At 49.6% G+C, this 56,116-nt stretch carries 45 protein-coding genes; 24 read left to right on the top strand and 21 right to left on the bottom strand.

Features of this window, described 5'->3' with window-relative positions; all coding sequences use genetic code 11:
• The first annotated feature begins 421 nt into the window (after nt 1–421).
• Nucleotides 422–1,069, top strand: coding sequence for a DUF1349 domain-containing protein (locus B5F78_RS04370; RefSeq protein ID WP_022040565.1), 648 nt, complete (start codon nt 422–424; stop codon nt 1,067–1,069).
• A gap of 52 nt (nt 1,070–1,121) precedes the next feature.
• Here B5F78_RS04370 and B5F78_RS18020 read toward each other — a convergent pair whose 3' ends face one another.
• The 8 genes from B5F78_RS18020 to B5F78_RS16765 all read right to left on the bottom strand — a co-directional run bounded on the left by B5F78_RS18020 (nt 1,122) and on the right by B5F78_RS16765 (nt 7,089).
• Nucleotides 1,122–1,307 (bottom strand): hypothetical protein, encoded by a 186-nt coding sequence (locus B5F78_RS18020; protein WP_337959689.1) that lies wholly within the window; start codon nt 1,305–1,307, stop codon nt 1,122–1,124.
• Nucleotides 1,308–1,325: 18 nt separating this feature from the next.
• Nucleotides 1,326–2,366, bottom strand: coding sequence for an alpha/beta hydrolase family protein (locus B5F78_RS04365; protein WP_337959688.1), 1,041 nt, complete (start codon nt 2,364–2,366; stop codon nt 1,326–1,328).
• Between the two features lie 158 nt (nt 2,367–2,524).
• A complete protein-coding gene (locus tag B5F78_RS04360) occupies nt 2,525–3,220 on the bottom strand; it encodes a response regulator transcription factor (RefSeq protein ID WP_087209103.1) in 696 nt (231 codons plus the stop codon).
• Nucleotides 3,221–3,282: 62 nt separating this feature from the next.
• Nucleotides 3,283–4,656, bottom strand: a complete 1,374-nt coding sequence (locus tag B5F78_RS04355; protein WP_087406126.1) for a sensor histidine kinase — start codon at nt 4,654–4,656, stop codon at nt 3,283–3,285.
• Between the two features lie 154 nt (nt 4,657–4,810).
• Complete coding sequence (locus tag B5F78_RS04350) at nt 4,811–5,551, bottom strand: hypothetical protein (RefSeq protein ID WP_087209108.1); 741 nt, start codon at nt 5,549–5,551, stop codon at nt 4,811–4,813.
• Between the two features lie 40 nt (nt 5,552–5,591).
• Complete coding sequence (locus B5F78_RS04345) at nt 5,592–5,819, bottom strand: DUF6364 family protein (protein WP_087209111.1); 228 nt, start codon at nt 5,817–5,819, stop codon at nt 5,592–5,594.
• A 141-nt stretch (nt 5,820–5,960) separates the two neighbouring features.
• A complete protein-coding gene (locus B5F78_RS04340) occupies nt 5,961–6,716 on the bottom strand; it encodes a DUF6261 family protein (protein ID WP_087406125.1) in 756 nt (251 codons plus the stop codon).
• A 19-nt stretch (nt 6,717–6,735) separates the two neighbouring features.
• A complete protein-coding gene (locus B5F78_RS16765; protein WP_140400029.1) occupies nt 6,736–7,089 on the bottom strand; it encodes a hypothetical protein in 354 nt (117 codons plus the stop codon).
• Nucleotides 7,090–7,155: 66 nt separating this feature from the next.
• Between B5F78_RS16765 and B5F78_RS04330 the strand changes: the two genes are divergently transcribed.
• The 3 genes from B5F78_RS04330 to B5F78_RS04320 all read left to right on the top strand — a co-directional run bounded on the left by B5F78_RS04330 (nt 7,156) and on the right by B5F78_RS04320 (nt 10,237).
• Complete coding sequence (locus B5F78_RS04330) at nt 7,156–7,509, top strand: type II toxin-antitoxin system RelE/ParE family toxin (protein WP_022040559.1); 354 nt, start codon at nt 7,156–7,158, stop codon at nt 7,507–7,509.
• Nucleotides 7,469–7,774, top strand: coding sequence for a helix-turn-helix transcriptional regulator (locus B5F78_RS04325; RefSeq protein ID WP_022040558.1), 306 nt, complete (start codon nt 7,469–7,471; stop codon nt 7,772–7,774). The genes B5F78_RS04330 and B5F78_RS04325 overlap by 41 nt, the downstream gene beginning before the upstream one ends.
• 189 nt (nt 7,775–7,963) lie before the next feature.
• The gene (locus B5F78_RS04320) at nt 7,964–10,237 is read left to right on the top strand and encodes an outer membrane beta-barrel family protein (RefSeq protein ID WP_087406124.1); all 2,274 of its coding nucleotides are present in this window, start codon (nt 7,964–7,966) and stop codon (nt 10,235–10,237) included.
• Between the two features lie 94 nt (nt 10,238–10,331).
• Here the strand turns inward: B5F78_RS04320 and B5F78_RS04315 are convergent, their stop codons facing one another.
• Nucleotides 10,332–11,555, bottom strand: coding sequence for a 3-deoxy-D-manno-octulosonic acid transferase (locus B5F78_RS04315; protein WP_022040556.1), 1,224 nt, complete (start codon nt 11,553–11,555; stop codon nt 10,332–10,334).
• An 8-nt stretch (nt 11,556–11,563) separates the two neighbouring features.
• A complete protein-coding gene (gltX, locus tag B5F78_RS04310) occupies nt 11,564–13,090 on the bottom strand; it encodes a glutamate--tRNA ligase (RefSeq protein WP_022040555.1) in 1,527 nt (508 codons plus the stop codon).
• An 85-nt stretch (nt 13,091–13,175) separates the two neighbouring features.
• Between gltX and B5F78_RS04305 the strand changes: the two genes are divergently transcribed.
• Nucleotides 13,176–15,233 (top strand): HD family phosphohydrolase, encoded by a 2,058-nt coding sequence (locus B5F78_RS04305; protein ID WP_022040554.1) that lies wholly within the window; start codon nt 13,176–13,178, stop codon nt 15,231–15,233.
• A 65-nt stretch (nt 15,234–15,298) separates the two neighbouring features.
• Here B5F78_RS04305 and B5F78_RS04300 read toward each other — a convergent pair whose 3' ends face one another.
• The 5 genes from B5F78_RS04300 to B5F78_RS04280 form a co-directional block, all read right to left on the bottom strand.
• Nucleotides 15,299–16,918, bottom strand: a complete 1,620-nt coding sequence (locus B5F78_RS04300; protein WP_430516439.1) for a S41 family peptidase — start codon at nt 16,916–16,918, stop codon at nt 15,299–15,301.
• Nucleotides 16,915–17,379 (bottom strand): pantetheine-phosphate adenylyltransferase, encoded by a 465-nt coding sequence (gene coaD / locus B5F78_RS04295; RefSeq protein ID WP_087209133.1) that lies wholly within the window; start codon nt 17,377–17,379, stop codon nt 16,915–16,917. Before coaD ends, B5F78_RS04300 begins: the two co-directional genes overlap by 4 nt.
• Nucleotides 17,380–17,395: 16 nt before the next feature.
• The gene (locus B5F78_RS04290) at nt 17,396–19,324 is read right to left on the bottom strand and encodes a DNA topoisomerase IV subunit B (protein WP_022040551.1); all 1,929 of its coding nucleotides are present in this window, start codon (nt 19,322–19,324) and stop codon (nt 17,396–17,398) included.
• A 118-nt stretch (nt 19,325–19,442) separates the two neighbouring features.
• On the bottom strand, nt 19,443–20,573 hold the full coding sequence (locus B5F78_RS04285; protein ID WP_087406123.1) for an N-acetyltransferase: 1,131 nt from the start codon (nt 20,571–20,573) through the stop codon (nt 19,443–19,445).
• A gap of 296 nt (nt 20,574–20,869) precedes the next feature.
• On the bottom strand, nt 20,870–21,919 hold the full coding sequence (locus B5F78_RS04280) for a DUF3810 domain-containing protein (protein WP_087406122.1): 1,050 nt from the start codon (nt 21,917–21,919) through the stop codon (nt 20,870–20,872).
• Nucleotides 21,920–22,126: 207 nt separating this feature from the next.
• Between B5F78_RS04280 and B5F78_RS04275 the strand changes: the two genes are divergently transcribed.
• The gene (locus B5F78_RS04275) at nt 22,127–23,356 is read left to right on the top strand and encodes a nucleoside recognition domain-containing protein (protein WP_087406121.1); all 1,230 of its coding nucleotides are present in this window, start codon (nt 22,127–22,129) and stop codon (nt 23,354–23,356) included.
• 120 nt (nt 23,357–23,476) lie between these two features.
• Nucleotides 23,477–23,899: an rRNA maturation RNase YbeY gene (gene ybeY, locus B5F78_RS04270; RefSeq protein ID WP_087406120.1), complete on the top strand. Its 423-nt coding sequence runs from the start codon at nt 23,477–23,479 to the stop codon at nt 23,897–23,899.
• Nucleotides 23,900–24,086: 187 nt separating this feature from the next.
• Here the strand turns inward: ybeY and B5F78_RS04265 are convergent, their stop codons facing one another.
• Complete coding sequence (locus tag B5F78_RS04265; RefSeq protein ID WP_087406119.1) at nt 24,087–24,845, bottom strand: hypothetical protein; 759 nt, start codon at nt 24,843–24,845, stop codon at nt 24,087–24,089.
• Nucleotides 24,846–25,406: 561 nt separating this feature from the next.
• On the opposite strand from B5F78_RS04265, the gene mnmG reads away from it, so the two are divergent.
• The 7 genes from mnmG to B5F78_RS04230 all read left to right on the top strand — a co-directional run bounded on the left by mnmG (nt 25,407) and on the right by B5F78_RS04230 (nt 34,093).
• Nucleotides 25,407–27,278, top strand: coding sequence for a tRNA uridine-5-carboxymethylaminomethyl(34) synthesis enzyme MnmG (gene mnmG, locus B5F78_RS04260; protein ID WP_087406118.1), 1,872 nt, complete (start codon nt 25,407–25,409; stop codon nt 27,276–27,278).
• Between the two features lie 56 nt (nt 27,279–27,334).
• Nucleotides 27,335–27,859 carry an adenine phosphoribosyltransferase gene (locus B5F78_RS04255; protein WP_013618373.1) on the top strand — a complete coding sequence of 175 codons (525 nt, stop codon included), beginning with the start codon at nt 27,335–27,337 and terminating at the stop codon, nt 27,857–27,859.
• Nucleotides 27,860–27,988: 129 nt separating this feature from the next.
• Nucleotides 27,989–29,797, top strand: a complete 1,809-nt coding sequence (gene uvrC / locus B5F78_RS04250; protein WP_087406117.1) for an excinuclease ABC subunit UvrC — start codon at nt 27,989–27,991, stop codon at nt 29,795–29,797.
• A 175-nt stretch (nt 29,798–29,972) separates the two neighbouring features.
• Entirely contained in the window at nt 29,973–30,425 is a 453-nt protein-coding gene (gene dtd, locus B5F78_RS04245) for a D-aminoacyl-tRNA deacylase (RefSeq protein ID WP_087406116.1), read from the top strand.
• Nucleotides 30,426–30,542: 117 nt separating this feature from the next.
• Nucleotides 30,543–30,872: a nucleotide pyrophosphohydrolase gene (locus B5F78_RS04240; protein WP_087406115.1), complete on the top strand. Its 330-nt coding sequence runs from the start codon at nt 30,543–30,545 to the stop codon at nt 30,870–30,872.
• Nucleotides 30,869–31,825 (top strand): deoxyribose-phosphate aldolase, encoded by a 957-nt coding sequence (deoC, locus tag B5F78_RS04235; RefSeq protein ID WP_430746795.1) that lies wholly within the window; start codon nt 30,869–30,871, stop codon nt 31,823–31,825. The genes B5F78_RS04240 and deoC overlap by 4 nt, the downstream gene beginning before the upstream one ends.
• Nucleotides 31,826–31,921: 96 nt before the next feature.
• Nucleotides 31,922–34,093 carry an alpha-N-acetylglucosaminidase gene (locus B5F78_RS04230; protein ID WP_087406114.1) on the top strand — a complete coding sequence of 724 codons (2,172 nt, stop codon included), beginning with the start codon at nt 31,922–31,924 and terminating at the stop codon, nt 34,091–34,093.
• A 28-nt stretch (nt 34,094–34,121) separates the two neighbouring features.
• On the opposite strand, the gene B5F78_RS17060 is transcribed toward B5F78_RS04230, so the two are convergent.
• A complete protein-coding gene (locus B5F78_RS17060) occupies nt 34,122–34,292 on the bottom strand; it encodes a hypothetical protein (RefSeq protein ID WP_162608482.1) in 171 nt (56 codons plus the stop codon).
• Nucleotides 34,293–34,400: 108 nt separating this feature from the next.
• Between B5F78_RS17060 and B5F78_RS04225 the strand changes: the two genes are divergently transcribed.
• The 3 genes from B5F78_RS04225 (at nt 34,401) to B5F78_RS04215 (ending at nt 39,718) form a co-directional block, all read left to right on the top strand.
• On the top strand, nt 34,401–35,471 hold the full coding sequence (locus B5F78_RS04225; protein WP_087406113.1) for an acyltransferase family protein: 1,071 nt from the start codon (nt 34,401–34,403) through the stop codon (nt 35,469–35,471).
• Nucleotides 35,472–35,645: 174 nt separating this feature from the next.
• Nucleotides 35,646–37,952: a GH92 family glycosyl hydrolase gene (locus tag B5F78_RS04220; protein WP_204502656.1), complete on the top strand. Its 2,307-nt coding sequence runs from the start codon at nt 35,646–35,648 to the stop codon at nt 37,950–37,952.
• Nucleotides 37,953–38,302: 350 nt separating this feature from the next.
• Nucleotides 38,303–39,718 (top strand): glycoside hydrolase family 28 protein, encoded by a 1,416-nt coding sequence (locus tag B5F78_RS04215; RefSeq protein ID WP_087406112.1) that lies wholly within the window; start codon nt 38,303–38,305, stop codon nt 39,716–39,718.
• 202 nt (nt 39,719–39,920) lie between these two features.
• On the opposite strand, the gene B5F78_RS04210 is transcribed toward B5F78_RS04215, so the two are convergent.
• The 4 genes from B5F78_RS04210 to B5F78_RS04195 form a co-directional block, all read right to left on the bottom strand.
• Nucleotides 39,921–41,564 carry a DUF5123 domain-containing protein gene (locus tag B5F78_RS04210; RefSeq protein ID WP_162608481.1) on the bottom strand — a complete coding sequence of 548 codons (1,644 nt, stop codon included), beginning with the start codon at nt 41,562–41,564 and terminating at the stop codon, nt 39,921–39,923.
• Nucleotides 41,565–41,589: 25 nt separating this feature from the next.
• Nucleotides 41,590–43,548 carry a RagB/SusD family nutrient uptake outer membrane protein gene (locus B5F78_RS04205; RefSeq protein WP_022040533.1) on the bottom strand — a complete coding sequence of 653 codons (1,959 nt, stop codon included), beginning with the start codon at nt 43,546–43,548 and terminating at the stop codon, nt 41,590–41,592.
• A gap of 23 nt (nt 43,549–43,571) precedes the next feature.
• A complete protein-coding gene (locus B5F78_RS04200) occupies nt 43,572–46,826 on the bottom strand; it encodes a SusC/RagA family TonB-linked outer membrane protein (protein WP_087406110.1) in 3,255 nt (1,084 codons plus the stop codon).
• A 556-nt stretch (nt 46,827–47,382) separates the two neighbouring features.
• The gene (locus B5F78_RS04195) at nt 47,383–48,357 is read right to left on the bottom strand and encodes a polyprenyl synthetase family protein (protein WP_022040531.1); all 975 of its coding nucleotides are present in this window, start codon (nt 48,355–48,357) and stop codon (nt 47,383–47,385) included.
• A gap of 94 nt (nt 48,358–48,451) precedes the next feature.
• Here B5F78_RS04195 and polA point away from each other — a divergent pair, with 94 nt between their 5' ends.
• From polA to B5F78_RS04160, 7 genes are all read left to right on the top strand, one after another.
• Nucleotides 48,452–51,223, top strand: coding sequence for a DNA polymerase I (gene polA, locus B5F78_RS04190; protein ID WP_087406109.1), 2,772 nt, complete (start codon nt 48,452–48,454; stop codon nt 51,221–51,223).
• Between the two features lie 152 nt (nt 51,224–51,375).
• The gene (locus B5F78_RS04185) at nt 51,376–51,762 is read left to right on the top strand and encodes a DUF3836 domain-containing protein (RefSeq protein WP_087406108.1); all 387 of its coding nucleotides are present in this window, start codon (nt 51,376–51,378) and stop codon (nt 51,760–51,762) included.
• Between the two features lie 400 nt (nt 51,763–52,162).
• A complete protein-coding gene (locus B5F78_RS04180) occupies nt 52,163–52,378 on the top strand; it encodes a hypothetical protein (protein WP_087211611.1) in 216 nt (71 codons plus the stop codon).
• Nucleotides 52,365–52,973 carry a zeta toxin family protein gene (locus tag B5F78_RS04175; RefSeq protein WP_087211608.1) on the top strand — a complete coding sequence of 203 codons (609 nt, stop codon included), beginning with the start codon at nt 52,365–52,367 and terminating at the stop codon, nt 52,971–52,973. Before B5F78_RS04180 ends, B5F78_RS04175 begins: the two co-directional genes overlap by 14 nt.
• A 114-nt stretch (nt 52,974–53,087) precedes the next feature.
• Complete coding sequence (gene ychF / locus B5F78_RS04170; RefSeq protein WP_013618353.1) at nt 53,088–54,191, top strand: redox-regulated ATPase YchF; 1,104 nt, start codon at nt 53,088–53,090, stop codon at nt 54,189–54,191.
• A 149-nt stretch (nt 54,192–54,340) separates the two neighbouring features.
• On the top strand, nt 54,341–55,252 hold the full coding sequence (locus B5F78_RS04165; RefSeq protein WP_087406107.1) for a ketopantoate reductase family protein: 912 nt from the start codon (nt 54,341–54,343) through the stop codon (nt 55,250–55,252).
• Between the two features lie 6 nt (nt 55,253–55,258).
• The gene (locus B5F78_RS04160) at nt 55,259–55,909 is read left to right on the top strand and encodes a chloramphenicol acetyltransferase (protein WP_087211603.1); all 651 of its coding nucleotides are present in this window, start codon (nt 55,259–55,261) and stop codon (nt 55,907–55,909) included.
• Nucleotides 55,910–56,116 lie beyond the last annotated feature (207 nt).

The raw sequence follows: 56,116 nt of genomic DNA, 5'->3' as shown, positions 1-56,116 counted from the left end.
CATCCTTTTATGGTTTCCATATCAAAACCGTACGTTCTCCAATTGAAAACCGTACGTTCTCGATATGGAAACCGTACGGTTTTCAATTGGAGAACATAAAAAGAAGACACATTGGAACAGATACTGAACCTTTCAATCATATATTGGTTCGTATCTGCCAAGCAAACTTATCGGAAAAATCAAAACAACCTCTTACAACAAATGCAACTCTCTCGCCACATCCAGTGCGCGGATGGAATTGCCGACATGCAACTTTTCTAAAATATTCTGCCGGTGATCCGAAATCTTGCCTTTGCAGCGTGCGGTCGAGTTCTTGTTGCGTGTCCATTGCAAGAAAAAAATAGTTATTAATAAGCATTGCGTCTCCCAGCCGGAAGCCTTACCTTTGCAAAAGTAAACATTATATTCATTCAAAACTGATATGAGAACAATCTTCTGCACACTTTTCGTGCTGGCTGCATTGACCTGCCAGGCACAGACACTGGAGAAAATGCAATGGTTCAACGAACCGGAGCAATGGAAAATTGAAAACAAAGCATTGACAATGTCGGTCACTCCGCACACCGACTACTGGCGCATCTCGCACTACGGATTCACCGTCGATGATGCACCGTTTTATTATGCCACCTACGGAGGCGAGTTTGAAGTGAAAGTCAAGATTACAGGAGACTACAAGGTGCGCTTCGACCAGGCAGGGCTGATGCTCCGCATCGACAAGGAAAACTACATCAAGGCAGGAATCGAGTTCGTGGACGGGAAATTCAACCTGAGTACCGTGGTCACACACCACACGAGCGACTGGAGCGTCATCTCGCTCGACAAGCCTGTACCCTACGTATGGATTAAAGCAATACGCCGCAAAGATGCCGTAGAAGTGTTCTACTCGTTCGACGACCAGACCTACACCATGATGCGCAATGCCTGGATGGCAGACAACACCCCGATGATGGTAGGCGTAATGGGTGCCTGCCCCGATGGCGAAGGCTTCAACGTGACATTCGAGCACTTCCAGGTAAAACACCTGCCCGACATGCGGCGTATGGAATGGCTGAAACAGAACGCCGAGTGATTCTCCGTATCATAGCCGAACGCAGAAGCACTCCTGCACCTCTGCGTTCCGTTTATCGGAGTGCATTTATCCAGTCCGCAATGTCTTTCAGCACTTCCGGAGCGCAAGTCTCTTCTATGCGGTAATAATCCAATGACGTAGCAAGCTGGCAATGCTGGAACAGATGGTTCAGTCCGGGATATTCCTTGATGAGGTTCTGCCGGTTGCCGTCCGCCAAGTATTTCCTGATTGCCCCCAAATTGCTTTCCGCCAGCACTTACATATCATGGGATCCGTTGATAGCCATTACAGGCACAGTGGTATTCATAATGTCGGATGCCGGGTCGTAATCAGCGAAATAGTCCAGCCAGGCATTCTGGGGCTGCAGCTTCATTTCTTCACGCACCTGCTTTACGGTCCGGTTTGCCGGCTTGCCGTAAAGCCGCAACTGGGCATTCTGCTGCTCTGCCAGCAGGCTGTCGCCTTTGATTCCCGGTCCTGCCATGCTGACGATAAAGTCGGCAACGCTATCGGCACCCAGCATGAAAGCAATCATTCCGCCTTCGCTATGCCCCAGCACACCTACCTTGCCGAACCGGCGGCTGTCCTTCAGCCACGCAATGCCGGCTGCCGCATCATCCGCAAAATCTCTTGAAGTGGCTCCTTTGACGTTTCCTGTAGAACGCCCTACGCCCCGGTCGTCATACCGCAGGGAAGCGATGCCATTCTTTGCCAGATAATCGGCTATGACCAGAAAAGGTTTGTGCCCGAACACTTCTTCATCCCGGTTTTGCGCACCGCTTCCGGTCACCATCAATACCACCGGCACTTTCTTGCCTTCGGAATAACCTGCCGGACAGGTCAATGTGCCTGAAAGCGTGGCACCGGCTGCATCGTTGGAGAAGCTCACTTCTTCGGTCTTATATTCCAGACTTCCCTTAGGCTCCTGCGGACGAGCAGGAGCATCCTGTTCTCCTGTTGTCAGATTCAAAGGAAAGGACATCCCGTGCTGGACAAAAGTGCCTTCCACCGTTCCCTCCTTCCACTTTCCGGTATAAACCACATTGATTACCGGCACCTGCAGGCTTACGGAATCATCGGCAAGCCAGTCCACCTTTACAGGAATATCCTTGGCACCTTGTGCCGGTACGTCCATCTTCACCACATCTTTTCCGGCCGGGTCTTTTTCGAAATGGAAAACGATGCCGAGTTTCTGAGAACCTGCGTTCAAATCGCCATGCCACGAGCCGGTGATATGCTGGGCACGAACCATACACGTTCCTATCAGGAACATCACAATCAAAGAAATTCTTTTCATAAGATATTTAGTTTAAATTGAATATCCGTAAACATCCCATGTAGGGGTGTATTGCATACGCCCGAATGCGTCCACTTATCCACGCGGATGTCTTCAAGGCGTATGCGATACGCCCCTACAGCCAATTGGACAAATACAGAATTTAGTTTAAAACGCCATCAGTCCACCAGCTGCAAGCCCACCCCCTTCACCGTCTTCAGCTGCACGCTCTCGTCGGCAGCGAGCAGCTTGCGCAGGCGCGACACGAAGACATCGAGGCTGCGCGAGGCGAAATAGTCGTCTTCGGTATTCCACAGGCGCGAGAGGATGACTTCGCGGCGCACCACCCTACCCTTGTTCTCGCACAGCAGGCGGAGCAGGTCCGCCTCGCGCACAGTGAGGGTTTCCGCTTCCCCGTCCGCCTTTAATAAGGTAGAGCGGTCGGCGTTGAACGTGTAGAGCCTGCCTATCGGGAAGAGCGTTTCGTGGGCTTCCGCCTGCCTGCCCTGCGTCAGCCTGAGCAGGGCGGTGACGTGGGCGTGCAGTTCTTCGGGCAGGAAAGGCTTCTTGATGTAGTTGTTCACGCCCAGTTCATATCCTTTCACCACGTCTTTGGGCGACACCCTGCCCGAAGTGAACAGGATAGGCGTGCGCTCGTCCGTCTCGCGGATGCGGCGCACCATCTCGTAGCCGTCCATCACGGGCATCTCGATGTCGGACACGATGACGTCGGGCTTCCACGTTTTCCATATCCGCAAGCCCTCCTCGCCGTCCGCAGCGGTCTGTATCTCGTATCCGCCTATCATGTCTTCCAGCCCGCCGCGGATGATGTAGCACAGGTTGGCATCGTCTTCTACCAATAATAGTCTTGTCATTTGCTACTCCTTTCTTCTTGTTTTTTCACCACAGATTACACAGATTAAAATAATTAATTTCTCTAATCTGTGTAATCTGTGGTGCCCTTCGGAAACACCAGCGTGAACTCGCTGTACTCGCCTTCGATGCTCTCCAGCTTCACCGTGCCGCCATGCGCCTCCACGATGCGGAGCACGTAGTTCAGCCCCAGCCCGAAGCCCGGTGCGCCTCCGCCCCGGCTCCGGCTTGCCGCCGAGGCACGCTCGTATTTCTCGAATATCTTCGCCTGGTCCTTCAGCGGAATGCCAAAGCCGTTGTCGCGCACCGAGACCGCGATGCTTCCATCGGCACGTTTCGCCGAAGCGAAGGTTATCTCCACCTCACTGCCCGAATATTTCACGGCATTGTCTATCAGGTTGCTCAGTGCCTCGCGCAGAAACTCCTCGTCGGCATACACCGCCGGCGCGTCCAGCTTCCACACGTAGCGTATCGGCTTCTCCGCCTTCGCCTGATACTTTGCGGCAAGGTCCTCCAGCATCGGGCGCAGCAGGCATTCCGTCTTGTCGAGCCTCAGCTGGCGGTGCTCCAGTTTGGCGAGCGTCAGCACCTTGTTGGTCAGGCTGATGAGGTGCTCGCCCTCCTCGCGCAGGATGCGGAAATACTGCGCCCGCTTCTCGGGCTGGCTGTCGAGCCGTCCGGTCTCGAGGATGCGCGTGCCCATCACGATGGAGCTGAGCGGCGTCTTCATGTCGTGTATCATCGCGTACGAGAAGTCCTCGCGCAGCTTCGCCACCTTGTCCTGCCGCAGGATGATGCGCACCTGCCACACCACGCACACCACCGCCACGGCGATAATCAGCACCGTGGCTATCAGCACCAGCGTCATGCGCCGTGCGATGACCCAGTAGGGGTTGGTGATGATGCCCTGCACGAAGCGTGCCTCATCGAAGTCGAGCATCAGCGAGTCGGTCTTCAGGATGCCCTCCCGATGCAGCTCTTTCCCCACGGAAGAACGGAGCACCCGCCCCGTGGAATCGGTGATGCACGAAGCCACCTCGGCACGGATGCCCACCGAGTCGAGCATGTGGGCGTAAATCGAATCGAGCACGGGGAGCGACACGTCCAGGTGTATTTCCGTATAAATGTAATCCTGCATGGCGGTATGGATGTTTGCCATCAGCCACCGGTTTGCGCCTCCGTCCACCTCGGCATACGTCGTATCCACCTCAAACTTCAGCGAGAATGTCGTGTCTGCTTTGCCAAACCGTTCTTTTTTATACGATTCCATCCGGTGGAACATCTCTTCCAGCGAAGCGTCGCGGAACACCTCGTCCGCCTTCATCCGCAGGCTCTCTTCAGCCAGCCGGTAGCTGTTCGCCAGCCACACGTATTGCAGCTCCGCTATCGCCAGCAGGGCGATGAGGGTTATCCAGCGCAAGTGTCTTATCTCTTTCATTGGATTGATTGTTGAAACGCAGATTTTCGCTTTTCTTATGAATTAGGAATAGAGTTTATACAGAATAAATACTGGCTTAATTTTCAACATTCTAAAGCCTTATACAATATAATATCTATTGTATAAAATTATCATTATAGCTATCCATATCCTGTTAGTTGAATAGCTGATTCAAATTTTCAATCAATAATTTTGTTGGCAAATCATTTGATACATATAAATCATGTGTAGTACATCCAAAATAACTTCGCATATTAACTCTATATTTACAAAAATCATCCAAATTAGGCATCCAGAATTCTTTATTTTGGGTTTTCAAAGAGATAGTGTCTTTCAAATACTTATTGTAATGATTATTATCAGGAAATACAAAATAAACAATTTCTCCAGAATCATACGAGAAGCTACCGTCTGGATTATTTTTTACATTTGTCAAAGTTGCAGGATACAAAATACACTTATATCCCAAAACTTCTTTGTGTTTAAATTCCCAATCTGCAACAGGAGGAATGAATGTCAGAGATTTTGTAGAATGATTACCTAAAGAACTTTTCTTTTTAAACTCAATAGATTTATGTATTAGTTTAATTGTACCATCACTTAATTGAATACGTGCATCATAAAATAGACTTAAATCAGGTTCCCAAAATATGTCTTCATCTTTTTGTCTTGCTACACACAACATTTGATTTAACAATTCTTCAGAAAATGGAAAAACAAATATCTCTGTATCAAAAGTTTCATCCAATGAATACGTATAATATTTTTTCCCAAACATTTCTGAAAGATACTCAAAACCTGATGCATTCTCTACATGATTAGCTTTTACTATAAGAGAATGACCATCCGGATTTAAATGATTATCTTCAATCTTAACAATAACAAATTTATCCATATTATTTTTATTATAACGTGAGCCGATATAAGGATTGAAATTATTCCAGTCCCACTTCTTTCCCGTCCAAGCGGACAACGCCGACCAAACGCTGCACCCTCGGATCCAATTCCGAAACGGGGCGGATTTTCTCTTTCTGCTTGCTTCCCGTCACCTGCTTCAACAGATTTTCTACCAATTCCGACAAATCGGTCCCTTTCGAACGTGCGTAGTCGGATGCCTGTTGCAGTACGTTGCTATTGATGCTCAATGTCACATTCTGGTTCATAGCGTTTCTCCTTTCGTTTCTTCTTTCAATGTTCAAATCGTAAATAAAAACAATCTGTGTTGATGTAGAGACGATGTGCACATCGTCTCTACTGCTGTCGCCGGAAATAACGTAAATAATCCGTGTAATCTGTGGTGAAAATCACTCTTCCGGTTCCGGCGCAGGCGTGTCGCCGCCCGATGCGGAGCCGCCTTTCGATGCGCTGCCCGCAATCGACGAATACGTGCCCACCAGCCCGTTCACGCTCGCGATGAACGTGTTTATCTCGTCCGAAGGCTGCACAATGGCGTAGGCGTTCACCGTCTGCACGATATCCTGGTAGAGAGCGTTCGCCTCGTTGACGGCATCTTCCGACTTCACGTCGCTCTGCGTCATGCGGCTGCTCATCTCTTCGGTCTTCTTCAAAAATTCAGTGTCGAAAGCGGCGTTTGCCTCACGCACCGCCTCCACTTCCTCCGTCAGCCCCAATGCGGTGACCGCCTCAGCCTCGGCATCGAGCATCGCCAGCATCCCGCGTGTCTCGGCGGTCTGCTTGGTGTACTCGTGCTTGCGGATGCCGCGGTAGGGCGACATCTTGGCGTCGAGCAACGTAGCCGCCGCCTTTTTCTCGGCGACAGGCGAGGTGAGGTAAGCGTTTACCACCTGCCCGATGACCCCCGAAGCACGGTCGCGCACGTCGTCCGCCTCGGCAAGCGTAGCGGTGGCAACGAAAGCCCGTTCGCGGTTGACTATGGATGCCAGAAGCTCGCTGGCGGCACTGTATGCCGTGGCTTTTTCAGTGATGTGCAGTGCCGCCGGAGTGGTGGCGGTGATGCAGTCGTTTACTTTCGTGTGGAAATCGCTGCACGAGCCGATAGTCATCCGGCTCATGCCGAAAGTTTTGATTTGATTTGCCATGATGTAGATACTTTAAAAGTTAAAGATACGTTTCTTCGCGGTGCCGTACCCCTCGGAAATGCCGCCGAAGCGGTTCCGCAAGTCTCCGCAGGGTTACGAAGTGCCGCCGAAGCGTTTCCGCAAGCCTCCGCAGGGCTACGAAGTGCCGCCGAAACGTTTCCGCAAGCTTCCGCAGGGCTACGAAGTGCCGCCGAAACGCATCCGCACGCAAAGTTAGCATAATCGGCGGATTGGGCAACAGTTTGGCGGGGAAAATCCGCTCTGGACTACGTTTTTTCACCGTTTCGGGACGAATGGGCGGTTCTTGCGGATTGCACGATTTGTTGGGCGAAGCGAAAAAATCCGGCGTGACGGCAGCCAAACGCAGAGACACAAAGACGCAGAGGAAAAAAATCCTGCAAAAGTTGCATTATATTGCAACTTGCGTTATCTTTGCGCTATGAGACGGAAGATAATCGCATTCGGGAAATACTATAAGGACTTCCTTTCTGCATTGGGCGAGAAGGAAGTGTTGAAAGTGAAATACGTCTTGTCGCTATTGGAAACAGAAGACAGGATGCCTGTGAAATTCATAAAAGCCATACGCGACGGCTTGTATGAGTTGCGCATATCGTATAATGGAAATATTTACCGCATCTTTTTTATCTTTGATGAAGGGCAAATCGTAGTGCTTTTCAACGGATTCCAAAAGAAGACGCAGAAGACGCCGCCCTCGGAAATAGCAAAGGCATTACAAATAAAGGAGGAATATTATGAATACAAACGAAGAAATGCTGACCGACATCAGCGCTGAACTGGATAAGGAGTTCGGTGCGCCCGGCACGCCCGAACGTGCGAAGTTCGACGAAGAAGCGTATGCGTTCTACACAAGCCAGATTCTGCTTGACGCAAGAAAGGAGGCGGGAATGACCCAGTCCGAGCTTGCCGACCGCCTCAGCGTGACAAAATCGTACATCTCACGGATTGAGAAAGGAGTGATAACCCCCAGTGTCGCCACTTTCTACCGGATAATGCACGCCCTGGGGATGAGGGTTGAGGTGGTCAAGCCGATTGTGTGACAAATTGTAGGGGCGGGGTCTGCCCGCCCGAATGCATCTACAGCGGATGTCTTCGGGCGAGCGGACCCCGCCCCTACCGTGATTTCATATCGCATACTCCCCCGTTAACGTTACGTTAACCTTGCGTTAACCACCGATGCGGAGGCGGCTCTTTACCTTTGCGGCATCAACCATAAACGACAGAACGACATGAAAACATTCTTCTTATTACTGACGTGCGGGATTTGTACGGCATCACTCTCCGCCCAAAGCCTTACGGGGACGGTGACCGATGCCGACCGCCGGCCCGTGGAAGCCGCTACGGTGGTGCTGCAAACCGCCGACTCTACCTATATCGACGCGACCCTGACCGACAGCTTGGGCGTGTTCCGCTTCGGGCAGCGTCCCGAGAGGTACCGCCTCATCGTGCAGCACCTTATTTATAATACCTGCATCCGCGAAGGGAGCGGGGCGGACGCGGATACCCTCGTGCTGACGCCGCGCGACTATGCGCTGGACGAGGTGACGGTGCGTGGCGAGCGTCCGCTGGTGAAGGTGGAGGGCAGCCGCCTGACTTACGACGTGGCGCAAATTGCCGCCAGCCGCCTCGTGACCAACGCCTACGAAGCCTTGCTGCAGCTGCCGGGCGTGGTGGAGAAGGACGGCGTGCCTGCCCTTGCCGGAAGCGGAAGCCTGAGCATCGTGCTCAACGGCAAGCCTTCGTCGATGACCGCCGAGCAGCTCATCGCCCTGCTGAAGGCAACGCCTGCCTCGCGCGTGGAACGGGCGGAGGTGATGTATAGCGCGCCGCCCCAATACCATGTGCGCGGCGCGGCGGTCAACCTCGTGCTGAAAGGTTACAAGGCTGGCGAAGGCGGCCTGCAGGGCGAGGTGAACGGCAACTACGCGCAGAAGGACGAAGCCGGAGGCAACGGGGGCGTGACGCTGGCGTGGCTCTCGCAGCGGTGGGACGTGGACGCGATGTACCACCTGAGCGACTATTATTACCGGCAGGGAATGGACTTCCGCGCCCTGCACACCGCAGACGGAGAGACGCACGACATCCGCCTGTCTGAAGATGACAGCGGACGGAGCCTGACCCATACCTTCCGCACCGCCGCCACCTACAAGCCCACGGAGGACGACCGCCTCAGCCTCAGCTATACCGGAAGCCTCAAGCCCGACGGGAAATCGACGGCGGACGCATGGGGCAACGTGACGGACTCGCACAACGGCAAGCGGAGCGATACGCAGCTGCATAACGCGGCTATCGGCTATACCTCCGGCTTCGGGCTGAGCGCAGGCGCCGACTACACGTATTACGAAGACGAGAGCACGCAGGACTTCACCGATACCGAAACCGAGCCGTCCGCCTTCCGCAGCGACTCGCGCCAGCGCATCGGACGCTGGAAAGTGTATGCCGACCAAAGCCATTCGCTCGCAAAGGGCTGGACGCTGAACTACGGCATGGCGTTCACCTACGTGAACAACCGCAACTCGCAACGCTACGACCTGCCCGAGATGAGCGGCATGGACAGCGAAAGCCGCATCGACGAATATACCTACAACGTCTATGCCGGATTCGACAAGGCGTTCAGTCCGCAATGGAACCTCAGCGCGTCGGCAGCAGTGGAATACTATAAGATGGCGGACTACCGGAAGTGGGCGGTCTACCCCACTCTTTCGCTGAACTACATGCCTTCGGCGGCACACATCTTCCAGCTTTCGTTCAGCTCGGACAAGACCTATCCCGACTACTGGACGCTGAGCGGCAGCACCAGCTACCTGAACGGCTATCAGGTGATAGAAGGCAACGCCAGCCTGCACCCCTACACCGACTATACCGCCACGCTGACCTACATCTGGAAGAGCAAGTACATCGTGCAGGCGGAATACAGCTACGTGCCCGACTACTTTATGCAGATGGCATACCTGGACTCGAACGAGCTGCGTGCCATTTATAATTACCAGAACTGGGACTACCTGCAGCTGCTCACGTTCACCGCCGTCGTCCCCTTCCGCGTAGGCACGTGGTGGGACAGCCAGCTGACGCTGAACGCCCAGCTGAAGCACGACAAGGCGAGCCGCTACTACGATGCTCCCTTCGACAACAAGCGGTGGGCAGGCATCGGGCAGTGGACCAACACCTTCACCCTGAGCAGCCGCCCCAATATCCGTCTGGAAATCTCCGCCTTCGGGCAGACAGGAGCCATACAGGGCAGTTACCGCCTCGGTGCCGTGGGCTATGTGGATGCCGCCCTGCGCTACACCTTCGCCGGCGACAAAGCGATGCTCCAACTGAAAGGCACCGACCTCTTCAACGGGATGAACCACCTCGACATCGAGTCGCGCAACGGCACCCAGCACTTCGACATGCACGTAAAGAACTACGCCCGCAGCCTCACCGTCTCGTTCAGCTACCGCTTCGGCGGATATAAGAAGAAGGAGGCGAAAGAGGTGGATACGTCTCGGTTCGGAATGTGAGGTTTCAAACAGATAAACAAAAGAGGCTGTCTCTAAATGAAAAACAACTTTCATTTAAAGACAGCCTCTTCCCGAATGATAAAAGAAAGACACGTCACAAACGGACGATATCCATTATTTTGTCCAGCGCACCGGCGTTGTCTTTTACATAATCGCCTGCCGCCTTACCCGAAGCAGAAAGAAAGGCTTCATCGGACAGGAAGCGATCCATCAGGGTTTCGAAACCGGTAGCATCGGTTATCTCAAAACCGCCATGGCAGGCTTTCAATCCCTGAGCTTCAAGGAATTTCTGGTTGTTAGGTCCGAAAACAACAGGGATGCCATAAACAGCCGCTTCGAGCGTATTATGTATGCTCACGCCGAAACCACCGCCAATGTATGCCACCTCGCCATACCGATAGATAGACGAAAGCAGTCCGAAACAGTCTATGATAAGACAGTCTGCACGGCACACGTTCTCTGGCGTCGCCTGCGTGTAACGCACCGCAGTGCGGTGCAGCTTGCTTTCGATTTCGGACAGATGGTTTTCATCAATAACGTGGGGAGCAATGATAAGCTTCATCTCCGGATGGGCATTGAAATAGGGAATGAAAATATCCTCATCGGGTGCCCACGAACTGCCAGCCACCAGCGTATAGCGATTGCTGCCCTTGAATGCTTCTACCAACGGAAGTTCTTTCGCCTGACGGCAGATGTCCAGCACGCGGTCGAATCGTGTATCACCCACAATGGTGGTAGCGGTGACACCTATCCCTGCAAGCAGGCGCACAGACTCTTCATTCTGCACAAAGAGATGGGTAAAACATTTCAGCACGTCCCGATATGCTACACCGTACCACCGAAAGAACACTTGCTGCGGACGGAAGATGGAACTGACGCTGTAGACCGGCACCCCACGGCGATGAAGCGCACCAAGATAGTTTTTCCAAAACTCATACTTGATGAAAAATGCGGCGCAAGGATGTGCTGCATCGAGAAAACGGCGCACATTGCGCGGTGTATCAAGCGGTAAGTAGCACACCACATCTGCACCCCGGTAATCCTTGCGCACCTCGTAGCCCGAAGGCGAGAAAAACGTCTGCAAGATTTTGTATTGAGGATAATTCCGGCGGATAAGCTCTATCAACGGGCGTCCTTGCTCGAATTCACCCAATGAGGCGGCATGAAACCAGATGTACTTCGCCTGCGGATCAATTTTCCGTGCCAGCACATCGAAAGCTTCACGCTCACCCTTTACCATCCGCGCCACTTTCTTATTGAACAGCGCAATCAGACGGACTGCCCCTACGAACAGGCAGATTGCAAAATTGTATATCATCACACCGGTTATTTAAGCACCTCCACCGCACGGCGCATACGCCTGATAGTCTCTTCCTTGCCCAGCAGTTCGGTAATGTCGAACATATGCGGTCCCTTGCATTCGCCTACCACGGCAAGACGGAAAGCATTCATCACATTGCCCAAGTGATATCCCTTCTCTGTAATCCAGGCTATCACAATGTCTTCCGACGGTTTCGAAGTGAAATCACCGATACCTTCCAGCACACCGGCCAGCTCGTCCATAATACGGGGCGTATCGGCATTCCAGCGTTTCTTCACATCTTTCTCGGCATAGGTTTCAGGAGCCACGAAGAAAAAGCGTGCCTGCTCCCAAAGTTCTTTCACAAAATTGACACGGCCTTTCACCAGTGAAACGACCTTTGTCAGATAACTATCGGTATAATCGTGCACTGCCACTCCATGCGCTTCCAGCACAGGTTTGAACAGGGCAGCAATCTCCTCGTCACTCTTGCGCAGAATATATTCATGATTGAACCAGATGCCTTTCTTGTAATCGAATTTAGCCCCCGCCTTGCTACAGTGGTTCAAGTCGAAAAGATTCACCAGTTCGTCCATCGACATCAATTCCTGGTCATTACCCGGATTCCAACCCAACAAGGCAAGGAAGTTAATGACCGCTTCGGGCAGATATCCCGATTCACGGTATCCCGATGACACTTCACCAGTCTTGGGGTCATGCCATTCCAGTGGGAACACAGGAAAACCAAGACGGTCGCCGTCACGCTTACTCAATTTTCCATTGCCTTCGGGTTTCAGCAACAAGGGCAGATGTGCAAAACGGGGCATCGTATCTTCCCAGCCAAAAGCACGGTAAAGCAAGACGTGCAAGGGAGCGGAAGGCAGCCATTCCTCACCACGGATAACATGGGAAATTTCCATCAAATGGTCATCGACAATATTTGCCAGGTGATACGTAGGCAGTTCGTCTGCCGATTTATACAGAACCTTGTCATCCAGAATAGAAGAGTTGATTTTCACATCGCCGCGGATGAGATCGTCCACGTGCACATCTTCATCGGGTTCAATTTTGAAACGAACCACATACTGTTTTCCTTCGGCAACAAGACGGTCTACTTCCTCTTTCGGCATCGTCAGCGAATTACGCATCGACATACGTGTAGAGGCATCATACTGGAAGTTAGGTATTTCCTTTCGTTTGGCATCCAGTTCTTCGGGCGTGTCAAAAGCAATGTAGGCTTTTCCACTGTCGAGCAACACTTTCACATATTTCTTATAGATGTCGCGACGCTCCGACTGACGGTAAGGTCCATAATTTCCTCCGAAACTGACCCCTTCGTCAAACTGGATACCCAGCCATTTGAACGATTCGAGTATGTATTCTTCCGCTCCCGGAACGAAGCGGTTCGAGTCGGTATCCTCGATTCGGAAAACCAAGTCCCCCCCGTGCTGACGGGCGAACAGATAGTTGTATAAGGCAGTGCGCACACCACCGATGTGTAACGCTCCCGTAGGGCTGGGAGCGAAACGAACTCTAACTTTTCTTTCTGCCATAGTGATTTTATCTAAAAAATACAGCGCAAAATTAAGGTATTTTTCCCGTTTTTTTCTTATTTTGCAGGCAAAATATCCGAATCTTATGAAAAGTTTCCAAACCGAAAGACAGTTCTCGTATAAGAAGTTCTTCTATAAATGCGGCATCTTCCTTGCTGCAGTGGCCATTATCGTATACTTCCTGCCGCGGGAAGGACAATTCAACTATCAGTTTGACATCAATAAACCGTGGAAATACGGCCTGCTCCAAGCCTCGTTCGACTTTCCCATCTACAAGGGAGAAGACGAAGTGCAACGCGAACAGGACAGCATTATGAGAAGCTACCACCCCTACTTCCAGTTATCGGAAACCATGGGTGAACGGATTATCAGCCAGTTCAAGGAAGACTACAACAGAAAACTCCGGCAAATCATTCCCGACCCCACGTATCCACATTACATCGAACAAAAACTGAAGGAAATCTATCGGAAAGGAATTATGCCTGTCGAACAACTGGCGCGTCTGCACAAAGACAGTATCCTGAGCATACAGATTGTCTACCAGAACACTTCCATCCTGCAAAGCATCAGCGAAATCTACAGTACGAAACGGGCTTATGAAGCACTGGTCAATTCGGACACCGTACACTTCAGCAAGACCCTGCTGCAACGATGCAACCTGAACAATTACCTGACCGTAAACCTTATTTACGATGCCAACAAATCGGAAACGGCAAAAAAAGACTTACTTTCAGGAGTATCATTCGCCAAAGGCTTCGTAATGAACGGACAGAAAATCATCGACCGGGGTGAAATCATCAACCAGCAGACCTATAACATCTTGAAATCCCTGCAACGGGAATGGGACAAACGGAACGAAACCACTACCGAAAAACGCCTGACCCTATTCGGGCAAATCCTGTTTGTATCCATTCTCATCGGATGCTTTATGATATACCTCGCCCTGTTCCGCCGCGATTATTACGACAAGAAAGGAAGCCTTAGCATCCTGTTCTTCCTGATTATCTTCTTCCCTGTCATCTCATCACTGATGGTATCACATCCGTTTATGAGCGTGTACATCGTACCATTCACAATGCTGCCGATGATTGTACGCATCTTTCTCGACTCGCGCACAGCATTCATGGCACACATCCTGTCTATATTGCTTTGCTCCATCTGCCTGCGTACGCCGCACGAATTCATCTTGCTGCAGACCATCGCAGGCATGGCAAGTATTTATAGCCTGCGCGAACTGTCGCAACGCTCACAGTTATTACGCAGTGCCCTGATTGTTGTCGTTGCCTATTCAGTATTATATTTCGCGCTCGACCTGATCCATGTCAACGACGTTTCGCAACTGAACACGAATATCTACATCAATTTCATCATCAACGGCATATTGCTGCTGTTTACCTATCCGTTGCTGTTCATCCTCGAAAAGACTTTCGGGTTTACATCCAACGTCACACTAGTGGAACTCTCGAACATCAACAACAAACTGATGCGTGAAATGTCGGAAGTAGCTCCCGGTACATTCAACCACTCCTTGCAGGTGGCCAACCTCTGCGCCGCAGCTGCCAACCGTATCGAAGCCAACAGCCAACTGGTGCGTACCGGAGCAATGTACCACGATATCGGCAAAATGCTGAATCCTGCCTTCTTCACCGAGAACCAGTCGGGCGTGAATCCACACGACCAGCTAAGTTACAAACAAAGTGCCCAAATTGTAATCAGCCATGTAACCGACGGCGTGAAACTTGCAGAAAAGAACAACCTGCCCGAGGTCATCAAAGACTTCATCCGCACCCATCATGGAAAAGGATTAACCAAATATTTTTACATCTCGTACCAGAACGAACATCCCGATGAAGAAGTAGATAAGGAAGCATTCCGCTATCCGGGTCCGAACCCTTTCACCAAGGAACAGGCGATTATGATGATGGCAGACTCGGTAGAAGCTGCCTCGCGCAGCCTGCCTGAATACACCGAGGAAAGCATCTCGAACCTGGTAGACAAAATCATTGACAGCCAGGTACAGGACGGCAACTTCAAAGAATGCCCCATCACCTTCAAAGACATTGCCACGGTGAAAAGCGTATTCAAAGAAAAACTGAAAACGATGTACCACACCCGTATCAGTTACCCGGAACTGAAGAAATAAGCAAACAAATGCCAATCCATGGTGAGCATGATGTAAGACAACCCCGTTGTCACATCATGCCACCATCAATAGCTGCCTGAAGAAATTCCACGCTTCAAGAACTCTTCTTCAGGTCTTTCCAGCAATTCGATAGCCTTATTCATACTGTCACTCAAACGATTGATAACCTGGAAATATTCATTCATATCCCAAAGGTCGCGGGCGATAAGGGCTTTCAGCTGGGCTTTGATAAGAGGCATCGCCAACTGATATTCTTTCTCCTTATAAACAACTCCCAATGTCTCTCCCAAAGCTTTCAACTCGTCCAGCATTTCGGGAGTAACTTCAAACTCACGGTCAAAATGACGGAAGTCTTTATACTTCTTCAACCATTCTGTCCGACGAGCATCCACCCATTTCAAATTTTGCTGCACAATGGCTCCTTTATCGCGCAAAGCCAGGTAATAATCAGTATACATCGTGGTATCCACCGGCACAAAATAATCGGGCATAATACCTCCGCCACCATAAACCGTACGCTCCAGGCGCAAAGTCTTATATTTCAACGAATCGGGAAAATGAATACTGTCAGCACTCAGCATTTCACCACGGTTGTAACGGTCTATCAAGTCACGGTTATACTGTTCGATACTTTCATAAGGTTTCTGGATACAACGTCCCGAAGGTGTATAATAACGAGCCACAGTAAGACGAATCATCGAACCATCGGGCAAGTCAATGGGACGCTGCACCAATCCTTTGCCAAATGTACGGCGACCAACCACGACTCCTCTGTCCCAATCCTGTATGGCGCCGGTAACAATCTCGCTTGCTGAAGCCGAAAATTCATCCACCAATACCGCCAGCCGTCCGTCGAGGAAATCTCCGTTTCCTTCAGCATCAAATTCGGCACGCGGATTACGGCGCCCTTCGGTATATACAATCAGTTGTTTCTTGCCCAAAAATTGATTTACGACCTCTATGGCAGCATTCAAGTATCCTCCACCATTGCCCTGCAAGTCGAGAATCAAGTCTTTCATACCCATTTTCTGCAGGCGATGCAAAGCATCTACAAACTCTTTGCCCGTAGTAGCTCCGAAGCGGTTGATACGGATATAGCCGATACGGTCGTTCACCATATACGAAGCATCCAGACTATAGACAGGAATCTTGTCGCGCGTAATGGTAAACGGAAGCAACTCTTTCACTCCACGGCGCATCACCTTCACATTCACCTTTGTTCCACGTTTGCCGCGTAAACGGCGCATCACATCATCTGTACTCATCTTTACACCGGCTATCACTGTATCATTGACTTCGATGATGCGGTCGCCCGCCAAAATACCGACCTTTTCAGAAGGACCTCCCGACACTGGCTGAATAACAAACAAAGTATCGGTAGCCATATTGAACTGAATGCCGATACCATCGAAATTACCCTGTAAGGGTTCATTCAATTCTCGCACCTCTTCGGGATTGGAATATGTAGAATGAGGGTCAAGTTCTTTCAGCATGCTGACAATTGCATCTTCTACCAGTTTTCCTTCATTCACTTCGTCTACATACAGATTGGCTATGGCAAACTCTGCCAACTGTAATTTACGGGAAGGAGAATTTAAAAGTTTGTTGCTCTGTGCACCTGCTGAAAGTGCAAACAGCACACAAAGCCATGTTATCAAGCAACGGTATTTCATCATAATCTTCATTCTTCATTAATATCAAGTTCTGCCGGCAAGAACGGTGTGACATCCTTGCCATAATGCAACAGTTCGCGCACGATGGTGGAACTGATTGCGGTCAGTTCGGGCTCGGTAAAGAGCAAGATGGTTTCCACTCCCGACAATTTGCGGTTGATGTCGGCTATGGTTTCTTCGTACTCGAAATCGTGTACCGTACGGATGCCACGGATAATGAACTTGGCATCGCGCATACGGGCAAAGTCTACCGTCAATCCATCGTATGCCTCTACACTCACACGTGGGTTACCGGCATACAGCTTCTCAATCATCCGCACACGCTTATCGGTAGGGAAATACGTCCGCTTCTTCTCGTTCACGCCGATACCGATGATGATTTCGTCCATAAAGGTCAAGGCACGTTTCACTACCGAATAATGCCCGATGGTAAAGGGATCGAATGTCCCTGGAAATATTGCACGCTTCTTCATTATCAACCATTCATTATTACTGAATCAAATCTTCCTCCACCACCAGGTTGTTGATGATGAAGTTCTGACGTTCCATCGTATTCTTTCCCATATAAAATTCCAGCAATTCACCTACGGCATCGGTCTTACGAAGAGAAACCTGTTCCAGACGCATATCCTTGCCGATAAAATTCCGGAACTCATCGGGCGAGATTTCTCCCAAACCTTTGAACCGGGTGATTTCCGGATTCGGACCAAGTTTCTCGATCGCAGCCAGTCTTTCTTCTTCCGAATAGCAATAAATCGTTTCGTATACACCTTTCTTCCGGTTCCGTACGCGGAACAAGGGAGTCTGGAGAATATATACATGTCCTTTCTTAATCAGATCGGGGAAAAACTGGAGGAAGAACGTAATCATCAGCAGACGGATGTGCATGCCATCTACATCGGCATCGGTAGCTACAATTACCTTATTATACCGGAGACCGTCCAGCCCGTCTTCGATGTTCAAAGCCGCCTGAAGCAAATTGAACTCCTCGTTTTCGTAGACCACTTTCTTAGTCAGCCCGAATGAATTAAGCGGCTTTCCACGCAAGCTGAAGACAGCCTGTGTATTGACATCACGGCTCTTCGTAATAGAACCGCTTGCCGAATCTCCCTCGGTAATGAAAATGGAACTTTCCAGACGTGGGTCATTTTCTTCATCTTTCGGTGCTTTCTGGTCGTTCAGATGCACCCGGCAATCGCGCAACTTGCGGTTATGCAGGTTGGCTTTCTTTGCCCGTTCGCGGGCTATCTTGGTCACGCCGGCTATTGCCTTCCGCTCTTTTTCCGACTCTTGAATCTTCTGCAGCATCACATCCGCCACATCAGCATGCTTATGCAAGTAATTGTCTACATTCTCCTTGATAAAGTCGCCCACGAACTTATTGACACTAATGCCTGAAAGGGGATATGGATTCCCGTCCGAATCTTTCTCGGGAGCCATCACCAACGAACCTAACTTGATTTTGGTTTGACTTTCGAACGTCGGTTCAATCACATTGATGGCAATTGCCGCCACCAATCCATTACGGATATCCTGGTATTCCAGATTCTTGCCGTAAAATTCCTTGATGGTACGGGCAAGGTGTTCCTTGAACGCGCTCTGATGAGTACCTCCTTGCGTGGTATGCTGGCCGTTGACAAACGAATAATATTCCTCACCGTATTGAGCGGTATGCGTAAAGGCAATCTCTATGTCCTCTCCTTTCAGGTGCACAATCGGATACAACCCCGAAGTGGTCATATTATCGTTCAGCAAATCCTCCAATCCATTCCGGCTCACGATACGCCTTCCGTTATAATAAATGGAAAGCCCTGTATTAAGATAGGTGTAATTGCGGAGCATCGTCTCGATAAACTCAGGACGGAAATGATAATTCAGAAACAACGTATGGTCGGGTTCGAAGAAAATGAATGTTCCGTTCTCCTCATCTGTATCTCCAGTCCTGTCACTTTTCAGTTCTCCCCGTTCGAATACGGCCTCACGCATCTGTCCGTCGCGCACGCTTCGTGCAACAAAGCGGGAACTTAACGCATTGACCGCCTTGGCACCGACTCCGTTCAGTCCGACACTCTTCTTGAATGCCTTCGTGTCGTATTTACCTCCGGTATTCAACATCGACACGGCATCGACCAGACTACCCAACGGAATGCCTCGTCCATAATCGCGGACAGATACACGCAGGTTGTCTTCCAGTTGGATGTCGATGCGCTTTCCGGCTCCCATCTTGAACTCGTCAATGCTATTGTCTATCACTTCTTTCAGCAAGACATAGATACCGTCCTCGGCCTGCGAACCGTCGCCCAAACGTCCGATATACATACCGGGACGAGTGCGCACGTGCTCCATATCGCTCAGGTGACGGATATTCTCCTCCGTATAAGAAACGGTCGGTTGTATCGATTCGTTCTCTTCTGCCATAGTTTAAAGTTTTTAGTCAGTTGACAAGGTAACAAGTTGACAAGGTTTTAAAATCTTATGCGATACTATTTAGAACCTTGTCGCCTTGTCCACTCGTCACCTTGTCAACTTAAATGAATTACAACATCTTCCTGTAAGCCCTGCGGCGCTTATGTTGTTCGGGATTGAATACACTCCATTGCGACTGGACTTTCTTGTTGTCTTCCAGTTCGGGATTGCTTTCACCGTATTCAAACCCTAACTGCTGGTACACCGGTATCAAGTCATAAAACAACAAAGCATTCACGCCTTTGCTTTGATACTCCGGCTTCACTCCCACCAGCAAGAGGTCCAGTATCTTCGGTTTCTTGATGAACAATGCCTTGAGCAGGTGATACCATCCGAAAGGCAGCATCTTCCCTTTCGCTTTCTGCAAAGCTTCAGACAGCGAAGGCATCGAAATACCTGCGGCTATCAGATTTCCTTCCTCGTCTTCGATAATCGACACCATACGCAGGTCTATCAGCGGCAAATACATCTTAATATATTGGTCGATCTGACCTTGCGTCATCTTCGAATAGCCATACAGTGGAGCGTATGCCTCGTTTATCAGGTCGAAAATGCGTTGCCCGTAATTCTTTTCCTTTATTTCCTTCCGTTTCAACTTCTTTATCTTCAGCTTATACTTCTGAAGTATGATTTCTGAAATACGCACAAACTTTTCAGGAATGGCTTCGGGCACTTTCATCTTAAATTCCACCCAGTCGACATCCTTCTCGAAACCCAACTTTTCCATGTGTTTCTGATAATAGGGATAATTATAGATGGTAGACATTGTCCCCAGCTGGTCGAACCCATCAATCAGCATTCCTTCTGCATCCATATCAGTAAAGCCCAGCGGACCTACGATGGATTTCATTCCTCGTTCTTTCCCCCATTGTGCCACAGTATCAAGCAATGCTTCTGATACTTCTTCATCATCGATGAAGTCTATCCATCCGAAGCGCACTTCTTTCTTCTGCCACGTATCGTTAGCACGATGGTTGATTATCGCCGCCACTCGCCCTACGACCCTATCATTCTTATAGGCAAGGAAGTAATCGGCTTCGCAAAACTCGAACGCCGCATTCTTCTTCGGGTTAAAGGTGTTCAACATATCATCGTACAAATCGGGAACGGAATAAGGGTTTCCCTTGTATAATTCGTAATTGAAGCGAATAAAGGTCTTCAGCTCTTTTTTCGAGCTTACTTTCTTAATGATAATGGCCATCTGTTCGTTAAAGTATGTATTTCAGGGCGTAAAGATACAAATTTTTATCCGAAAGCATAAGGAAAGAAGAATACTTTTTCCAGAACGAAGAACGGGACGCCACAAAACAAAATACCAAACAGACAGGAATAAGCTTATTTTACAGACAAAAAGAAAGCAAAACAAACAATCTGTACATTTCATTTATACATAATGAAAGCAGACAAGCATCATTTCCGTTTTTCCAAATACATCCAGAATCAAAAAAAACGCGCAACGCACTGACTTCCCCACGTAAATTCCAGATTCTCGCAGCCTCATTGCCACCAGTTTTCGGGCAAGGAAAGAATCATACCTGTCACCTCACCATAATTCTTCGTCCCCGACGGGATACGGTTTCCTTTCAGGTACCAGTTATAGACAGCATCCTGTACCGCACCTATCCACGGGCTATACCGTTCTCCCCAATAAATTTCTTTCGCGCGGAGTTCCCGCATAATGTCGGGACGGATATGGTTTGCCCATTCTTTACAGCCGGCTTCGCCCAATATCCGATAAGCGTCCCTATATATATAAGGTAGCAAACCGAAGTATCCGCAATAGCGCACGTACCTATTTGCGGAGCGGACGCAAACCTGATACGCCCAGAAATTGGCTTCGGCTTCCTGGCTCACACCCAGCAGGTGGGAAAGCTCGTGGGCGTATGTAAACGGGTATTGTGCCGGAAGCAATTCGTGATTGACGTGCGACTCATCAAAGAAAGGTCCCATATAGCCCAGCACACCGACTTTCGAATACAATCCGTTTACCAAAGAGCGTTTCGGATGCTGAAAGTCTTTCGGAACGGTCAGCCCGAACCGCTCCGGCACATGCCGGTATATCCGTTTCACCTCGTTTTGCATTCCGGTTTCAGATAAGGACATCTGTACACCATACGTGGCATTCAAGCTATCGGTATAGGCTTCGAGAAAACGATGAAACCGTGCCTCTTCATACGAAACACGCGCTACGCCCGAACGGGAAAAGAAATCATTCCGGAAGTAATTCATGCCCCAGCCCCAATAGAACCAGACGTAAACCCACACCAACACTTCCACTTCACGCCCTAAGATGTGCCATCCGCTCCGTTTCTTCCGCCGTGCCACAAAAGGATAAACCAGCAGGAAGCCTCCAATCCCGATAACCGTCACTTCGCAAAGCGAGAACGGAACTACCGAAGCCACACCCGAAAGGCAAACGGAAAGCCCAGGATATACCTCCCGTGCGTACCATTCTCCGGCACCGGGTATCCAACGGAACATCCACACACCTATCAGAAGCAGAGCCAGTACCGCCCAACGAATATATCGGAATCGAATGTATTTCATGAATGCAAAGTTATCATTTTCGGAATTAATTCTTTACTTTTGCGGAGAATTTTAATAACAGAAAATGAGGCACAAATCTTTATGTTTCCAACTTTAAAACGCAGATTAACGCAGATTCTCACAGATAGGGGAAATAATAATCTGCGAAAATTTGCGCTAATCTGCGTTTCATAAAGACATCTGCTTACTTGACAAAACAATAAGACTATGGTTCTGAACTACATCTGGATTGCTTTCTTCGTGCTGGCTTTTATTGTTGCCACAATACGGCTGGTATTCTTTGGTGACGCGGAGGTATTCCCCGACATCATCAACTCCACCTTTGCCTCTTCCAAGTCGGCCTTTGAGATTTCCCTCGGGCTGACCGGTGTACTGGCACTTTGGATGGGCATCATGCGCATTGGCGAGCAAGGCGGAGTCATCGCCCTTTTCTCGCGCGTGCTTAGCCCTTTGTTTTCCAAACTCTTTCCCGATATTCCTAAAGGACATCCCGTAACGGGAAGCATCTTTATGAACATGGCGGCCAATATGTTGGGATTGGACAATGCCGCCACGCCCCTCGGACTCAAGGCAATGGAAGGCTTGCAAGAACTGAATCCGAAGAAAGATACCGCCACCAACCCAATGATTATGTTCCTGGTGATAAACACTTCGGGACTGACCCTGATACCTATCAGCATCATGGTCTACCGCGCCCAGCTGGGGGCGGCACAACCCACCGATGTATTCGTGCCGATACTCATCGCCACCTTTATTTCCACCCTTGCCGGTATCATTGCCGTGGCTCTTTACCAGCGCATCAACCTTTTGAACCGCACGATTCTGCTCTTTTTAGGAGGAGCAATCGCATTCATAACAGGCATCATCTGGTTCTTCAGCACCTTGTCGCAAGACCAAATCGACCTCTACTCTACCACCTTTGCCAATGTGTTCCTGTTCGTGATTATCATCGGCTTCATCGTGGCGGGCATCCGCAAGAAAGTGAATGTGTACGATGCGTTCATCGAAGGAGCAAAGGAAGGGTTTACCACCGCCGTGCGCATCATTCCGTACCTGGTGGCGATACTGGTGGCTATCGGCGTGTTCCGTGCTTCGGGGTGTATGGATTACTTGACCCAAGGCATCGCCTCGCTGGTAGAGATGTGTGGGCTGGATAGCGATTTCGTAGGCGCGCTTCCTACGGCTCTGATGAAACCGTTAAGCGGAAGCGGTGCACGCGGATTGATGGTAGATACCATGAGCACCTACGGAGCAGATTCATTCGTAGGACGGTTGGCATGTATCTTCCAAGGCTCTACCGACACCACGTTTTATATCCTTGCGGTGTACTTCGGAAGCGTAGGCGTAGCAAAGACCCGCCATGCCGTACCTTGCGGCTTGCTTGCAGACTTTGCGGGCATCCTTGCCGCGATATTCGTTTGCTATTTATTCTTCTGATTTAATAAAACGCAGAGTTTCGCAAATTTTCACAGATGACTATCTGTTTATTTCATATAAGAAATCCGCGTTAATCGGCGAAAATCTGAGTTTCAATACGATAACTTAAACAAGCCAACTATGATTACGTATCAGACCGAGGGGGTGGAAATGCCCCACATCAAGAAAAGAGAGACTACAGAATGGGTGAAAGCCGTCGCCCAAACGTATGGGAAGAAGGTGGGAGAAATAGCCTACATCTTCTGCTCCGATGAGAAGATATTGGAGGTGAACCGCCAATACCTGCAACACGATTATTACACCGACATCATCACCTTCGACTATTCCGAAGGAAACCGCATTGCGGGCGACCTGTTTATCAGCCTCGACACGGTGCGCACCAATGCCGAACAATTCAATGCCCCGTATGACACCGAGCTGCACCGCGTCATCATCCATGGCATCCTGCACCTGTGCGGCATCAACGACAAGGGTCCGGGCGAGCGCGAAATCATGGAAGCCGCCGAGAACAAGGCACTCGCCCTGCTGGCGGAAATGGGTTGACGTGATTCACCACGGAGGACACAGAGGCGCACAGAGTCTTTTAAGCTTTTAAATTTTCCTCTGTGGGCTCTGTGGTAAAATAGGTATGTTCCTTTAAAATGCACAATTTCATACCGCGTAAAGTATAACATAGATTGCACGCGGTGTTCTCCCCAACGACGAGACAACACCGAATTTCTATTTGTTTTCAGAATGAAGTATCATCCTTATATTGAACACCCAGAGTGTCGCTATCGGCCGGTTCGTATAGGTCTTCTTTCGTCAGACCTCTTAACTCCATGTATTGCTTCATGATACCCCTGATCATCTGGGCTGACGTGCGCACAGATCCAACGGTATAGTTAAACATGAAAATAAATTTCCGTACTTCCACATCGTCCAGCAATATTCGAAGTGCCGTACGTAAATTTGTGCTTGAATCGTCAGTCTCCAGTTTCATGTATTCATCAGACAACCTGACATCGAGCAACATGTCCAGACATCTGGCATTGGTTTCTTCTATCTTGTCGTAAATCCTATTGGAGACGCTGAAATAGCTTCCCACGAATCCCATCAGCGCATCGTCCTGCCCGCTACCCCAAGCCACATTGCTATTAATGTACAGCTGTTCTACGGTGTTATCCCTGATATTTAAATTGATGTTGCCAAGCTGTTGAAACAGAGAGTCTATCTTAGCGGTGTCGCCCTGCGCGATTCCGTTGGGATACAAGCTTAACCCATACATCAAGAGTTGCTGTTTCGTTTTCAGCTGTTCCGCCACGTTTTCAAAGTAGTTTGCGGTCCTGTCCATTTCCTGCAAGAGCTTTTTGATGGCTATTTTTTCTGTTTCATGACTCTTATAATTTTCTACGGCAGTCCTTGTCCCAAAGGTCAGTATAATGCCGATTGTGGTTCCCACCAATCCGCTCAGGGTATTGCGGAGCAACGGAGAAAGTTTTATTTTCATCGTTTTATCATTTAAAATTGTTTCAACATTGTGCGAAGATAACACAAAAAAGTAAGATACTGAGCAAATCACAGAAATATGATTAAAAGTTAACGATTTATGAGGTTTTGACGATTTTGGAGAATGCCAAATAAAACCTACGAAAACCAACTTGAACCCAAATTATTTGGTTTTGCCATCTGTTTTTATAGTGGAACAAAATTGATTTGCGAAAATCATTCAATGCAATGTCATCCTAAACAAAGCAAAGGATATCATTTTATAATATAACAATTACTCTCTTATTTCGCATCAACATAACCGCTTTCACCGACACAGCTAATCAACTTTCCAATCCTATGGAGTCAGGACTGCAATCCCAACGTACCGGGACTCCAGTCCTGGACTATATAGGACTGCAGTCCTTGCCTATTAGGATTTAGGGAGGACTGAGGAGCCAAGGACTAAGCACCTATATGCATCGGACGGCGCAATAGAATCTCTTTCTCTTTTTGACTTATTCCATAGCTTAACCCACCTTTTTTTCGTATTTTTGTGCCGTATATTAAAATGTAAAGACGAATGGATTTTAACTACGACGTGATTGTAATCGGGGCGGGACATGCCGGATGCGAAGCCGCGGCGGCTTCCGCCAACTTAGGTTCGAAGACCTGCCTCATTACGATGGACATGAACAAGATTGCCCAGATGAGCTGCAACCCTGCCGTGGGCGGAATCGCCAAAGGCCAAATCGTAAGGGAAATTGACGCGCTGGGCGGATATATGGGAATCGTGACCGACCGCACCGCTATCCAGTTCCGGATGCTCAACCGCTCGAAAGGACCTGCCATGTGGAGTCCCCGCGCCCAGTGCGACCGGGCGAAGTTCATCTGGACCTGGCGCGAGATACTGGAAAACATCCCCAACCTGCATATCTGGCAAGACACGGTAGAAGAACTGCTGGTAGAAGACGGAGAAGTAAAAGGAGTGGTCACCTGCTGGGGTGTCACCTTCCACGCACGGTGTGTCATCCTTACCGCAGGCACGTTCCTGAACGGACTGATGCACATCGGACGCAAGATGCTCGCCGGAGGACGGTGCGCCGAACCGGCTTCGTATCACCTGACCGAGTCTATCACCCGCCACGGCATTACTGCCGGACGGATGAAGACAGGTACGCCCGTACGCATTGATGCACGGAGCGTAGACTTCTCGCTCATGGAAACGCAAGACGGGGAAAATGATTTCCATAGCTTCTCGTTCCTAAGCGAACCGCGCCACCTGAAGCAATTGCAATGCTGGACATGTTATACGAACGAGGAAGTACACGCCGTATTGCGGAGCGGGCTTGCCGACTCTCCTCTCTACAACGGGCAAATCCAAAGCATCGGTCCGCGCTATTGCCCCAGCATCGAGACCAAAATCGTGACTTTCCCCGACAAGCCGCAACACCAGTTGTTCTTGGAACCCGAAGGCGAAACGACCCGCGAGCTTTACCTGAACGGCTTCTCGTCTTCGCTCCCGATGGACATCCAGTTTGCCGCCCTGCGTAAGATACCATGCTTCCGCAACGTAGTGGCTTACCGTCCGGGCTATGCCATCGAATACGATTATTTCGACCCCACCCAGCTCACGCATACGCTGGAATCGAAGGTCATCAAGAACCTGTTCTTCGCCGGACAAGTGAACGGCACTACCGGATACGAAGAGGCAGGCGGGCAAGGCATCATTGCCGGCATCAATGCACACCAGAACTGCACCGGAGGAGAGCCGTTCGTATTGGGAAGGGACGAGGCTTACATCGGCGTGCTGATAGACGACCTTGTGACAAAAGGCGTGGACGAGCCGTACCGCATGTTTACTTCACGCGCCGAATACCGCATCTTGCTCCGTCAGGACGATGCCGACATGCGCCTTACCGAACGGGCTTACCGCCTCGGTCTTGCCAAGCGCGACCGCTACGACATGCTTTGCCGCAAGCGGGAAATGATACAGCATCTGGTCGAGTTTGCCAAGACCTACTCCATCAAAGCTGATAAAATCAACGACACGCTGGAGAGTCTGGGCACGGCAAGGCTTGCCCACGGATGCAAGTTAATCGACCTGCTGAGCCGTCCGCAAATCACCATCGAAAACATCGCGCCGCACATCCCCGCCTTCCAAGCCGAACTGGATAAAGTGACCGACCGGAAAGAAGAAACCCTCGAAGCCGCGGAGGTGCTGATAAAATACCAAGGCTACATCGACCGCGAACGGATGATAGCCGACAAGATACACCGGCTGGAAAGCATCAAGATAAAGGGACGGTTCGACTACGCCAACCTGAACTCGCTCTCCACCGAAGCACGTCAGAAGCTTATCAAGATAGATCCCGAGACGCTGGCACAGGCAAGCCGCATACCGGGCATCTCGCCCAGCGACATCAACGTGCTCCTTGTCCTGCTGGGCAGATAAAGCACAATGTTTCACGTGAAACAACAAGTTTAAGAAACAATCATAAAACACTGGCTATGAACAAAGAAACATTAAGAAAAAATCTAAGAGAAATCCCAGACTTCCCCAAGCCGGGAATCTTGTTCTACGACGTAACCACGCTCTTTAAAAATGCGGAGTGCCTGCAAGGGCTCATCGACGAATTGTACGAGATGTACAAGGACAAAGGCATCACCAAAGTAGTAGGCATCGAGTCGAGAGGCTTTATTCTTGGCGGAGCCTTGGCGGCACGGTTAGGCGCCGGTTTCATCATGGCACGCAAGCCGGGCAAGCTTCCCGCCGAAGTCATCGAAGAGACCTACGCCAAAGAATACGGAACCGATACCATCCAAATCCATCGCGATGCCATCGATGAAAACGATGTAGTGCTTCTTCACGATGACCTGCTCGCCACGGGAGGCACCATGGCGGCTACTCATCGGCTGGTTAAGAAATGCGGAGCCAAGCAAGCCTACATCAACTTCGTCATTGAGCTGAAAGGGCTGAACGGACGTAAGGCATTCCCCGAAGACGTGGAAGTAACTACCCTCTTGCAATTATAATCAGCAGGGACTAGTTAACCAGGTACTAGGGACTAGGTTTTAATACCTCCGTTGATGTGGCGAAGAAAGCTTTAGTATCTACTAAGACCTAGTACCTAGTCTACTAGTCACCTCAAACGAACTACGAAAATGGAAGAACTGAAGACCAACGAATACTTGCGGGGAATCGTAATGAACCTGCCAACCAGCCCGGGCATCTACCAATACCTGAATGCAGAGGGAACCATCATCTATGTGGGGAAGGCAAAGAACCTGAAGCGCCGTGTCTACTCGTATTTTTCGAAAGACCACCACTCGGCAAAAACCCGTATTCTGGTGAGCAGGATAGCCGACATACGCTACATCGTGGTAAACACGGAAGAAGATGCGCTCCTGCTCGAAAACAACCTTATCAAGAAATACAAGCCCCGCTACAACGTCTTGCTGAAAGATGACAAAAGCTATCCTTCCATTTGCGTAAGCAACGAATACTTTCCGCGTGTATTCAAGACACGGAAGATTGTGCGCGACGGTTCCACCTACTTCGGACCTTATACCCATTTCCCTTCCATGCAAGCCATGCTCGACCTTATCAAGAGACTGTACCCTCTCCGTACTTGCCACCTGGCTCTCACACCCGAAAACATTCAGGCGGGCAAATTCAGGGTCTGCCTGGAATATCACATCAAGAATTGCAAAGGTCCCTGCATAGGAGCGCAATCGCACGAAGAATATATGGCAAACATTGCATCCATTAAAGAACTGCTAAAGGGAAACACGCAAAAAGTGAGCCAAGGGATGATGCAGGAAATGATGCGGCTTGCCGACGAAATGCGGTTTGAAGAAGCACAGCTCATCAAAGAGAAATACGAGCTGATTGAGAATTACCGGTCGAAAAGCGAAGTAGTAAGTTCGGTGTTGCACAACATCGATGTATTTTCCATCGAAGACGACGAGCAATCCGCCTACATCAACTATCTGCACATCACCAACGGGTGTATCAACCAAGCCTTCACGTTCGAATACAAAAAGCGGCTGGAGGAAACAAAAGAAGAACTGCTGGAGATGGGCATCGTAGAAATGCGCGAACGCTACAAAAGCCAGTCGAAAGAAATCATCGTGCCGTTCGAGTTAGATTTGGAAATGGAAGGCGTAACTTTCACCATTCCCCAGCGGGGCGACAAGAAGCATCTGCTGGAGTTGTCCATCCTCAACGTAAAGCAATACAAAGTAGACCGGCTGAAGCAAGCCGAAAAATTGAATCCCGAACAACGCAGTGTCCGTCTGCTAAAGGAAATCCAGGAACAACTGCACATGGAGAAAATTCCCCTTCACATCGAGTGCTTCGACAATTCCAACATCCAGGGAGCGGATGCCGTAGCAGCTTGCGTGGTATTCAAGAAAGGACGCCCCAGCAAACAGGACTACCGAAAATACATCATCAAGACAGTAGTAGGTCCCGACGATTATGCTTCGATGCAAGAAGTGGTACGCCGCCGCTACACACGCATTCTGGAAGAGCAAGGAGAATTGCCCGACCTGATTCTAACCGATGGCGGCAAAGGACAGATGGAAGTGGTGCGCCAAGTCATCGAAGACGAACTCAGTCTGCATATCCCGATAGCCGGACTTGCCAAAGACAACAAGCACCGCACTTCGGAAATTCTCTTCGGCTTTCCACCCAGAAACATCGGGCTCAAGCAGGGGACTCCCCTCTTCCACTTATTGGAAAACATACAGAATGAAGTCCACCGCTTTGCCATCACTTTCCACCGCGACAAGCGGAGCAAAAGCCAGATTGCCTCGGCACTGGACGGCATCAAGGGCGTAGGCAAAATGCGTAAGGAAGCGCTGCTGAAACATTTCAAGAGCGTGGCACGCATCAAGAAAGCCTCGCTGGAAGAACTCGCCGAAGTGGTAGGGATGAGCGTGGCGCAAACCATCAAAGAGACTTTGTGAGTTTTTGAGTTTGTGAGTTTTTGAGTTTGTGAGTTTTTGAGTTTTTGAGTTTGTGAGTTTAAGGAGTTTGTAGGTTAAAACATGAAGAGCTCGAAAAACGAAAGAACTAACAAACTCAAAAACCAACAAACTTACAAACTAAAATTGTATCTTTGCGAAAAACCTAAAAACCGATATGAGAGTAGTAATCCAACGTGTAAGCCATGCATCGGTCACCATCAACGGGACGTGCAGATCGGCTATTAAGGAAGGCTTCCTCGTCCTGCTTGGCATCGAGGAAGCCGACGGACAAGAAGATGCAGACTGGCTATGCAAGAAAATCGTCAACCTGCGTGTATTTGATGACGAGAACGGAGTGATGAACAAATCCATTCTGGAAGCAGGAGGCGATATCATCGTCGTCAGCCAGTTTACCCTGATGGCTTCTACCAAGAAGGGGAACCGTCCTTCATACATCCGCGCCGCCAGGCACGAAACCGCCATTCCTCTCTACGAATACTTCTGCAACGAACTGAGCATCGCCTTAGGCAAGCAGGTAGGTACCGGCGAATTCGGAGCCGACATGAAAGTAGAATTGCTGAACAACGGTCCCGTCACGATATGTATGGATACGAAGAATAAGGAATAAAAAACAATCCAGTTGACAAGGTAACAAGTTGACGAGTTAACAAGGCTCTAAATACCTTGCATAACAATTCAAGACCTTGTTCCCTTGTCAACTCGTTAACTTGTCAACTAAATAATTATGACAATCGAAGAAGCACAGAAAACAGTCGATAACTGGATAAAGACCTACGGCGTACGCTACTTCAGCGAACTGACCAATATGGCGGTACTGACCGAGGAAGTTGGCGAACTGGCACGCATCATGGCACGCACCTATGGCGACCAGTCGTTCAAGGAAGGCGAGAAACACGACCTGGGCGACGAAATGGCAGACGTACTTTGGGTGCTGCTCTGCCTTGCCAACCAAACGGGCGTAAACCTGACCGAAGCCTTCCGGAAAAACCTGGAAAAGAAAACCAACCGTGACAAAGAAAGACATCTGAACAATCCTAAACTGAAAACAATATGAGCAACCACGAAGAATTTGAAAGCGAACTCTTCCAGAATATGGAAATGGAGGACAAAGAAAACCTAAGCCAAGCCAACAAATACGACATGGCATTGGGGAAATACAACACCGCACTGAAAGACGATGAGATTGCTACAAAGACCAAACATCTCCTCGACAAATACGCGGCAGAGAACAACACGCTTGATGTAAAGAAATTCCTCTTCAACTGCATCGACCTTACGACACTGAAATGCACCGATAGCGAAGAGAGCGTGATGAAATTCACCAAGCGGGTCAATGCATTCGATGACGAGCATCCCGACCTGAAAAACGTTGCCGCCATCTGTGTCTATCCCAATATGGCGGAAATCGTACACGATACGCTAGAAGCCGACCGCGTAAAGATAGCGTGTGTATCGGGAGGATTCCCCTCTTCACAGACATTCACCGAAGTGAAAGTGGCGGAAACAGCCATGGCACTCCATGCCGGAGCCGATGAAATCGACATCGTGATTCCGGTAGGCAAATTCCTTTCAGGCGACTATGAAGGCATGTGCGACGAGATTCAGGAACTGAAAGACGTATGTGGTGAAAAGCACCTGAAAGTTATCTTGGAAACAGGCGCGTTAGGCTCTGCCGAGAATATCAAAAAAGCATCCATTCTCGCCATGTATTCGGGAGCCGACTTCATCAAGACTTCTACCGGGAAAGAGAAGCCTGCCGCTACGCCCGAAGCAGCCTACGTGATGTGCCAAGCCATTAAGGAATACTTTCTGGAAACCGGACGCAAAGTAGGATTCAAGCCTGCCGGAGGCATCAACACGGTACATGATGCGGTGGTATATTATACGATCGTAAAAGAACTGTTGGGCAAGGAATGGCTCACCAATGAACTGTTCCGCCTCGGCACCAGCCGCCTTGCCAACCTGCTTCTTTCCGACATCCTGGGAGAAGACACAAAGTTCTTCTAATTTGAAGTATTAATATATAACGAACAACAAATAACGGTCTAATCATTATTTGTTGTCCGTTATTAACGATTCAATGTTAATTATTAATGTCACACTATGAACACAAGAAAACTTCTATCAGCAATTATATGCTTCCTTTTACCTCTCGCACTGGTTGCCAATCCTATTAAAGGGTTGTTGGAACGTATCGCCCCCGGAGCTTCACAAAAATTCATCATTCAGCTCCAGAAGAACGCAGATACCGACTTCTTCGAATTGGACCAAAAAGGAAACAAAATTGTGGTACGCGGAAACACCTACGTAAACATTGCTTCCGGACTGAACTGGTACTTGAAATACTATGCCGGCATCCACCTTTCGTGGAACAACATGACGGCAGAACTGCCCGCTTCTCTCCCACCCGTCACCAAGCCCGAACGACATGAAACCAACCTAAGCCTGCGCTACGACTTCAACTATTGCACCTACTCGTATACCATGGCTTTCTGGGACTGGGCACGCTGGGAAAAGGAAATCGACTGGATGGCACTGCATGGCATCAACCTTCCGCTTGCCGCCGTGGGACAGGAATGTGTATGGCGCAACATGCTTGCCAGACTGGGCTACACAAAAGAAGAAACCAACCGCTTCATTGCCGGTCCGGCGTTCCTTGCCTGGTGGGCGATGAATAACCTCGAAGGATGGGGCGGGCCGAATCCCGACAGCTGGTACACGCAGCAGGAAGCCTTGCAAAAGAAAATCCTGAAACGGATGCGCGAATACGGTATCGAGCCGGTACTGCCGGGATACTCGGGCATGGTTCCTCATGACGCTCACCAGAAACTGGGACTGAACGTGACCGAACCGGAATTGTGGAACGGTTTCACCCGTCCGGCATTCTTAATGCCTACCGACGAGCGGTTTGCCGAAATCGCTGCCCTCTATTACGAGGAACAAGAGAAACTCTTCGGCAAAGCCAACTACTATTCAATGGATCCTTTCCACGAATTAGAGAATGCCGGAGAAGTTGATTTCGATGAAGCCGGTAAGGCGATAATGGATGCGATGAAGCAAGTCAACCCGAAAGCCGTCTGGGTGGTGCAAGGCTGGACCGAGAACCCACGTCCGGAAATGATGAAGAACCTGAAGAACGGCGACCTGCTTATCCTTGACCTCTTCAGCGAATGCCGTCCCATGTGGGGCATCCCTTCTATTTGGAAGCGCGAGAAAGGATACGAGCAACACGACTGGCTGTTCTGTATGCTGGAGAACTTCGGAGCCAATGTTGGGCTGCACGGGCGCATGGACCAACTGCTGAATAACTTCTACCTGACCAAAAACAACCCGCTTGCCGCCCACTTGAAAGGCATCGGCCTGACCATGGAAGGCAGCGAAAACAATCCGGTGATGTTCGAATTGATGTGCGAATTGCCGTGGCGTCCCAAGAAAATCACCAAGGAAAGCTGGCTGAAAGAGTATCTGGCTGCCCGCTATGGAGCAAAAGACGAAAAGATAGAACAGGCATGGATGATTCTTGCAGACGGCATCTACAACTGTCCCTTCGGAAACAACCAGCAAGGACCTCACGAATCCATCTTCTGCGGACGTCCCAGCATGAACAACTTCCAAGTATCGAGCTGGTCGAAGATGGAAAACTATTACGACCCTACCTCTACCGAGGCCGCCGCACGCCTGATGCTGGAAGCAGCCGACAAGTTCCGGGGCAACAACAATTTCGAATACGACCTGGTGGACATCGTGCGCCAGGCACTTGCCGACCGCGGACGAATCGTCTACAATCGGGCGATAGCCGACTTCAAGAGCTTTGACAAGCGCAGCTATGCACGCCATTCGAAAGAATTCCTCGACCTTTTGTTGGCACAAGACTGCCTGCTTGCCACCCGTAGCGAATTCCGCGTAGGACGCTGGATAAACCAGGCACGCAGCTTGGGCAACACACCCGAAGAAAAAGACCTGTACGAATGGAACGCCCGTGTGCAAATCACTACATGGGGCAACCGCGAGTGTGCCGATAAGGGCGGCTTGCGCGACTATGCCCACAAGGAATGGAACGGTATCTTGAAGGACTTCTACTACAAGCGTTGGGCGGCATGGTGGGAAATGCTGCAAGGCGTATTGGACGGCGGAGAGATGCAGGACATCGACTGGTACGCCATGGAAGAGCCGTGGACCTTGCAGCACAATCCGTACAAGGCTGAAGCGGAAGGCGACTGCATCGACACCGCCCGCGAAGCAATGTCGCTTCTCACCACAGATTACACAGATTAATATAATTGAAACGCAGATTTTTCGCAGATTAAGAAGCTGTTTTGAATTTCTCCAAAAAGTTTTTCTTGGCTTGATGCATCCGTTTTCGTGTGTGCTTTGGGCGATTTTTTGGTCCTTTCCGCTCCTGTTCTTCGTCAGATAGCCCGCTATCTTCCTCATCACAGAAGCGAAAATGCCTCAAAAACTCATCCCAAATCATCGCACGATAAATTCAAAACAGCTTCTAACGCAGAATAGACAGACAAATAAAATGACAATCTGCGAAAATCCGCGTTAATCTGCGTTTCAATTTAATAGAACCATTTATATGAAACAACGCCTTCTCTCTCTCGATGTCCTGCGGGGCATCACCGTATTCGGCATGATTGTGGTCAACAATGCCGGAGGGGAATATTCGTACGACTCGCTCCGCCACTCCGTTTGGAACGGACTGACGCCGTGCGACCTTGTGTTCCCCTTTTTCCTCTTCATCATGGGAATATCCACTTACATCGCTCTACGCAAATTCCAGTTCCAACCCTCCCCTGCCGTCCTACGGAAAATCATGCGGCGTACCCTGCTCATCTTCCTCATCGGTTGGGGCATCTACTGGTTCGAGTTTGCGTGCGAAGGCGACTTCCTGCCCTTTGCCCATATCCGCATCTTGGGCGTGCTGCCGCGCATTGCTTTGTGCTACGGCATTGTCTCGCTGCTTGCCATTTACGTACGCCCCAAAGGACTGGCGTGGATAGCCGGTATCCTGCTGTTTGGCTATGCGCTCCTGCTCCAGTGGGGAAACGGTTACGCAATGGATTCTACCAACATCCTTGCCATCTGGGACACAAAGGTCTTGGGTTACGAGCACCTGTACCATAAAAGCCCCGTCGACCCCGAAGGGCTGACCAGCACCCTCGCTGCCATCGCCCACACGATTATCGGTTTTCTCTGCGGACGGCTGATTATGGAGACGCAAGACTTAGGACAGAAAATTGTGAAGCTCTTCGTTGCCGGATTCCTGCTGGCTGCTGCCGGATTCCTGCTCGTGGAATGGTTGCCGCTAAACAAGCGCATCTGGTCGCCCAGCTATGCCCTCGCCACGTGTGGAATGGCGGCGATGCTCCAGGCTACGCTGCTTTACTTCATCGACGCACAAGGGAAGAAACGCTGGTGCCGCATCTTCGAGGTATTCGGGGTCAACCCGCTCTTCCTCTACGTGCTGAGCGAGCTGACCGCAGTGGTGCTCAACGTCACGGAGTGCAAGCCCGCCGTCTACGGAGCCATCCACAGCGTCATCGGCAATCCTTATGTAGCCTCCGCCGTCTACTCCCTGCTCTTCGTGAGCGTAATGGGAGCCATCGGATATCCGTTGTACAAGAAAAAGATATATATTAAAATATAAGGAGTTATAAGGAGTTAAAGGAGTTATCACTCCGCTTCGCTCCGTTAGGAGTTAAAAGACAATACCGTTGCAAATGTGAGCCATAACAAGACTATTGGCTTTTAACTCCTAAGCCCGCTAAAGCGGGCGATAACTCCTCTAACTCCTTCTAACTCACTAAAAAACATCAACGCCATGAAACGATTCAATCCCAACAGCCTTTGGGTTTTGCTGCTGACGGCATTCCTGCCGTCATGCACATCCCCAACTATTCCGGACAGATTGAGCTGTATCGACACCCGTGTGGGAACAGCAGCCAGCGTCACCCGCACAGCCGGCATGTTCGGCAAGCATACCGAAGAATACGGACAGACTCTGCCCGCCGTGCTCGAACCGAACGGCATGAACTTCTGGACACCACAGACACAAGACACCGAACTGAAGTGCATCGCCCCGTATTACTACCGCGACTCGCTGATGCAAGGCTTCCGCAACTCGCACTGGATAGTGGGCGGATGCACGCAAGACTATGGCTCGATGACCCTCGCGGCACTAAGCGGCACGCTGCGCTGCACACCCGAAGCACGCGCCACACGCTTCTCACACGACGATGAGACAGCAACCCCCTCCTACTACGCCATAACCCTGCCCGACGAGCACCTGAAGGCGGAAATGACCGGACGCTCGCGTGCCGCTATCTTCCGCTTCACTTACGAACAAAAAGGCAACGCCTACTTAGTGGTCAACCCCAACAGCGACGAGGGCGAAGGCTACATCGAAATCGATACGTTGAACCGACGCATCTACGGCTACAACCCCGTGCACCGCATCTACCAAGGCTGGGGCGAAGCGGCAGGCTACAGCGGACACTTCGTCATCGAATACCAGAACCAGTCCACCGCCTTCGGCACTTTCCGTGGCGACAGTCTCTTCGCCAACCAGACCTGCATCCAGTCTGGACAAGGCATCGGCGTGTACGTGCAGTTCGCCGTGACGGAGGGCGAAACGCTGCTGGTGAAAGCCGCCTCATCGTTCACCGACCGCGAAGGCGCCCTGCGCAACCTCGCCGCCGAAATCCCACACTGGGACTTCGACCGCACCCGTCAGGAGCTTTCCGACATCTGGGAGCGGCACCTGGCAAGCATCCAGGTAAAGACCGGTGACGAGACCGCCCGGCGGAAGTTCTACACTGCCCTCTACCACGCCTCGTTCCTGCCCCGCGCCTTCAGCGATGCAGACGGACGCTACCCTTCGTTCGCCACCGGCAAGCCCATCCGCCAATTGCCTGAGGGTGAGACTTATTACGAAGACTACAGCCTATGGGATACCTACCGCGCCTTGCATCCGCTCATTAACCTCCTCCACCCCACCCGTGGCGGACAGATGATGCAGTCGTTGGTACATAAATACGAAGAGGGGGGCTGGCTTCCTATCTTCCCCTGCTGGAACAGCTATACGGCAGCGATGATAGGTGACCACTGCATTGCAGCCCTTGGAGACGCCTGCGTGAAAGGCATCCGTAATTTCGATGTGCAGAAAGCCTACGAAGGGATGCGCCGCAATGCTTTTGAAAGCCCTGCCACGCACGAAGAATACGTCAACGGAATGGGCCGCCGCGCTCTGCAGTCGTACCTCCAGTATGGCTACATTCCACTGGAAGACAGTGTGCCCGATGCTTTCCACGTCCGCGAACAAGTATCGCGTACGTTGGAATACGCTTACGATGATTTTGTCCTTGCCCAAGTGGCGAAACGCTTAGGCAAGACAGAGGATTATGAGACTCTGATGCGCCGTGCGCAAAACTACCGCAACGTCATCGACCCCCGTACCGGATATGCGCAAGGACGGCATGCCGACGGCACTTTCCTGAATGAAAACAACGCTTTCGGATTCGCCAAGTTCATCACTGAAGGTGCCCCTTGCCATTATACATGGTACGTTCCTCACGATCCTTATGGACTAATGGAATGCATGGGCGGGCAAGAACAGTACATTGCCAAGCTTGACTCGATGTTCAGCCAGAACCGTTATTGGCACGGCAACGAACCTTGCCACCAAGTGGCTTTCCTGTTCAACTACTCCGGCCAGCCGTGGAAAACCCAGCGGGCAGTACGCCACATCATGCAGACCGAATACCTTGATGCGCCCGGCGGTCTTTCGGGCAACGATGATGCCGGACAGATGTCAGCATGGTACGTCTTTGCCGCCCTCGGCTTCTATCCCGTCTGCCCCGGTACGCCCTACTATGCTCTGGCAAGTCCTTCATTCCAGGAAGCCGTGCTGACGTTGGAAAACGGAAACACATTCCGCCTCCTGGCACCCGAAGCCTCTGCTGAGAACATCTACATCCAACGCGTCACCCTCGACGGCAAGCCTTATACCAAGAACTACATCACCCACGAAGACATCCTTCGGGGCGGCACCATGGAGTTCGAAATGGGTCCGAAGCCTGTTCCCGGCTGGGGAAACAAGCCGGAAGACTGTCCGCCAAGAGCCTTCTGAGAGGTAGAAAATGCGAGGCGAGGGGTCGCCGCGCATTTTTCGACACCCCGAAGGTCTCCGGCGAGGGTCCGGCGCGCATTTCTATAGTGATTTAAGTAAGTATGCAAAATAAAAAATAAAATGATATTATCAGAAACACAGATTTTCGCAGATTAGCGCAGATTACTTTAATTTACGATTTGACAATTTACTATTCGAGCATTAAATCGTACTTCATAAATCGAAAAATAGTAAATCAAAAGAATCCGCGCTAATCTGCGTTAATCTGCGTTTCTGAGCTGACACATTATATAAACTAATTCTCAACATCTACTTATAACCGAATTATTCACCTAAAAACCAATTTTGATATGACTGGAATCTTTAAGACAAACCGACTGCTGCTTTTCGTGCTGGGCATCTGCCTCCTCGGTTCGTGCCAGACGAAGCAAACCAATGTGTACAATATCCTGGACTACGGAGCCACGGGCGATGGCACCACCGACGATGCCCCAGCCCTGCAACGCGCCATTGACGCCTGCTCGAAGGCAGGAGGCGGCACGGTGCTCGTCCCTGCCGGACATACCTTCTTGTGCAGCCCCTTCCGGCTCGCCTCGTATGTCGACCTGCATCTTGAACCCAATTCGTGCCTGCTGGCGAACCCCAACGAGAGCGTCTACACCGAAAGCGCATTCGGCGAAAACCGGGGCGAAGGGATGATGTGGATTAGCGGCAAAGGACTGAAAAACGTGTCCATCACCGGAACGGGAACCATCGACGGCAACGGCGTGGCATTCATGGGCAAGGAACTGGAAGACTCGTACGAACTGAAGCCCGTGACCGACTTCGACCCGCGCCCGCACGTGCTGACACTGACGGATGTCGAGAAGCTGGTTATCCGTGACGTGACCATCCGCAACAGCGCCTACTGGACCGTACATCTCATCGGCTGCCGTGACGCTTCGATAGACGGCATCAGCATTCTGAACAACCTGAAAATCCGCAACGGCGACGGCATCGACGTGGACCATTCGAAAGACGTGCGCATCGCGAACTGTTTCATCGAGTCGGGCGACGACTGCATCTGCCTGAAGAACCGCCGCGAATTCGAGCAATACGGTCCCTGCGAGGATGTAGTGGTGAGCAACTGCACAATGACCTCGCGCTCGTGCGCCATCAAGATAGGGTCTGAAAACATGGACAGCATCCGCCGCGTGCTCTTCACCAACTGCATCATCAAGGACAGCAACCGAGGCATCGGCATCCAGAACCGCGACGAAGGCACAGTAACCAACGTAGTGTTCTCGAACATGATAGTGGACTGCCGCTTCTTCTCCGACGTGTGGTGGGGAAAGGCTGAAGCCATTTACGTCACCTCCTACCCACGCGCCGTAGGCAACCACAAGGATGCCGGCTGGCGTTTCCCGAAAGGAGCGACAAAAGGCGCATGCGGCGAGGTGAGCCACATCTACTTCCATAATATCCGCTGTACGAGCGAAAACGGGGCATTTGTAGGCGGCGACACACCCGAAAAGGTAAACCACATCTACTTCGACCAAGTGTCGCTCTCGCTGCAAAAAAAGACCGCCTACGAGGGTGGTATCTACGACAAGCGTCCGTGCGACGGCGAAGGCTTCGTGCGTGGCAACACGTACGGCTTCTACATCGACACGGCTTCGGACATCCGGCTGCAGTCGTGCAACGTAGCATGGGGCACTCCCCGTCCCGACCATGCGGCAGACAATGTGAAAACGGTCAATGCCACGGGAGTGAAGGTAATGCCGTAAGCACCGTCAAGTTATACCTAAAGTTTCCGAAAACACGAATGCCCGTATTGGCAATCACAAACGCTTACATCAGCAAATGTAAACGCTTGTATCGGCCAATACGAGCATCTGTATAAGAAGCCAAAAAGAGGCGGTGCATGATGTACCGCCTCTTTTTATTGAAAAAACATATCAAAATTCAGCCTACGGCTGTTTGTCCTTTTTACTCGGTAAACCAACGCGGGTCGCCGATGCCGTTCAAATCATCCAGCAAGAGCGTGAAGTCGCCGTTTTCCGGATCGGTAAACACTTCCACAGAAGTCGCTTCAGGCGAAGTCACATCTACATCGAAGTCATTGCTGCTGAACACGCCATCGGTAGTCTTGAAAGAGTTGACAACCGTAACCGTGCCATCGGTACGGATGCCTCGTCCCGGAGTCAGACCGAAGAAAGTATTTTCTACGTTGACATTCGTGCTGTTTCCATTCGCATCTACCAGGTAACGGCTGGCATTGTTCGGTGCATTATAGAAGGTCACTCCGTTGAAATTCACTTCTGACAAGGCACATTTGCCTGCCTGGATAAAGTTATGCCCTACATTGCTAAACGTAGAATTTGTTACGTTGATAGCGCCAATGGTATACGCTGCATTGTCCACACGGAATACGGCATAGCCACCTGAACCGATGTTGGTAACCACACAATTGTCAATCGTGATAGCGTTGAAAGTCACAGCATCCGAAGCCTGCAGACGTACGATGCTTCTGTTCATGTTATCTATCATACAGTTAGTCAGCGTAAAGTCGCCGATAGTGGCACCGTTGCTTTCATTTACCAGATACTGGCAGCCGTCGTCTACAATCGTCACTCCTTCGAAACGGATATATCCGTGCGTGCCTCCGATTTCAAGCGACTTCTGGAAACTCAGCGCAGGACGTTCGCCCGGTAATGCAAAGAACGTAACAGACATGCCTTCAGGTATTGCCAACCCAGTCGCTTCGCCTGTCTCCTCATCTACTCCATGTACCTCCATCGCAGCACCGCCCGGAATACCCAGCGTCAGGCTGTAGCTTGATGCGCCTCCGGCAGCGGCTTGCGCCTGTGCGGCGAGGTCGTCAATCAGCACTTGGTCAATCAGCGTAACGCCTTCTTCCAGCGAGATCTTCAAGTCAGCGTCAGGCATCGGCGGTGTAGTGGTAGCACCGATTTCGCCACGCTTCGTCGTTCCATTATAGATAACAAACCAATATTCGGTCTGCGATTCCAGCCCGCTGATGGTGCATGCGCTTGCCGCGCGGTCATCTGCTGTTATCTGATAGGTTTGAAGAGCCGGTTCACCGGCATCGAAAGCCTCTTCAGAAGCGTACACGTCAATATGTGTAACCTCGGCATCAGCCAGCCAAGTCAGGCGTACCGTGCTTTCGGTCAAGTCTGCCGATGCCACAGAATTGAAAATCTGTTCACCATCGGTTTCAAACGAACGGCGGTCTCCATCTTCGAAATAACTCCACAATGAAGGAGACGTACCATTATTCGAGAAAGCTTTCATACGGAGAAAATAAGTAGTTTCACCGGTCAGCCCTTCCAGGATGTAAGGCGATTCGCGTACCGTATCAATCCGGGAACCTTGATGATAGTCTTCTTGATAAAGACTGTCTGTACTCAGTTCCAGGATGTAATAATCCACGCTTGAAAGACGGTCGAAAGTTACTTCGGCTGTAGTTGCCATAGCCGAAACCTGTATGTCCTGTGCCCCGAACAGACGGTTATAGCTGCTGTCGGTGCCCCAGTCATTGTCATCCACGCAGGCGGTCATTCCTGCAGAAAGAAGACCTGCCATGAATAGATATTTATAGTTGGTTTTCATATTCATATCATTTTAAAATTGGAGATTAATTAAATCCGTAAGAGTTCTTCAAGTGCCCGTTAGAATCGTTGATAGTCGTGGTATGAATAGGCCACACGTGACGGTTAACCACCGGTCCGGCAGCACCTTGGAAACCAGCATATTTATCGTAGCTGATAAGGCCGCTGCTGATGTAATTGAGCGCATCGTACGTGCTGTTGTCATCAGGAATCACCCCGTCTTTCTTCACATTGCCCCAGAAGCTGACGCTCTTATAATCGTTGGTACTTTCCGGTTCTTCGTACCAGCATACACTGGAATAGTCTACCAGATACCAAGGGTCGGCACCTGCACTTTCCTTATAATACAGGTCTGCCACATACTCATCATTTTCAATGGCGTGTTTGTAAGAATCAAGCATTTCCACGGTCTTGTCTATCAGCAATCCCCAGCGGATAAGGTCGTACTTACGTACAGCTTCACCTGCCAACTCCCAAGCACGTTCATCCACGATAGCGTCGAAGAACGACTCCTTACTTCCGGCTGCCTGGGCTACATATTGTGAAACCTTTTCGGCATTTCCGTTAAAGGCACGGCTGCGCACTTCTGCCAGAGCTTCCATAGCCGACTTACCACATGTCCCGCTACCGTTAGGTCCGTAAAGTTCGTTTACCACTTCGGCATACATCAGCAATACGTCAGAATAACGCATCACTACCCAGTTGATGCCATAACCGGTCTTTGTACTTACAGCAGCATTTTGGGCACGCCACTCTTCCGTCATCTTACGTACATCCCATTTTGCCACATAAATGCCGAAAGGAGCATTCGTAAAGGTCTGCGTAGCAGTCACATCACGCAATTCGTACGGTGCACAAGTTATGTCACGGCGCACATCTTCCGGATCGAACGACATAAAGAAAGGAGCAGTCAGCTTCACTTTTCCTGATGAATTGCTGAAGCCAAACGGGCTACCCGCCGTATTGATACGTACACCCGCCGTATACCCCATCTCACCTGAATAATTCAGTCCGTGTGCCACTTCGAAGATGTTCTCGTAATACGTCTGGTCCAGTGTCAACTGGTTGATACGATACCATTCATCTTCATAACTGGGATTCAACTGGTGTCTGCCACTGGTGATGATGGCATCCAAGCAATTTAAGGCAAGTTCATACAGTTCGCGGCGTTTCTCATCACCCGGGCGCATTGTCGGATAAGTAGGGTCACTGTATCCCAACTGGCCTTCACGCTTCTCGCTCAGGTTTACATAACCTTCTTTGGGTGTCTCACGGATGGCATAACCGGCTTCAGCCAATGCGATGCGGGCAGCCAGTCCGTATGCGAAACCTTTGGTACAATGCTCAGAAGTATAACCTGCCTCTCCTACCCACGGCAACAATTCGGCAGCTTCCTGCAAATCCACCAGCAAAGAATCCATGATGACATCACGGTCTGTCTTTTCCAAATAAAGATTGGAACCGTCACTTTTGGTGGATTCCATCTTCATGGGCACATCGCCGTAATGCTTAATTAAGTCGAAATACACCATGGCACGCAAGGTAAGTGCTTCACCCAAATAGTAGCGCATGTTTTCATTTTCACGGATTTCGGAACCGCGTATGCCCTCGATAACCAAATTGGCATTCTCGATAATCTCGAACATTTCGCTCCAGTTATTTGCCAAGCGGTTCCAATTGGGAGCATTGTAGCTGCAAAGACCGCGTTCGGAATCTGCCGTAGTAGTTTCTTGCGTCAAGGCATCTACCAGTTCAATGTCGCTGTTGGTAGAAAAGTTCAACGGAATACGGCATCCGTAAGTGTGGTCTAACACAAGTCCGGCATATACTTTGTTCAAAGCTTGTTGGGTATATCCTTCCGTATTGTATACCGTTTCGGGAAACATTTCAGAAGGAGACGTCTGGTCCAAGAAGTCGGAGCAAGATGTCAATGTTGTGGCAAAGGCCAAGCCTGCCAGTGCCCATGTCTTATATATATTTTTCATATTTCAATCCTTTTTTCAGGTTTTTAGAATGTAACGTTGATACCTCCAACAATAGAGAAGCTCTTGGGATAAGCCGCATAATCCACACCCGGAGTCATCGGAGTGCTGGTACAGCAATCCACTTCAGGGTCTACTCCCGAATAACCTGTAAAGCAGAACAAGTTATATCCTGTAGCATAGATGCGTACATTTTGCATCAGCATCTTCTGGCTCCATGCTTTCGGCAAGGTATAACCGATAGAAACGGTCTGCAAGCGCAAGAAAGATGCATCTTCCACATCCCAGCTGGTAAGAGGACGTCCGGTTACGGTAGCCGGGTTATAAATAGATTTTCCGCTGTTCACGCCATTGATATAGTCATAATAAGCCTGTTCGCCATGAGCGGCAATGTAGTCATTGGCAAAATTACGGTTCATCATATTTTCGCCTGTAACGGGGTCTACGCGCGACCAACGGTTGGCCATTGTAAAGTTATTGTTCACATTATAGTGTTGGCGTGAGCCTTCATAATAACTTGAAGCGGCTTTTGTTCCGTTGATGATTTGACCTCCCAATTGATAATTAAAGAATACCGTAAAGTCAAAGTTCTTCAGGAAACGGCCGTTCAGTCCGAAACCACCAATCACGGGCTGAATGGTATTGCCCAAACGGACTTTATCATTGGCATCGATAACACCGTCGTTATTCACGTCTTTCAGCTTCATCGAACCCGGTTCCAATGAACCTGTTACAGTACCTAATCCATGAGTCACTGGTTTTCCTTCCGCGTCTGTACGGATTGCCCATCCCGTACCGTTCCATTGCAAATCATCGGTCGTATACACACCATCGTAGATATAGCCGTATACTTCACCCAGCCGTCCGCCTTCTTCCAGATAGAATTCTTCCTGACTGATAACGCCCGAACCAGACCAACGGCTGCTTTCCCAAGTAGCTCCGCCAGGATACTTGTCAATCTTGCCCCGGTTGTATGCAATGTTGAAGCTGAAGTTCAACCCCCAGTCGTTTTTATCGGCAATCACAATGTCCGTCATAAACTCGATACCCTTGTTAGAAGTCTGCCCTACATTCTGATACTGATAACTGTATCCGGAAGCCCCCGGAAGCGTCTGGCGCATCAGCAAGTCTTTTGTCGTATTCCAATAAGCATCGATGCTACCGGTTATGCGGCTATTGAAGAAACCAAAGTCAATACCGATGTTGCGGGTTATGGTAGTTTCCCATTTCAAGTCAGGATTAGAAAGCATGTCACCGCGTTGCAACATCGAAGCTGCCGATTCACCGAAATAAATGGTACGGTCGCTCGTGCTACCCAGCGAATAAGTCGTATACATGTATTTGGCATCAATGCGGTTGTTACCTGCTGTACCGAACGAAAGACGGAGTTTCAGGTTGGAAAGCCAGTCGCTCGCTTTTTTCATGAATGATTCTTCGCTGATACGCCATGCTAAAGCTACAGAGGGGAATACGCCCCAACGGTTGCCGTCGGTGAATTTGCTGGAACCATCGGCACGGACCGTAGCGGTCAGCAAATAACGGTCAAGCAATGAATAGTTGATACGTCCGAAGAAAGAAGAAGTATTATCCTTAATACCAATATAAGTTTCAGTGGGCAATGCCGTTCCGTTACCCATAGAGGCAAGCACCTGGTCTACCGTATTGTCGGTCGGGAAGCCTACCGAAGTCATATTGGTATCATCATACCATGAACTGGTCATTTCCTGACCAATCATTACGTTAAACTTATCTTGTTTTGCCAACAGGTTCTTATGGTCGTATGTCACCGTATTCGCCAAACGCCATTCCTTTTGGACACGCTTGGTCAGATATGCCTGAGGCTGACCGGAATAACCGAACTTCGAATTGGCGGTAGCTTTGGCTTCCCACACCTGGTCTGTGTTATTATAACGCCATCCGTATCCGTATTCCGAACGGAATTTCAAGCCTTCTATCGGCTCCCATGTCAGGCTGGCATTGGCATTGTTCTGCAGACGGGTCTGCTTCTTATAAGTCGCGTTAATACGTTCCAACGGAGTAAAATCCGTATTACCGGTATCCTCGTCCACAAAGTCTTCCGAAAGACGGGTTATCGGACGATAGATGGTACTGCGCGCCACAATTGAGTATGCCTTACTGCTCTCCTGTGTATCAGCACCACCACTCAAACCGTCAATTTCCGTATACGAGAAACGGTCGTTCAAGTCAAGCGTCAACCACTTGTTCAACTTGGTCTGCAACTTTACGGTAATATTGTTACGTGCATAGCCCGACCCGATCATGACGCTCTTTTCGTCATTGCGTGAATAGCTGACCGCATATTTGGTTTCTTTCGTACCACCGTTTACACTCACGTTGTATTGTTGCTGGTTACCCGTACGTCCGAAAAGCTCTTCCTGATAGTTAGTCCCTTCTACCGATTTCCAGATGTCCAAATCCTGATACAAACCGTAATTCGTTCCGTCCTGGTTCAGTTCCTGCTGGTACATCACATACTCATACGGGCTTAACACACCTACTTCGCCTACCCGCTTGCGTATACCGAAAGATGCACCGAAATTGACTTGCGGCTTCCCTTCGTGTCCGGACTTCGTAGTAATGATAATAACACCATTGGCTCCTTTAGCACCGTAAATAGCGGTAGAAGAAGCGTCCTTTAACACATCGATGCTTTCGATATCTGCCGAAGCGATATCACTGATACTGCTTACCGGAAATCCGTCCACAATATATAAAGGAGAGTTATCCTGCGACAAAGAACCACCTCCACGCACACGGATTTTCACTTCAGCATCGGGAGATCCTTCCGTGGTTGTGATAGATACACCCGGCATCTTACCAGTCAATGCTTCCGACACATTGTTTACAGGTACGGCTGCCAATTGTTCCGCGTCAACCGAAGCGATTGAACCGGTCAAGTCCCTCTTTGACATTGTTCCGTATCCGATTACCACCACTTCGTCCAGCAGCTGGGCATCGTCTGCCAATGTAATGTTAAATGTAGTTTGGTCATCCACCTTGATTTCCTGAGTAGCATACCCGATATACGACACCACCAGCGTACTTCCTGCTTTCACGTTCGGAATAGAAAACTTACCGTCGAAATCGGTAATCGCTCCCGCAGTAGTACCTTTCACTAATACGCTTACTCCAATCAGCGGCTCACCTGTGCCGTCTACAACCGTACCGGTCACCGTCTTTCCCTGAGCAAACGTAACGAGACACAGCATAGCCAGCAATAGCGTAGCTCCTGCCCTACGAACTAAATTTGCTAAATCCATAAACTAAATATTAAGTTGAGTATTAAAAATAAATCCAGTCCTTGCGTCTACTCTGAAAGGACACGAAGAGAAAATATCTTGGAAGAAAGTGCATTCTCCCCCTTTTATCTGTCCGCATGTGCCTTTCATAATAGTAGGCTTAACTTCGTTCCACATTTGGGTAACAAAATTATAGCAAATATTATGAAAGAAGGTGAAATAGTTGGTTATTTGTGTGGAAAAATTAATTTAAAAAGAGCAGAATCAGATAGATATTCCACACACTTGTACTCCTAGATACGATTGTGCCCTGCCAAGAATACATTTTTATTACCGCACGGTTCCCTCCGCACGAGAGGCCGTCCGAAACGCAACTAGTTTCATAAGCCTATGAAGCTAGTTGCAATGCCCAATGCAGCCATATCCATCAGCCACCGGATAAGCTTCATTTCGACTGGCATTTTGAGGACATTCATTCAGAAACTGTTTTGAATTTATCGCCCAAAGCACACACGAAAATGAATACATCAAGACGAAAAAAACTTTTGGTAGAAATTCAAAACAGTTTCTCAGTTTTTTATTTCGTCCGGTCCACCACATAATCTACATAAGCGGTGAGTGCCGCACGGAGCGACTCGTCCGTCTGGGCAGGAAGCAAGCCCAGTGCCTTGTCACGGTAATCGTGCATCACCTTGTCGGCATACTCGATGCCTCCCTCACGCTTCACGTAAGACACGAAAGAAGCAATTTCCTCCTGTGAGGCTTTCAGCGAACGGATGCGCAGGGCCAGTTCTCGCGTCGCTTCATCCGCCTGATGATTGAGTACATACAAGGCAGGCAGGGTCAGTTTGCCTTCCAGCATATCATTGCCCGTAGGCTTTCCCAGCTCCTCGTTCTCGAAATAATCGAAAATATCATCTTTAATCTGGAAAGCGATACCTATCATTTCACCGAACAATGCGGCCTTGTCCACATCATCCGCCGAAGCCTTGACAGAAAGCGCACCACTCTCAGCACTTGCCGTAAAAAGGGCTGCCGTCTTCTTACGGATGACATCGAAATAAATCTCTTCGGAAAAATAAGTATTGCTGGTATTTGCCAATTGCACAATTTCACCTTCAGATAAGTTCTGTCCCAAGCGGGCCACCAGGTCCACCAGTTCGATTTCTTTTGTATAAGCGGCATGACGGAGGCTCGTAGCAAGCATATAATCGCCCACCAATACCGAGACACGGTTATCATACAGCGCATTGACCGACGCTTGTCCGCGCCGCTTGTCGCTCTTGTCAACCACATCGTCGTGAACCAGACTTGCCGTATGAAGCAATTCCAACGACAAAGCCGAATGCAACGTGGCGGAATTGATTTCGCCATAAAGTTTCGCCATCAACAATACCAGCATGGGGCGCATCATCTTCCCGTTACGCTTCCGGATATAGCCCAGCACATCGCCCAGTATCGGAGCGGTACTGGTCAAAGCGGTATCGAAAAGCATCCTAAATTCGCTCAGTTCCCTTTCTATCGGTTTCCTGATTAGTCCTATCTTGTCCATTAGAGATTTATTTGGGCACAAAAATAATAATAAAACATCGAAATACGGTGTTTTTTTGTACTTTTACGTTCAAAACATTAAATATTTTACACGAATGGAGAAACTTTTTCTACTGGACGCATACGCTTTGATTTACCGGGCATACTATGCTTTCATCAAAAATCCCCGTATCAACTCGAAGGGATTCAATACTTCCGCCATCATGGGCTTCGTCAATACACTGGAAGATGTGTTGAAGAAAGAGCAGCCCACACACATTGGAATCGCCTTCGACCCTGCAGGTCCCACGTTCCGCCACGAGGCTTACGAACAATACAAAGCCCAGCGTGAAGAAACACCCGAAGTCATCCGTCTCTCGGTGCCTATTATAAAAGACATCATCCGTGCCTACCGCATCCCCATTCTTGAGGTAAGCGGATACGAAGCCGATGACGTCATCGGAACCCTTGCCACCGAAGCCGGACGGCAAGGCATCACCACTTACATGATGACGCCCGATAAAGACTACGGGCAGTTGGTATCGGACAACGTCTTCATGTACCGTCCCAAATACGGCGACAAGGAATTCGAAGTGATGGGCGTAGCGGAAGTGAAAGCCAAGTTCGACATCCAGTCTCCGGCTCAAGTCATTGATATGCTGGGGTTGATGGGAGACACCGCCGACAACATCCCCGGATGCCCGGGCGTGGGCGAAAAGACTGCCCAGAAACTGATAGCCCAATTCGGAAGCATCGAAAACCTGCTCGAACATACCAGTGAGCTGAAAGGTGCCATCAAGACCAAGGTAGAAACCAACCGCGAACAAATCCTGTTCTCCAAATTCCTTGCCACCATCAAGACCGATGTACCCATCCGCCTCAATATGGACGGGCTGAAACGGGAGGAGCCGGACAAGGAAACGCTCAAGCGGATATTCGAAGACCTGGAGTTCCGGAGCTTGCTCGACCGCGTGGTGGGAACCGATAAGAAAACCGCCGCTCCCCCACCCTCCGCGCAAGGCGATCTCTTTGGCTTTTTTACGCCCGAGAGTACGGAAGCTCCTGAAAATTCAAATCTCACAAGGCTTGACGACCTTGCTTTCGACTATCAACTCATTGATACAGAAGAGAAAATCAACCAATTATTACAAAATATCCTGACACAGAAGGTTTTCAGTCTGGATACGGAGACCACCGGAACCGACCCGATACGTGCCGAACTGGTGGGAATGAGCTTCTCGTATACCGAAAACCAGGCATTCTATGTTCCTGTCCCTGCCGACCGCACCGAAGCGCAACGCATCGTGGACAAATTCAAACCGGTATTCGAAAACCCGCAGACTTTAAAAGTGGGACAGAACATCAAATATGACATGCTGGTATTGGCAAACTACGGTGTGGAGATACAAGGACCCATGTTCGACACAATGATAGCCCACTATGTGCTCCAACCCGAACTGCATCACGGAATGGACTACCTTGCCGAAATCTACCTGCACTACGAAACCATCAAAATAGAAGAACTCATCGGCCCGAAAGGAAAGAACCAAAAGAATATGCGCGACCTTGACCCTATCAATATATATAGGTACGCGTGCGAAGACGCCGATGTCACACTGAAACTAAAAAACGTGCTGGAAAAGGAATTGAAGCAAAACGATGCCGAAGCCCTCTTCCGCGACATCGAAATGCCGCTCGTGCCCGTACTTGCCTATATGGAACGCAACGGTGTGCGCATCGATACCGAAGCTCTGAAGGAAACCTCGCGCCACTTTACCGCCCGCATGAACCAGATAGAAGAAGAAGTGCACCGCCTGGCTGGGGTAGAATTCAACATTGCCTCTCCCAAGCAAGTAGGCGAAGTGTTATTTGACCGCCTGAAAATCGTAGACAAGCCCAAGAAGACCAAAACAGGGCAATATGTCACCTCTGAAGAAGTGTTGGAGAGCCTGAAAGGAAAGCACGAAATCGTAGAAAAGATTTTAGAGCACCGCGGATTAAAGAAGCTCCTCGGCACCTACATCGATGCCCTGCCCCAGCTCATCAACCCCGAAACCGGACACATCCACACATCGTTCAACCAGACCGTAACCGCTACCGGACGCCTCAGTTCCAGCAACCCAAACCTGCAAAACATCCCCATACGCAACGAGGACGGGAAAGAAATCCGTAAGGCATTCATCCCCGATGAGGGTTGCGAGTTCTTCTCGGCCGACTATTCGCAAATCGAACTCCGCATCATGGCGCACCTCAGCGAAGACCCGCACATGATAGAAGCCTTCCGCGAGAACCAGGACATCCATGCCGCCACCGCCGCCAAGATATATAAGGAGAAGCTGGAAGACGTGACCCGCGAGCAACGGAGCAAGGCGAAAACCGCCAACTTCGGCATCATTTACGGCATCTCGGTATTCGGGCTTGCCGAACGTCTCAACATCGACCGCAAGGAAGCCAAGGAGCTGATAGACGGCTATTTCGAAAACTATCCGCACGTAAAGGAATACATGGACAAAAGCATCCAGTCGGCACGCGAAAAAGGCTATATCGAGACCATCTTCCGCCGCCGCAGGTATTTGCCCGACATCAATTCACGCAACGCCGTAGTGCGGGGATATGCCGAGCGCAATGCCATCAACGCCCCTATCCAAGGAAGTGCCGCCGACATCATCAAGGTAGCAATGGCACGCATCTACCGCCGCTTCCGCGAAGAGGGAATCCGTTCGAAGATGATTCTCCAAGTACACGATGAACTTAACTTCAGCGTCCTGCCCGAAGAAAAGGAAAAAGTGCAACAGATTGTGATAACCGAAATGGAGAGTGCTTACAAAATGAAAGTTCCTTTGCAAGCCGACTGCGGTTGGGGTCAAAATTGGCTGGAAGCGCACTAAGGATTCGCAATAGTTAACATATCTTTATTTGCTAACATTTTGCTAAAATCGAATGAATTTTTAGCCGAAATGTTAGCTCATATCAAAAATTTCACTACCTTTGCAGCGTAATCAAAAACAAAAAGATAGTAAACCCTTAAAAACTTAAAGATATGAAAGCAATGAATTTATTGAAGAGCATTTTTGTTGTAGCTTGCATTTTCGTAGCAAACCTTACAATTTCCGCTAACACACCGGAAGCGAACCTGATTTACAACACCGAAGAAGTGGATGGCGTTAAGATGTCGGAAACCGTTTACAAGATGAACGAAGGCATCCTGACCAATTACGAAAAATATAACTATAAGTACAATGACAATAAACAAGTCATTGAAAGCACATTGATGAAGTGGGATGCAACCCGCAACGACTGGCGTAACCACATGTGTATCAAGTATTCATACGCTGGCAACAACGTAACCATCGAATACTACAAGTGGAATAAAGGCAAGAAAGACTTTATCCTTGTTCCGGAAATGACCGTTACGGTACAACAATAAGCAGCACATAAAACAAAACATATTTTCATAAACTCTCAACAATCCGAAAGAGACGCCTCGCGAGGAAGCGTCTCTTTTTGTTTTTAGCGTCCTTAAAGTATAGATTCATACCAAATAAAGCCTCATTAAGTTACGATTTGTAAGCAATCAGTCTATTCTTTCTCGTTTCACCCATATACTTTTCTTGAATCAACCTGCATCCTTTTACGTCCTCCGTCCCAAGGATATACATCCTCCGTTCGAAGGATGTGCGTCCTCCATACCAAAAACATACGTCCTCGGGACGGAGGACGTAAAAAGAAGCTGGCTATGCAAATAAATTTTGCATAACAAATATCAGAGGTGTGCCGATATGCCAAAAGAAATAACTATATTTGCACCCTAACGTAATACCTCAATCATGTCAGAGAAAGAATTAAACGCATACCGCTTCAGTCCGGAGCAGGAGCCTACGGACGAAATGCTGGAACAAATCATGAGGGAAGTTGCCGAGGAAGCGAGAATAAGCAACCAAAAGGCGACGGAGGAGCATTGGAAACAAATGCGGCAAAACGTTTTGACAAAACAAGCAAAATGGGCGAAAGACATAGAAAACATACGGAATGGACACAAATAAACGCTTACCGGAAATGATTGTAATAGCCGGACCTAATGGCTCAGGCAAGACATCCGTCACTCAAAAGTTCCTGCATCACGAATGGGCGGAAGGCACGCTATACATCAATCCGGACGAAGTGGCTAAAGATAAATATGGCGACTGGAACTCACCGGAAGCTGTACTAAAAGCAGCTAATTATTGCGCCGAGCTACGAGAAACATGTTTATCGGAAAGAAAAAGCTTTGTGTTTGAAACCGTAATGTCTGCCGAAGATAAAGTCGCATTCATCATTAAAGCCAAACGGCAAGGCTTCTTTATCCGTTTATTCTTTATCTCGACTTCACACCCCTCTATCAATGCGGCAAGGATTGCCAACAGAGTGATGAAAGGGGGACATGACGTACCCATCACTAAAATCATTTCGCGCTATTTCAAGTCCATAGAAAATTGCAAGACCGTAGCGCCGATTGTGGACCGCCTTTATGTGTACGACAATTCCATAGACGGCGAAGATGCCAAACTTCAATTCCGCTTGGTCAATGGCGAATTAAAGAAAATGTATGTGACCGAAGTGTCTGAATGGGCGAAAATCCTATTACCAGATGCCCGATAATAAGAGGCTTCTATGTAAATAATCGGAGTGCCCTGCCCGATATGCCAAAAGAAATGACTACCTTTGCCCGTTGAAACAAGCAAGAAATCAAAACAATAAAAACAATATATCATTATGGCTTTACAATGTGGCATCGTCGGTTTGCCGAACGTGGGCAAATCGACGCTTTTCAATTGCTTATCAAACGCAAAGGCTCAAGCAGCCAATTTCCCTTTCTGTACCATCGAACCGAATGTGGGCGTAATTACCGTTCCCGATGAACGCCTTAACAAATTGGCGGAATTAGTCCATCCGGGACGCATCGTACCTACTACCGTAGAAATCGTCGATATTGCCGGACTGGTGAAGGGTGCCAGCAAAGGCGAAGGACTGGGCAACAAGTTCTTGGCGAACATCCGCGAAACAGATGCCATCATCCACGTGCTGCGTTGCTTCGATGATGAAAACGTGACCCACGTAGACGGTACGGTAAATCCGGTACGCGACAAGGAAATCATTGATACCGAACTCCAGCTGAAAGACCTGGAAACCATCGAAAGCCGTATCCAACGCGTACAGAAGCAGGCACAAACCGGAGGTGACAAAGCAGCTAAACAAACCTATGATGTACTGGTGCGCTACAAAGAGGCACTGGAACAAGGCAAATCGGCACGCACGGTGCAGTTCGAATCGAAAGACGAACAGAAAATAGCGCATGACCTGTTCCTGCTCACGGCGAAACCGGTGATGTACGTATGCAACGTAGACGAAGCAAGTGCTGCCACAGGCAACAAGTACGTAGAGCAGGTGCGTGAGGCGGTAAAGGACGAGAACGCCGAAATCCTGGTAGTAGCAGCCAAGACCGAAGCCGACATCGCCGAACTGGAAACCTACGAAGACCGCCAGATGTTCCTGCAGGAAGTGGGACTGGAAGAGTCGGGTGTGAACCGCCTCATCAAGTCGGCATACAAGCTTCTGAATCTGGAAACCTTTATCACCGCCGGTGAAATGGAAGTAAAGGCATGGACGTACCACAAGGGCTGGAAAGCCCCGCAATGTGCCGGCGTCATTCACACCGACTTCGAAAAGGGCTTCATCCGTGCCGAAGTCATCAAATACGAAGACTATATCCAATACGGAAGTGAAGCCGCCGTACGCGAGGCTGGCAAGCTGAACGTAGAGGGCAAAGACTACGTGGTGCAGGACGGCGACATCATGCACTTCCGCTTTAATGTGTGATTCCTATTAAAAACGCAGATTTTCGCAGATTAACGCGGATTTATTCATTTACTATCTGACCATTTACAATAATAACCTTTAAATAATCTGCGAGAATCTGCGTTAATCTGCGTTTCAAACTCAAGAACTTAATAACTTAAGAACTCACCATGAAATACTTAGTAGTAGGAACAGGGGGCGTGGGAGGCTCTATCGCCGGATTCCTCGCTCTGGCAGGCAAAGACGTGACCTGCATCGCACGCGGCAAACACCTGGATGCCATCCGGCAAAAAGGGCTTCACCTGAAATCGGACTTGAAAGGCGAACATTTTCTTCCCGTGAAGGCTTATACCGCCGAAGAATTCGAAGGAAAAGCCGACGTGATTTTCGTGTGCGTGAAAGGATATTCCATCGACTCTATCAAGGAAGTATTAGAACGTGCTTCCACCCCCGAAACGCTAGTCATCCCTATTCTGAATGTGTATGGCACCGGACCGCTCATCGGAAGGCTTGTGCCTTCGGTACACGTGCTCGACGGATGCATCTACATCGTAGGATTTGTTTCGGGAGAAGGCGAGATTACCCAAATGGGAAGCATCTTCCGCCTGGTATTCGGCGCACGCCCTGAACAAGGCATTTCCTGCGAACAATTGAATCAAATAGCCGAAGAACTGCGTGCGTGCGGCATCAAAGTAGACGTATCGGACGACATCAACCGCGACACCTTCATCAAGTGGGCATTCATCTCCGCCATGGCATGTACCGGAGCCTACCACAATGTGCCCATGGGCGAAGTGCAGCACGAAGGCGAGGTGCGCGATACCTTTATCGGATTATCGCAGGAAAGTGCCGAAATCGGGCGTAAACTGGGTGTAATCTTCCCCGAAGACCCCGTAACGTATAACCTGAAAGTCATTGACAAGCTCGACCCGCACAGCACCGCCTCCATGCAGAAAGACATTGCCCGCGGACACGAATCGGAAATACAAGGCTTGCTGTTCGATATGATTGACTTGGGCGAACGGCTGGGCATCGATTTGCCGACGTATCACAAAGTGGCATTAAAATTCAAGAAAGCATAAGAAAGCATGAAACACATCATCAACATTGATACATGGGAACGGAAAGACAATTATAACTTCTTCCGAGGCTTTGCCAACTCGTGGATTGCCATAACGAGCGAAGCCGATTGCACCGAGGCATACGCACGGGCAAAGGCACAAGGGCATTCGTTTTTCCTCTATTATCTTTATGCCATCACGAAGGCGGTAAACGAAATCAAGGAATTGCGCTATCGCTGGGATAAGAACGGGCAAGTGGTCTACCACGATACGGTGGATGTGATTACACCTATCGCCGTACCGGGACGTACATTCTACACCGTGCGTATTCCCTATCATCCCGACTTCGATACATTCTACCGCGAAGCACGGCGTATCATCACCTCCATTCCCGAAGACGGAGACCCGTATGGCACAGACAAGCAGATAGCGGAACAAGGAGATTTCGACGTGTTCCTGCTCAGCGCCACGCCGAAACTGTATTTCACCTCCATCACCTATACCCAACAATCGGTAGGGCATCCGTTGGATTATCCGTTGATGAATGCAGGCAAGGCAATCACCCGTGCAGGACGGCTCTACATGCCGATAGCACTTACCGTAAGCCATGCCTTTGCCGACGGGGCACACATCTCGCTCTTCTTCGAGAAGGTGGAGCAGACGCTGAAGGAACTATAAACATTTACGATTAGACAATTTACTATTTACGATTTATGACTTTCTCCATCGTAAATAGTAAGAAGCTGTTTTGAATTTCTCCAAAAAGTTTTTCTTGACTTGATGTATCCGTTTCCGTGTGTGCTTTGGGCGATTTTTTGGTCCTTTTCGCTCCTGTTCTTCGTCAGATAGCCCGCTATCTTCCTCATCACAGAAGCGAAAATGCCT

This window comes from Bacteroides sp. An279 (assembly GCF_002159615.1).
GTDB lineage: Bacteria > Bacteroidota > Bacteroidia > Bacteroidales > Bacteroidaceae > Phocaeicola > Phocaeicola intestinalis.
This window is presented reverse-complemented; position numbering and strand designations above follow the sequence as displayed.

Coding starts and splice junctions, on each gene's coding strand:
- B5F78_RS04220 (WP_204502656.1), top strand. CDS start 35,646: ATGAAACGATTCAATCCCAACAGCCTTTGGGTTTTGCTGCTGACGGCA.
- B5F78_RS04225 (WP_087406113.1), top strand. CDS start 34,401: ATGAAACAACGCCTTCTCTCTCTCGATGTCCTGCGGGGCATCACCGTA.
- ybeY (WP_087406120.1), top strand. CDS start 23,477: ATGATTACGTATCAGACCGAGGGGGTGGAAATGCCCCACATCAAGAAA.
- B5F78_RS04325 (WP_022040558.1), top strand. CDS start 7,469: ATGAATACAAACGAAGAAATGCTGACCGACATCAGCGCTGAACTGGAT.
- B5F78_RS04290 (WP_022040551.1), bottom strand. CDS start 19,324: ATGGCAGAAGAGAACGAATCGATACAACCGACCGTTTCTTATACGGAG.
- B5F78_RS04370 (WP_022040565.1), top strand. CDS start 422: ATGAGAACAATCTTCTGCACACTTTTCGTGCTGGCTGCATTGACCTGC.
- B5F78_RS17060 (WP_162608482.1), bottom strand. CDS start 34,292: ATGATTTGGGATGAGTTTTTGAGGCATTTTCGCTTCTGTGATGAGGAA.
- ychF (WP_013618353.1), top strand. CDS start 53,088: ATGGCTTTACAATGTGGCATCGTCGGTTTGCCGAACGTGGGCAAATCG.
- B5F78_RS04275 (WP_087406121.1), top strand. CDS start 22,127: ATGGTTCTGAACTACATCTGGATTGCTTTCTTCGTGCTGGCTTTTATT.
- B5F78_RS04195 (WP_022040531.1), bottom strand. CDS start 48,357: ATGGACAAGATAGGACTAATCAGGAAACCGATAGAAAGGGAACTGAGC.
- B5F78_RS04330 (WP_022040559.1), top strand. CDS start 7,156: ATGAGACGGAAGATAATCGCATTCGGGAAATACTATAAGGACTTCCTT.
- B5F78_RS04160 (WP_087211603.1), top strand. CDS start 55,259: ATGAAACACATCATCAACATTGATACATGGGAACGGAAAGACAATTAT.
- B5F78_RS04315 (WP_022040556.1), bottom strand. CDS start 11,555: ATGATATACAATTTTGCAATCTGCCTGTTCGTAGGGGCAGTCCGTCTG.
- B5F78_RS04280 (WP_087406122.1), bottom strand. CDS start 21,919: ATGAAATACATTCGATTCCGATATATTCGTTGGGCGGTACTGGCTCTG.
- coaD (WP_087209133.1), bottom strand. CDS start 17,379: ATGAAGAAGCGTGCAATATTTCCAGGGACATTCGATCCCTTTACCATC.
- B5F78_RS04305 (WP_022040554.1), top strand. CDS start 13,176: ATGAAAAGTTTCCAAACCGAAAGACAGTTCTCGTATAAGAAGTTCTTC.
- B5F78_RS04240 (WP_087406115.1), top strand. CDS start 30,543: ATGACAATCGAAGAAGCACAGAAAACAGTCGATAACTGGATAAAGACC.
- B5F78_RS04230 (WP_087406114.1), top strand. CDS start 31,922: ATGAACACAAGAAAACTTCTATCAGCAATTATATGCTTCCTTTTACCT.
- B5F78_RS04200 (WP_087406110.1), bottom strand. CDS start 46,826: ATGGATTTAGCAAATTTAGTTCGTAGGGCAGGAGCTACGCTATTGCTG.
- B5F78_RS04340 (WP_087406125.1), bottom strand. CDS start 6,716: ATGGCAAATCAAATCAAAACTTTCGGCATGAGCCGGATGACTATCGGC.
- polA (WP_087406109.1), top strand. CDS start 48,452: ATGGAGAAACTTTTTCTACTGGACGCATACGCTTTGATTTACCGGGCA.
- B5F78_RS04185 (WP_087406108.1), top strand. CDS start 51,376: ATGAAAGCAATGAATTTATTGAAGAGCATTTTTGTTGTAGCTTGCATT.
- dtd (WP_087406116.1), top strand. CDS start 29,973: ATGAGAGTAGTAATCCAACGTGTAAGCCATGCATCGGTCACCATCAAC.
- B5F78_RS04265 (WP_087406119.1), bottom strand. CDS start 24,845: ATGAAAATAAAACTTTCTCCGTTGCTCCGCAATACCCTGAGCGGATTG.
- B5F78_RS04300 (WP_430516439.1), bottom strand. CDS start 16,918: ATGAAGATTATGATGAAATACCGTTGCTTGATAACATGGCTTTGTGTG.
- B5F78_RS04350 (WP_087209108.1), bottom strand. CDS start 5,551: ATGGATAAATTTGTTATTGTTAAGATTGAAGATAATCATTTAAATCCG.
- B5F78_RS04215 (WP_087406112.1), top strand. CDS start 38,303: ATGACTGGAATCTTTAAGACAAACCGACTGCTGCTTTTCGTGCTGGGC.
- B5F78_RS04345 (WP_087209111.1), bottom strand. CDS start 5,819: ATGAACCAGAATGTGACATTGAGCATCAATAGCAACGTACTGCAACAG.
- uvrC (WP_087406117.1), top strand. CDS start 27,989: ATGGAAGAACTGAAGACCAACGAATACTTGCGGGGAATCGTAATGAAC.
- deoC (WP_430746795.1), top strand. CDS start 30,869: ATGAGCAACCACGAAGAATTTGAAAGCGAACTCTTCCAGAATATGGAA.
- gltX (WP_022040555.1), bottom strand. CDS start 13,090: ATGGCAGAAAGAAAAGTTAGAGTTCGTTTCGCTCCCAGCCCTACGGGA.
- B5F78_RS04165 (WP_087406107.1), top strand. CDS start 54,341: ATGAAATACTTAGTAGTAGGAACAGGGGGCGTGGGAGGCTCTATCGCC.
- mnmG (WP_087406118.1), top strand. CDS start 25,407: ATGGATTTTAACTACGACGTGATTGTAATCGGGGCGGGACATGCCGGA.
- B5F78_RS04180 (WP_087211611.1), top strand. CDS start 52,163: ATGTCAGAGAAAGAATTAAACGCATACCGCTTCAGTCCGGAGCAGGAG.
- B5F78_RS04320 (WP_087406124.1), top strand. CDS start 7,964: ATGAAAACATTCTTCTTATTACTGACGTGCGGGATTTGTACGGCATCA.
- B5F78_RS04175 (WP_087211608.1), top strand. CDS start 52,365: ATGGACACAAATAAACGCTTACCGGAAATGATTGTAATAGCCGGACCT.
- B5F78_RS04285 (WP_087406123.1), bottom strand. CDS start 20,573: ATGGCCATTATCATTAAGAAAGTAAGCTCGAAAAAAGAGCTGAAGACC.
- B5F78_RS04205 (WP_022040533.1), bottom strand. CDS start 43,548: ATGAAAAATATATATAAGACATGGGCACTGGCAGGCTTGGCCTTTGCC.
- B5F78_RS04355 (WP_087406126.1), bottom strand. CDS start 4,656: ATGAAAGAGATAAGACACTTGCGCTGGATAACCCTCATCGCCCTGCTG.
- B5F78_RS04210 (WP_162608481.1), bottom strand. CDS start 41,564: ATGAAAACCAACTATAAATATCTATTCATGGCAGGTCTTCTTTCTGCA.
- B5F78_RS04365 (WP_337959688.1), bottom strand. CDS start 2,366: ATGAAAAGAATTTCTTTGATTGTGATGTTCCTGATAGGAACGTGTATG.
- B5F78_RS04360 (WP_087209103.1), bottom strand. CDS start 3,220: ATGACAAGACTATTATTGGTAGAAGACGATGCCAACCTGTGCTACATC.
- B5F78_RS04255 (WP_013618373.1), top strand. CDS start 27,335: ATGAACAAAGAAACATTAAGAAAAAATCTAAGAGAAATCCCAGACTTC.